Below are 56,890 nucleotides of genomic sequence, written 5' to 3'. Positions count from 1 at the left end.
AGCGGATGTTCAGGCCGTGGCCGAAGAACAGCGCGTCGCCGTCGTTCAGGTTCGGGGCGATGTGCTCCTCGTAGACCTGGGCCTGGATGGGGTCCGGGACGAGGATCATGATGACGTCGGCCTCGGCGGCGGCCTCCGAGGGGCTCACCACGCGCAGGCCCTGCTCCTCGGCCTTGGCCTTGGACTTGGAGCCCTCGTGCAGACCGACGCGGACGTCGACACCCGAGTCACGGAGCGACAGCGCGTGGGCGTGGCCCTGGCTGCCGTAACCGATGACCGCGACCTTGCGGCCCTGGATGATGGACAGGTCGGCGTCGGCGTCGTAGAACAGCTCGGCCACTTTGGGTTCTCTCCTCGGGAGTGCAGGTGTTGCGTCCCACCGTATGACGGGGGGCGGAAGGGAAGCGTGAGGGTCTCGGAATACGGGCGGCCGACGGCGCGCCGGCCGCCCGTTTCCAGGTGTTACGCCGACCGGTCCAGGGCGCGCAGCGACCGGTCCGTGATGGAACGGGCGCCGCGGCCGATCGCGATCGTGCCGGACTGGACGAGCTCCTTGATGCCGTACGGCTCCAGCATCTTGAGCATCGCGGTCAGCTTCTCGCCGGATCCGGTGGCCTCGATGGTGACGGCCTCCGGGGAGACGTCGACGGTCTTGGCGCGGAACAGCTGGACGATCTCGACGATCTGGGAGCGCGTCTCGTTGTCGGCGCGCACCTTCACCAGAACGAGTTCGCGCTGCACCGCCTGCGCCGGCTCCAGCTCGACGATCTTCAGCACGTTGACGAGCTTGTTGAGCTGCTTGGTCACCTGCTCCAGCGGCAGGTCCTCCACCCCCACGACGATGGTGATGCGGGAGATGTCGGGGTGTTCGGTGACGCCGACCGCGAGGGAGTCGATGTTGAAGCCACGGCGGGAGAACAGGGCGGCGATCCGGGCGAGGATGCCGGGCGTGTTCTCCACCAGGACGGAGAGCGTGTGCTTGGACATGGGTCTGATTCCTTTACCTGCGGCTCTCAGTCGTCTTCGTTGTCGCCGAAGTCGGGGCGGACGTCCCGGGCGGCCATGATCTCGTCGTTGGAGGTGCCGGCGGCGACCATCGGCCACACCATCGCGTCCTCGTGGACGATGAAGTCGACGACCACCGGGCGGTCGTTGATGGAGTTCGCCTCTTCGATGACCTTGTCGAGGTCGTCCGGGGACTCGCAGCGGATCGCGTAGCAGCCCATGGCCTCCGACAGCTTCACGAAGTCGGGGACGCGGGTGCCGCGGGCCTGGGGGTTGACGTCGTCCGGGCCGGAGTGCAGGACGGTGTTGGAGTACCGCTGGTTGTAGAAGAGGGTCTGCCACTGGCGGACCATCCCGAGGGCGCCGTTGTTGATGACGGCGACCTTGATCGGGATGTTGTTCAGGGCGCAGGTGGTGAGCTCCTGGTTGGTCATCTGGAAGCAGCCGTCGCCGTCGATCGCCCAGACGGCCTGCTCCGGCGCTCCGGCCTTGGCGCCCATGGCGGCCGGAACGGCGTAGCCCATCGTCCCGGCACCGCCGGAGTTCAGCCAGGTGCCCGGCTTGTCGTAGTCGATGAAGTGCGCGGCCCACATCTGGTGCTGGCCGACGCCCGCCGCGAAGATCGTGCCCTCGGGGGCGAGCTGTCCGATGCGCTCGATGACCTGCTGCGGGGAGAGCGAGCCGTCTGCGGGCTGGTCGTAGCCGAGCGGGTAGGTGTCGCGCCAGCGGCTCAGGTCCTTCCACCAGGCGCTGTAGTCGCCCTGGTGGCCCTCGCTGTGCTCCTTCTGGACGGCCTGGATCAGGTCGGCGATGACCTCGCGGGCGTCCCCGACGATCGGCACGTCGGCGGCGCGGTTCTTGCCGATCTCGGCCGGGTCGATGTCCGCGTGGACGATCTTGGCGAAGGGGGCGAAGCTGTCCAGCTTGCCGGTGACGCGGTCGTCGAAGCGGGCACCGAGGGCGACGAGCAGGTCGGCCTTCTGCAGAGCGGTGACGGCGGCCACCGAGCCGTGCATGCCGGGCATGCCCAGGTGCTGCGGGTGGTTGTCCGGGAACGAGCCGAGCGCCATCAGGGTGGTGGTGACCGGCGCGCCGGTCAGCTCGGCGAGGACCTTCAGCTCGGCGGTGGCCTTGGCCTTGAGCACGCCGCCGCCGACGTACAGCACCGGCCGCTTGGCCTGCGTGATCAGCTTGGCGGCCTCGCGGATCTGCTTGGCGTGCGGCTTGGTCACCGGGCGGTAGCCGGGCAGGTCCATGGCGGGCGGCCAGGCGAAGGTGGTCTTGGCCTGGAGGGCGTCCTTGGCGATGTCGACCAGGACCGGGCCGGGACGGCCGGTGGAGGCGATGTGGAACGCCTGGGCGATGACCTGCGGGATGTCCTCGGCCTTGGTGACGAGGAAGTTGTGCTTGGTGATCGGCATGGTGATGCCGACGATGTCCGCCTCCTGGAAGGCGTCCGTGCCGATCGCCTTGGACGCCACCTGGCCGGTGATCGCGACCAGCGGCACGGAGTCCATGTGCGCGTCGGCGATGGGGGTGACCAGGTTGGTGGCGCCGGGGCCCGAGGTGGCCATGCAGACACCGACCCTGCCGGTGGCCTGCGCGTAGCCGGTGGCGGCGTGACCGGCGCCCTGCTCGTGACGGACCAGGACGTGGCGCACCCTGGTGGAGTCCATCAGCGGGTCGTAGGCCGGGAGGATCGCACCGCCGGGAATGCCGAATACCGTGTCGGCGCCGACCTCCTCGAGAGAGCGGATGAGGGACTGTGCGCCCGTCACCTGCTCGGGGGCGGAGTGGTGTCCTCCGGATCGGGGCCGGGGCTGCGGGTGGTGGGCCCCGGTGGCCTGCTCGGTCATCGGCATTCTCTTCTCAGATGCTGAGGGTTTATGCGAGGTTTGTGCGGTCTTCGGCTGCTGCACGACAGGCGCCTGTGCAACAAAAAACCCCTCGTGCCATAAGGCAAGCGAGGGGAGCGCGCCGGGTGGGGTCGCTGAGCGGTCGAGGCTCAGCGTCAGCCGACGCGCTTTCCAAGTACGAGAATTCGGGTGCGCATGGCACTGACCCTCCCCCCGGCACGCACTCACTGTCAAGTGGGTGGGACGGGAGTCTCATTATGTGAGCGGAGGACCGTGCCGCCTCCGATGACGGCGGACACACCCGAGCTGTACACCCGCGGGGCGCCGCCCGCGAACGCCGGTTCGGACGGCCCGTTCGGCACCGGATACCGGCCGGCGGCGAGCGCCCGGCGGAGCCGGTACTCGTCGAGCGGCCCGGAGAACGCCATGCCCTGCCCGTGCGTGCAGCCCATCGCGCGCAGGGCGATGACCTGCTCGGGCAGATCCACCCCTTCGGCCACGGACTTCATCCCGAGGTCGCCCGCGATGCGCAGCAGCCCGCTGGTGATCTTGTGCAGGCGCGCCGACTCGACGACGCCGTCGACCAGACCGCGGTCGAGCTTCAGGACGTCGACGGGGAGCCGCCGGAGGGCTGTGATCGCCGCGTAGCCGCTGCCGAACCCGTCGAGCGCGATCCGTACGCCGACCCGCCGCAGGGCGCTCAGACGCCGCTCCAGCTCGTCCAGGGAGACCCTCGGGTCGGCATCGGACAGCTCGATGATCAGCGACCCGGACGGCAGCCCGTGCCGCGTGAGCAGCGCCTCGATCGTGCCGAACGGCATCGACCGGTCCAGCAGCCGGCGGGCACTCATCCGTACGGCGACCGGCACGCACAGCCCGGTCGCGTGCCGTTCGGCGGCCTGCTCGACGGCCTCCTCGATCAGCCACCGGCCCAGCTCGGCGGTCTTGTCGCCGTCCTCGGCCACCCGCAGGAACTCCGCCGGGGTGAAGAGCACCCCTTGCGAGGAGCGCCAGCGGGCCTGCGCGGCCACCGACGTGATCCGGCCATCCTCCAAGGACACCACCGGCTGGTGCAGCAGGGCGAACTCTCCGTCGTGCAGCGCGGCCCGCAGGCGGGTGGCGAGCTCGGCCTTGCGGACGACGTCCTGCTGCATCTGCGGCTTGTACAGCTCGACGCGGCCCTTGCCGCCGGCCTTGGCGCGGTACATGGCCAGGTCGGCGTTGCGCAGCAGTTCGCCCGCGCCGAGGCCGGCTTCCGCGAAGGCCACGCCGATGGAGGCGTTGACACGGACATCGTTGCCGTCGATCAGGTAGGGCTGGGACAGCGTCGTCCTGAGGCGGTCGGCGAGCTCCAGGATGTGCCGCTCCCGGGCGTCCCGGTCGCGGGTGTTGTCCCCGGTGATCAGGGCAGCGAACTCGTCCCCGCCGAGCCGGGACGCGGTGTCGCCGTGCCGGACGGATTCCTGGAGTCTGCGGGCGGCCTGGACGAGCAGTTCGTCCCCGGCCTGGTGCCCGATCGTGTCGTTGACGGCCTTGAAGCCGTCCAGATCGATGAACAGCACGGCCGTGTTCCGCAGGGCCACACCCCGGTCGGAGGCGCGGCGGCCTGAGAGGGCGTGCTGGACGCGCTTGGTGAACAGGGCGCGGTTGGGCAGGTCCGTGAGTGGGTCGTGCTCGGCGTTGTGCTGCAACTGGGCCTGCAGGCGCACCCTTTCGGTCACGTCCCGGCTGTTGAAGATGAGGCCGCCGTGATGACGGTTGACGGTCGACTCGACGTTCAGCCAGCCGTCGTCACCCGAGCGGAAGCGGCACTCGATCCGCGTGGTGGGTTCCTCGACCGGGTTGGCGGCGAGGAATCTGCGCACCTCGTGCACGACGCAGCCCAGGTCCTCGGGGTGGATGAGATGGGCCAGTTCCCTCCCCACCAGCTCTTCCGCCGGGCGGCCGTACACACCGGCGGCGGCCGGGGAGACGTACCTCAGGACGCCGCTGGGCGCGGCGATCATGATGACGTCGCTGGAGCCCTGCACCAGGGAGCGGAAGTGGTTCTCCTTCTGGGCCAGTTCCTGGGTGAGGGTGATGTTGTCGAGCAGCATGATGCCCTGGCGCACGACCAGCGCGAGCACCACCGTGCCCCCGGTCAGCAGGACCACGCGGTCGACGCTGCGGCCGTTGAGGACGTTGTAGAGGATCCCCAGGGTGCACACGGCGGCCGCGAGGTACGGCGTGAGGGCGGCGAGGGAGCCGGAGATGGGCCGGGCGGCCGGGTACCGGCTGTGCTCGGCGCCCGGCAGGGGCATCGGGTGGTGGAGACCGCTGCGCTGCCCCGGCACGTGCTCGTGCACCACGCGGGTGTGCCCCGTCGCGCCGTGCCGGTCCTGGCCGTGCCGGTCGCCCTCCGCGCGGGGCGCGGCCCACGGGGCGTACGCCAGGAGCAGCGAACCGGCGAACCAGCCCGCGTCGAGCAGCTGGCCGGAGTGGTAGTCGTGGTGCATGAGCGGCGAGGTGAACAGGGCGTCGCACATCACGGTCAGCGCGAGGGCGCCGATGGCGGTGTTGACCGCGGAGCGGTTCACCGCGGACCGCCTGAAGTGCAGGGCGAGCACCATGCTGACCAGCGCGATGTCGAGCAGCGGATACGCCAGCGACAGCGCGATGTGCGCCACGCCCGCCCCTTCGGACTTCGCGGCCTGGGCGAGGGCGAGGCTCCACGCCAGCGTCAGCAGCGATCCGCCGATCAGCCAGGCGTCCAGCCCGAGGCAGACCCAGCCGGCCTTGGTGACCGGCCGCTTGGCGAGCACGAGCAGCCCGACGATCGCGGGCGGCGCGAAGCAGAGGAAGAACAGGTCCGCGTAACTGGGGCTGGGCACGGGCAGTCCCAGGACCACCTCGTACCACCCCCAGACCAGGTTGCCCAGGGCGGCCATGGCCGAGGAGAGGCCGAACAGCAGCCAGGCGGGCCGGAAGCGGGTGCGGGGGCTGCGGGCGTAGACGAAGCACGAGACGGCGGCGGTGGCGGCCGCGGCGCTCAGCCCGAAGTCGCCCATGAACAGTGCCACTTCGTTCGAACCCCAGCCGAGCGCGGAACCGACGGCGTATCCCGCGCAGGTCAGGGCGAGGACGAGTTGGAGGGCCGGACCCGGCCGGTGGCCGGCGACCGGCGTGCGAGGCAGCAGCGCGCTCTGTGACGGAGGCTGTGCCCGCAGCGCTCCGTCCAGCGTGGGGGTGGGGGGCGCGCTCACCGGTCCCTCCCGGTCCGCGCCGCTCCCGGGTCCCGCGGGCCCCGGTGGACCGGCTGGTCATGCCTTCTGCGACTGCCGGGCCTGCGGTGGTGATGGCTGTGTCCGGTGTGGTGCCCGCTGTTGCGTTCACTGTGGTGGGTGTGGTGGCCGCCGTGATCGGCGTGGTGACCGCGTCCGCTCGCGGCCGTCCGCCAGGGTCGCCGCCGGCCGCCCCGCCCCGTCGGATCGCTCGTCCAAAGGCCGTGCATCGCCTGTCGCCCCCCTCACAGTCCGAAGTGTCCGTCCCCGGCGCCGAACAGTCCCCGGCGCAGCCCCTGTCGGGACGATACACCAGTCTCGTCACTCAGGGACATAGGTTCTCTACGCTCCGTAACGATCAATAGATAGATGAGTACCCACCGCGTCCGAAGGATTGCGGACGGTACTCGAAGGTCTTTCAGTCGCTTGAGGCACCCGTCGTAAGGATCACGTTGCGGAGCGGCTCCCGGTTCACATAACGGTTCAACTGGTCCACCAGGAGCCGCTTGGCGCGCGGAAAGAACGCGGAGGTGGGTCCGCCGACGTGGGGGCTGATGAGTACCCCCGGCGCACGCCACAGGGGGTGTTCGGGCGCCGGCGGCTCCGGATCGGTGACGTCGAGGGCGGCGGTGATGCGGCCGCTCTCGAGTTCGGCGAGCAGGGCCTTGGTGTCGACGACGGGGCCGCGGGCGACGTTGACGAGGAGCGCGCCGTCCTTCATCCGCGACAGGAAGTCGGCTCCGGCCAGGCCGCGGGTGGTTTCGGTGAGCGGCGTGGACAGGATGACGACGTCCGCTTCCGGCAGCAGCGCGGGAAGTGCGGTGAGTGGATGCACCGGACCGCGCGCCGTGGTGCGCTCGGAGCGCGCGACGCGCGCCACCCGCGCCACCTCGAACGGAACGAGCCGGTCCTCGATGGCCTCGCCGATCGAGCCGTATCCCACGATGAGGACGTTCTTGTCGGCGAGCGCGGGCCGGAAGCCGCCCAGCCACTCCCCCCGGTCCTGCGCGCGGACGAAGTCGGGGATCCCGCGCAGCGAGGCCAGGATCAGCGCGAGGGTGAGCTCGCCGGTACTGGCCTCGTGCACCCCGCGCGCATTGCACAGCCGCACGCCCGGAGGCAGGTGCCCGAGCCCCGGCTCCACGTGGTCGATCCCGGCGGACAGGGTCTGCACGACCTGGACGTTGCCCATCCGCCCCATGGGGCGCACGCACAGCGGGCTGGGCTTCATGTAGGGGACGACGTAGAAGGCGCAGTCGGCCGGGTCCGCGGGGAAGTCCTCCTCGCCGTCCCAGAAGCGGTAGTCCGGGCCCTCGGGGAGGCCCTCGATCTCGTCCGGCGGGATGGGCAGCCACACGTCAGCAGTCATGCTCTGGAGGCTATGTCAGGAGCGTGCGACGGCAGAGGTTAGGTTGGGGTGGCTCGAACAGGGAGGGTCACGACCAGGTGGAGCGCAGGACGATCGGCGCGGCGGCGCTCGCGGTGGGGGCCGTCGGACTCGGGTGCATGCCGATGAGCTGGGCCTACAGCGCGTCGAGGCGGCGCGGCGACGAGTCGCTCAGGGCGGTGCACCGGGCGCTCGACCTGGGCGCGTCCCTGCTGGACACGGCCGACATGTACGGCCCCTTCACCAACGAGCTGCTGGTGGGGCGGGCGTTGAAGGAGCGACGGTCCGACGCGTTCGTGTCGACGAAGGTCGGGCTGCTCGTGGGCGACCAGCACATCGTCGCCAACGGCCGCCCCGGGTATGTGAAGCGGGCCTGCGACGCGTCGCTGCGGCGGCTCCAGACGGACGTCATCGACCTCTACCAGCTGCACCGGGCCGACCCCGAGGTGCCGGTGGAGGAGACCTGGGGCGCGATGGCGGAGCTCGTCCAGGCCGGGAAGGTACGGGCGCTGGGCCTGTGCGCGGTGGGGGCGCGGGCCGGCCGCCGGTCCGGGTCCCGGCTGCACGACGGGACGATCCGCCAGCTGGAGCGGGTGCAGCAGGTCTTCCCGGTGAGCGCGGTGCAGGCGGAGCTGTCGGTGTGGTCGCCGGAGGCGCTGGAGACTTTGCTGCCGTGGTGCCGGACGCGGGGTGTGGGTTTCCTCGCCGCGATGCCGCTGGGCAACGGTTACCTGACCGGCCGGCTGCGGCCCGGCGCGGGCTTCGAGGCGGACGACCCGCGCGCCCGGCACCCCCGCTTCACCGCCGAGATGATGGCCGCGAACCAGCCGGTCGTCGCGGGACTGCGCCGCGTGGCCCGCCGGCACGGCACGGACGTCACGCCCGCCCAGGTCGCCCTCGCGTGGGTGCTGGCCCAGGGCCCGCACGTGGTCCCGGTCCCGGGTACGAAGCAGGAGCGCTGGGTCACGGAGAACACGGCCGCGGCGGCACTGCGCCTGACCCTCGACGATCTCAGGGAGATAGCGAAGCTGCCGCCGGCCCAGGGCTCGTGGGACTGAGCCCCGGCCCCACCCCCCGGTGCGTTTCGGGCAAACCCCCTGTTCCCGGTTCGGCGTTCCGTGATCGGGAACCTGGGAGCCGCGAGCGGTGTATGACAGGGAGAGGACCTGCCCCGTCGAAGGGACCATGATCGTGCCACGTCGAGCCGTCCCGACCGTGCTGGCCGCCGCGCTCCTGCTGACGGCCGGTTGTTCCTCCGACGGCGGAGGATCGTCCGGCAAGGACGAGAGCGCCTCCCCGGGCCGTACGGCACCGGGGTCGTCCGCACCGCCGCGGCAGGCCGCCGAGGAGACACCTCCCGCCCGGGGCTCGGTGAAGGTGGTGCGCACCGTCGCCGAGGACCTGGAGTCCCCCTGGGGTCTCGCTCCGCTGCCGGGCGGCGGCCTGCTCGTCGCCTCCCGGGACGACGGGACGATCCTGCGGGTCGACGAGAAGACGGGCAGGAAAACCGAGATGGGCGAGGTGCCGGGGGTCTCGGCGGCCGGCGAGGGCGGCCTCCTCGGTATCGCCCTGTCCCCCGACTACGCCTCGGACCACATGGTCTACGCCTACTTCACCTCGGCCTCCGACAACCGCGTCGTCCGCATGATCTACGACGGGCAGAAGCCCTCCGGCGAGCAGCTCGGCGCGCCCGACACGGTCTTCAAGGGCATCCCCAAGGGCTTCATCCACAACGGCGGCCGCATCGAATTCGGCCCCGACAAGATGCTGTACGTGGGCACGGGCGAGAGCGGCGACACCGGCCTGTCCCAGGACAGGAACTCCCTGGGGGGCAAGATCCTGCGCCTGACCCCGGAGGGCGAGCCGGCGCCGGGCAACCCGTTCCCGGACTCGCCGGTGTACTCCTACGGCCACCGCAATGTGCAGGGCCTCGCCTGGGACGGAAAGCAGCGGCTGTTCGCCGCGGAGTTCGGGCAGGACACCTGGGACGAGCTCAACGCGATCAAGCCGGGCGACAACTACGGCTGGCCGGAGGCCGAGGGCAAGTCCGACGACTCGGAGTTCCACAACCCGATCGACCAGTGGAGCACGGCCGAGGCCTCCCCCAGCGGCATCGCCTATGCCGAGGGGTCGATCTGGATGGCGGGCCTGCGCGGCAAGCGGCTGTGGCGCATCCCGCTGAACGGCACCGAAGCCTCGGCCGAGCCGCAGGCCTTCCTGGAGGGCGAGTACGGCCGGCTGCGCACGGTGGTGCCGGCGGGCGGCGACCGGCTGTGGCTGGTGACCAGCAACACCGACGGCCGGGGCAGCGCGAAGGACGGGGACGACCGGATCCTGGAGCTGCGGGTGAGCTAGGAGCTGCCGTTCGGATCATGCCGGGGGCTGGTGCTCGGGCTCCTCGCCGGACGGGCGTACGACGACCTTCCCGGACGCCAGGTCTATCGGCCCGCGTCCGGGGTCGCCGTCCCCGACGTCCTCACGGGTCAGTTCCAGGCGGTTCTGCTCGTCGCGGGTGTGCTTGCGCCCGGGCGAGAACAGTTCCTCGAACACGTTGAACAACGGTGCCTCCCTGGGCCGCGGGATCCGCGACGTCCTTTTCAGCGTATGCCTCAGCCCGCCGGACCCGGCATGAGCATTTCGGCCGGGAACAGGCCCAGCCGGTGCGCCACCGCCGCGGCCTCGCCCCGCCCGGAGACACCGAGCTTGCCCAGGATGTTGGAGACGTGCACGCTCGCGGTCTTCGGCGAGATGAACAGCTCCTGTGCGATGCGGCGGTTGGTGTGGCCCGCGGCGACCAGGCGCAGCACGTCCCGTTCCCGGCTGGTGAGGCCGAGGGCCTCGGCGGGGTCGGCCGGCCCGGGGCGGGGCTCCGCGGGGGGCGTGAGCGGGAGGCGGGCGCGCCGGCCGAGCACGGTGGCCGCTTCGGCGAGTGGCCGGGCGCCGAGGTGACGGGCGACGGTGTGGGAGAGGCGGAGCAGTTCCGTGGCGCGCTCGCGCTCGTCCTCGCCGCCGCGCGTCAGCAGGGACTCGGCCAGGCGGTACCGGACGCGGGCGAGGTCGTAGGGCCGGGCCAGGGACTCGAAGGCGGCCACCACCTCCGACCAGGTGTCCGGGGTGCTCCGGCCCTCGGCGCGGTGCAGTTCGGCGCGGACCCACTGTTCGTGGGCGAACCAGACGGGGGCATGGGTGGTGAGGCGCTTGACGGTGCCGAAGATGCCGTCCAGGACCTGCTCGCGCCCGTCGCGGGCGGCGGGCAGGGCCCGGGCGTCGGCCTCGGCGGTGGCCGCCTGGAGCAGCAGCGGCCAGGCGTAGCGCTGGGTGCCGAGCGGGAAGCCGGCCTCCAGGGCGCGGGCCAGTTCGGCGCGGGCGTCGGTCAGGCGGCCCTCGGCGGCGGCGACGGCGACGGTGAGGCAGGAGATCGGCAGGTCGTGCTGCGGCATGGGGTCGTGCGGGCCGTAGGAGGCGCGGGCCTCGGCGAGATGGCGGGCAGCCTCAGGCACCTGGCCGCGGGCGAGTGCGAGGAACGCCAGGCTGTTGGCGCCGGCCCCGTAGGGCGCGGCCGTGTGCCCTTGCCGCTGGGCGCTGACGGCCGCCTCGGCGGCCTCGTCCCAGCGCCCCAGGGAGATGAGCGACTCGGCGAGGTTCCCCCAAGCCCAGCCCTCGGACTCGGTCAGTCCCATCCTGGAGGTGAGCCGCAGCCCCTCACGCAGGATCTCCACGGACTCCTCGGAGCGCCCGATGCCTTCCAGGGTGGAGGGCAGGTTCACATGGCTGCGGCCCACGACGACCGCGAGTCCCTGGGCCACCACCTGGTCCCTGACGTCGTACATGTGGGCGAGCCCGGCTTCGATCTGCCCGGCCTCGACCATGAGCCCGCCGAGGGTGAGCCGGGCATTGGACTCGATCTCGTCCGCGCCCACCATGCGCGCGTACTCGACGGCCCGCTCGGCCGCCGTCAGGGCCTCCGGGCCGGGCTCGCGGAGCATCGACCAGTGCGCGGCCGTGGCCAGCACCTCGGCGTGCACCTCGGACGGCGGCAGGCCGCGGACCAGGTCCTGCGCGGTGGCGATCTCCTTCCAGCCGTCGCCCCGGGCGAGCCGCTGCACCAGCCGGGAGCGCTGGATCCAGAACCAGGCGGTGCGCAGGGGGTCGTCCTCGTCGTCCAGCAGGCGCAGCGCCCGCTTGGTGATCTTCAGGGCTCGTTCGCGCTCCCCGCAGAGCCGTCCGGCGACGGCCGCCTCGGCCAGCAGGTCCAGGTAGCGCAGCGGGGTGGAGGCGGGGTCGCAGCCGCAGGGCGGGTAGACCTCGGCGTGGTCGACGGGGCGCAGGGTCCGGCGGACGGCGTCGGGGGCGGCATCCCACAGCTCCATCGCCCGTTCCAGAAGCCGGAGTTGCTCGGAGTAGGCGTGGCGCCGGCGGGCCTCGACGGAGGCTTCGAGGACGGCGGGCAGGGCCTTGGCGGCGTCGTGGGCGTGGTACCAGTAGCTGGCCAGTCGCGTCGCCCGCTGGTCGGCGGGGACGAGGGCCGGGTCGGTCTCCAGGGCTTCGGCGTAGCGGCGGTTGAGGCGGGAGCGTTCGCCGGGGAGAAGGTCGTCGCTGACGGCCTCGCGGACCAGGGAGTGGCGGAAGCGGTAGCCGTCGCCGCCGGGCGCGGGGGCGAGGATGCTGGCGTTCACGGCGGACCGCAGTGCCTCGATGAGATCGTCCTCGGCGAGCCGGGCGACGGCGGACAGCAGCCGGTACTCGACGGTGGAGCCGCCCTCGGCGACGATCCGGGCGACCTGCTGGGCGGCTTCCGGCAGCCCTTCCACGCGGACGAGCAGCAGGTCGCGCAGGGAGTCGGTCAGGCCCGTCCGGCAGCCCCCGTGGGCGGCGACGGCGAGTTCCTCGACGAAGAAGGCGTTGCCGTCGGAGCGTTCGAAGATCGCGTCGACCCGGTCCGGCTCGGGTTCCTGGGCGAGGATCCCGGCGACCTGGCGGCCCACCTCGTCGCGGCTGAAGCGGGCGAGTTCGAGGCGGCGGATCGTGCGGAGCCGGTCGAGTTCGGCGAGCAGGGGCCTGAGCGGGTGGCGGCGGTGGATGTCGTCGGAGCGGTAGGTGGCGAGGACGACGAGGCGACCGGTGCGCAGGGTGCGGAAGAGGTAGGAGAGCAGATGGCGGGTGGAGGCGTCGGCCCAGTGCAGATCCTCCAGGGCGAGCACGACGGTGTGCTCGGCGGCGACCCGCTCCAGCAGGCGTGCGGTGAGCTCGAAGAGGCGGGCCATGCCGTCCTCGTCGTGCCGCCCGGCCCTCGACTCGCCCAGCTCGGGCAGCAGCCGCGCCAGTTCCTCCTCCTGGCCGGCGGCCGCGGCGGTCAGCTCACCGGGGAGTTCGCGGCGCAGTGCGCGCAGTGCGGTGGAGAAGGGGGCGAAGGGCAGCCCGTCGGCGCCGATCTCCACGCAGCCGCCGAGTGCGACCACCGCCCCGCGGCGGCGGGCGGCGGCGGCGAACTCCTCCACCAGGCGGGTCTTGCCGACTCCGGCCTCCCCGCCGATGAGCAGCGCCTGCGGCTCGCCCTCGCGGGCGCGGGCGAGCGCGTCGTGCAACGTGCCCAGTTCCTCGGCACGGCCGACGAACACGGGGCTGACGGACCGGGTCTCCACGGGCCCGAGCATCGCATGCCGGTCCGACAACGCGGCACCGGTTTTCCGTCGAACAGCCGGAGCAGCGGCCGCCGTTCCCGTGCGAACGACGACCGCTGCTCCTTGGACGGCCACGCCCGCGACCGGTCCCGCCCCGCTGTTCACGCGGTCCGGGCGGACCGGAGCCGGCGGAAGCGGCGGCTATGGCTTTCGTGCTCGGCGGAGTCTCCGTTCGCTTCGTGGCGGGCCGCGCGGCGGGCCCGGGCGGCCTCGCGGACCAGGCGCTCGTGGTCGGCGCGGCGGATGAGGTCGGAGGTGCGCAGCTGCTGGAACTCGAACTCGTACATGGAGTGTCCTTGAGAAGTAGCCGGTCACGGAGTGTTTCTCCGTGATGACTTCACTCTCGTCCCCCAGGTGGGGCCGCCACATCGGGAGAGTTCCGCATCTTCGGCGGCGGGAGGGGCCTTAGACGCGGCTGAGGGGCCTCAGGGGTTCCGTAAGGTGCTTACGGAACCGCCTGAGACCCCTCAGGGCTGAGCGCTCTCAGCTCGCGGACGGCAGTCCGAGCAGGACGTCGGTGTACTTGAGGACGGCCAGGAACAGGCCGATGACGCCGAGCGCGACTCCCGCCCAGGCGACGGACTTGATCCAGGGGGCCTGGATCCTGCCGGGCGGGCCGAACGCGGGCCGGGCGAGCGTCACGACGCCGACGACCAGCGCGATCAGCGCGAACAGGCCGCCCCACAGGGCGGTGGTCTGCCAGGCGTCGCCGTAGACCGCCTGGATCTGCTGGGCCACGCCCGCGTTCTGCGCGGTCTCCAGCTGACCGATGAGGTTCTGCCGCGCGGAGGCCACGGTGCCGGTCCAGCTGCCGGTGAGCGAGACGACGCCCAGTGCGGCGGAGACCACGGCTGCGGCGCCCTGGCCGACACCGGAGGGGCTCTCGTCCTTGGTCTTCACGTCGTCGGCCGCGGCCGGGACCTCGGTCTGGGGCGCCTCGTCGGACTCGGTGGTGTCCACCGCCTTCTCGTCAGTCGTGGCCTTGGTGGCCTCGGTCTCGTCCACTGCGTTCGTTGCCATGTTTCGCACCGTAGGGTCGCTGTCTGAGAAGTCTCTTAATGATCGTCGTGAGCGGCACGCGCGCGTGCCGCGCGCCACTCGGGTGCCAGCACCGACCAGACTTCGAGATCGTGCCGTACGCCACCATAGGGGTGGGCCTGGCGTCGCACACCGTCACGGGTCATAGCGAGTCGCCGCGCCACGTTCAGGCTCGGCAGGTTGCCGGAGGCGGCGACCCATTCGACGCGGTGGATGCCGCGCTGCTCGACGGCCCAGTCGATGAGGACCCGCATCGCCCGAGTGACCAGTCCGCGCCCGGTCCCGGCGGGCTCCAGCCAGCAGCCGAGCTCGCAGTTTCCGCTCGCCGCGTCGAAGTTCAGGAACAGCACCCCGCCCACCAGCGTCCCCTCCAGCCACAGGCCGTGCAGGGACCCCGTGTCGGCGGCGCGCATATCGGCGTAGAGCTGGAGCTTCGCCCGGGCCGAGAGCAGGTCCGTCTCGGTCGTCCCGAACGGGATGTACTGGCCGATGAACTCCCGCCCCCGCTCCAGGTGCGCCAGGAACTCCCCGGCGTGCCAGGGTTCCAGGGGCCTCAGTTCGGCGTCGTCACCCAGGGATATCGCGTACATCCCGCTGCCGTTCCTCCTCCGCCAGGACGTCCGCCACCTCGGCGTCCGTCGCGGCGGCCAGCCTCTCATGGGCGGCGCGGCTCTCGGGCGGCTCGATGCTGATGCGCGGCATGCGCTTGTCCAGCCAGCGGGGCAGCCACCAGTTGGCGCCGCCGAGCAGGTGCATCAGGGCCGGGACGAGCAGCGTGCGCAGGACGAAGGCGTCCAGGGCGACGGCGGCGGCCAGGGCGATGCCGAACATGGCGATCACCCGGTCGCCGCTGAGGACGAAGGCCAGGAAGACGGAGATCATGATGACCGCGGCCGAGTTGATCACCCGGCTGGTCTCGGCAAGGCCGACGCGCACGGCCCGGCGGTTGTCGCCGGTCTCCAGCCACTCCTCGTACATCCGGCTGACCAGGAAGACCTGGTAGTCCATGGAGAGGCCGAAGAGCACCGACACCATGATCACGGGCAGGAAGGGCTCGATGGGCCCCGCGCTGCCGAGGCCGAGCAGTTCGCTGCCCCAGCCCCACTGGAAGATCGCGACCACCACCCCGAAGGCGGAGGCCACGGCGGCGACGTTCATCGCGGCGGCCTTCAGTGGTATGCCGATGGACCGGAAGGCCAGCAGGAGCAGCAGGCAGCCCAGGCCGATGACGACCCCGACGAACACCGGCAGCTTGGAGACGATGACGTCGGCGAAGTCGTCGTAGCCGGCCGTCATGCCGCCCACCTGGACATCGAGCGAGGTGCCCGACTCGGCGCGCGGCAGCACCTCGTCGCGCAGCCGGTCGACGAGGTCGCTGGTGTCCTTCGACTGCGGGGAGGACTCAGGGACGACGGTGAGGTACGCGGTGTGGCCGCCGGGGTCGAACGTCACCGGGGTCACCGAGGCGACGCCGTCGGTGGCGCGGAGGGTGCCGTCGAGGTTGTCCAGGGCGAGCTTGTCGTCGGCGCCGTCGACCTCGGTGACGAGGGTGAGCGGGCCGTTCACGCCCGGCCCGAAGCCGTCGGCGAGCAGGTCGTAGGCCTGGCGGGTGGTGGCCGTCTTCGGGTCGTTGCCCTGGTCGGAGGTGCCCAGGTGGAGGGAGAAGGTGGGCAGCGCGAGGACGGCCATGACGACCAGGGCGACCGCGCCGAGCACCTTGGGGTGGCGCTCCACGAACGCCGACCAGCGGGCCGCGAAGCCGGTGGGCAGCTCGGGTTCCGGCCCGTGCTCGGCGAGGCGGCGGCGCTCACGGCGGCTGAGCGCGCGCATGCCGATGAAGGACAGCAGGGCGGGCAGCAGGGTCACGGAGGCGGCGACCGTGAGGATGACGGTGAGGCTGGCCGCTATGGCGACGCCGTTGAGGAAGCTCAGCTGCAGGATCAGCATGCCGAGCAGGGCGATGCACACGGTGGCACCCGCGAAGACGACCGCCCGTCCCGTGGTCGCGACGGCGTTCGTGGCGGCCTCGGCGACGGACAGCCCGCGTTTCAGGCCGCGCCGGTGCCGGGTGACGATGAACAGCGCGTAGTCGATGCCGACGCCGAGCCCGATCAGCAGACCCAGCATCGGCGCGAAGTCGGCGACGGTCATGGCGTGCCCGAGCAGCACGATCCCGGCATAGGCGGTGCCGACGCCGACCAGGGCGGTGGCGATGGGCAGCAGGGAGGCGGCGAGCGAGCCGAAGGCGAGGAACAGCACCACCGCGGCGACGACCACGCCGACGATCTCGGCGAGGTGCCCGCCGGAGGACTCGGTGAGCTCGACGGCGCTGCCGCCCAGCTCCACCCGGAGCCCGTCGGTCTCGGCGCTCTTCGCGGTGTCGACGAGAGCCTGCGCCTCGCCCTCGGCGATGTCCTCGGCCTGGTCGTCGAAGGTGACGGAGGCGTACGCCGTGCGGCCGTCCTCGCTGATGCGGCCCGTGCCCGGCCCGTCGTAGGGGCCGGTGACCGAGGCCACGCCGGGGAGGTTCTCGATCCGGTCCAGGGTGCGGGTCATCGTCTGCTCGACGTCGGCGGCGCGGACGCTGCCGGACGCGGTGTGCCAGACGACGGTGTCGCTGTCCCCGCCGAGCTGCGGGAAGCCCTCGTGCAGCAGCTCGGTGGCGCGGCCCGACTCGGTGCCGGGGACCTGGTAGTCGTTCGAGTACGTGGTGCCGGCGACGGCGGCGCCCGCGGCGATCCCCGCGAAGGCGAGGAGCCACAGCAGGAGGCTGAGCAGACGGCGCTGGACACACCAGCGTGCGAGGGCTGCCACGAATCGTGCTCCCGGAGTTGCCTTGTGTGGATCTTTGACCGGGAACAGTCGTACATGAACTGAACAGCCAGCAAAGAACGCATGAGTAATGCGCTGCCACTCTTACAAACACACGAGATCATTTGTCTGTTTCGTGGGCTTATTCACAGCGGCCGGAATCAGTCGAACTGGTCCCCCAGCGCCATCACCATCACGCCCGCGACCAGCAGCCACAGCGCCCGCCGGGTGCGCCCGCGGGAACCCAGCACGGCTGCGGCAGCGCATACGGCGGCCCCGCCGGCGTACGCGGCCGGGACGAGGGCCGGTGCGGAGCGGGTGAGGCGGAGCAGCGCCGCGGCGAGACCGGCCAAGGTCAGTGCGGCGCCGGTGCCCGCCGCCGTCCAGCGGGCCCGGCGCGCGTCTTCCTCGTCGTCCGCCGGGTCCTCGGTCTCGTCCTGGTCGGCGGCCGCCTCCGAGTCCGCTGTCTCTGGATCGGTGTCGGAATCAGGACGTCCACTCATGGCCGAGACGGTAGCGCGCCGGGCGGGGAAAACCGGGTGCGGGGCCGCCGGGCCGGCTGTTAGCGTCCGTCGGTCCGAGGAACCGCCCGCGGCCTCCCGCCGCCCGGCCGAAGCAGGTGCATTGTTTGACGGTCCGACCGAGCTCCTACGCATCCCCGTTCTTCCTCAAGGACTCAAGGAGCCCGTTCACCGATGTCGGACATCACTTCCCGGACCTCGGACGACCCCCTCACTGACCGTGTGAGCCACCCCGGCTACCCCCGCAGCAACGGCTACGACGCCCGCTGGACCATCGACAACCAGATGGGCCCGCACGCGCTGTGGCTGCTGGAGTGGCTGGCCCCCGCCCTGGGGCTCGACACCCTGAGCCCCGGCTCCCGGGTGCTCGACCTGGGCTGCGGACGTGCCATGACGTCGATCTTCCTCGCCAAGGAGTACGACGTTCAGGTCGTCGCCGCCGACCTGTGGATCAAGCCCGACGACAACGCCGGGCGTATCGCCGAGGCGGGTGTCGCCGACCGGGTCCTGCCCGTGTTCGCCGAGGCCCATGACCTGCCCTTCGGCGAGGGCACCTTCGACGCGATCGTCTCGGTCGACGCCTACCAGTACTTCGGCACCAACGACCTGTACCTGCCCACTCTGACCCGGCTGCTGAAGCCGGGCGGGCGGATCGGTGTCGTGATGCCGGCGCTGCGGGAGGAGCCGGAGGGCGACGAGCCGCCGGCGCACCTGAAGGAGTACTGGGAGAAGGATCCCGGCTTCTGGGCCTTCCACTCCCCCGCCTGGTGGCGGCGGCTGTGGGCCCGCAGCGGGGCCGTCGAGGTCGAGACGGCCGACTGGCTCGACGACGGCTGGCGCGACTGGCTGCTGTGGAGCGAGGTCTGCGCCGAGGAGAGCACGAGCGAGTTCATGGCCGACATGGCCCGCTGGTCGGTCGAGCTGATGCACGCCGACGTGGAGCATGTCCTGGGCTTCGCCCGGGTCGTCGGCCGCCGCGTGTAAGCGCCGAGGGGGGATGCACCGGGTCCGGTGCATCCCCCCTCGTCGGGTCCGCCGGGGTCAGCCCTCGCTGACGCCCAGCTTCTCCAGGATGAGCTCCTTGACGCGGGCCGCGTCGGCCTGGCCGCGGGTGGCCTTCATGACCGCGCCGACCAGCGCACCGGCCGCGGCCACCTTGCCGCCGCGGATCTTGTCCGCGACGCCCGGGTTGCCGGCGATGGCCTCCTCGACGGCGGTGGTGAGGGCGCCCTCGTCGGAGACGACCTTCAGACCGCGCTTGTCGACGACCTCGTCCGGGGTGCCCTCGCCCGCGAGGACGCCCTCGATGACCTGCCGGGCCAGCTTGTCGTTCAGGTCGCCCTTCGCGACGAGCTCGGTGACGCGGGCGACCTGCGCCGGCGTGATCGCGAGCTCGTCGAGCGACTTGCCCGACTCGTTGGCGCTGCGGGCCAGCTCGCCCATCCACCACTTGCGGGCGGAGGCGGCGTCGGCCCCGGACTCGATCGTGGCGACGATGGGCTCCAGCGCACCGGCGTTGAGGATCGCCTGCATGTCGGTGGCCGTGATGCCCCACTCCTCACGGAGCCGGCTGCGGCGGACCAGCGGCAGCTCGGGCAGCCCGGCCCGGAGCTCCTCGACCCACTCACGGGACGGGGCCACCGGGACGAGGTCGGGCTCCGGGAAGTACCGGTAGTCCTCGGCCTCCTCCTTCACCCGGCCCGAGGTCGTCGACCCGGTGTCCTCGTGGAAGTGCCGGGTCTCCTGGATGATCGTGCCGCCGGACGACAGCACGGCCGCGTGCCGCTGGATCTCGAAGCGGGCCGCGCGCTCCACGGACCTGAGCGAGTTGACGTTCTTCGTCTCGGAGCGGGTGCCGAACTTCTCGGTGCCGTGCGGGCGCAGCGACAGGTTCACGTCGCAGCGCATCTGGCCCATCTCCATCCGGGCCTCGGAGACGCCGAGCGCCTTGATGAGCTCGCGCAGCTCACGGACGTAGGCCCGCGCGACCTCGGGGGCACGTTCGCCCGCGCCCTCGATCGGCTTGGTGACGATCTCGATGAGCGGGATGCCGGCGCGGTTGTAGTCCAGCAGCGAGTGCGAGGCGCCGTGGATACGGCCCGTCGCGCCACCGACGTGCGTCGACTTGCCGGTGTCCTCCTCCATGTGGGCGCGCTCGATCTGCACGCGGAAGGTCTCGCCGTCCTCCAGCTGCACGTCGAGGTAGCCGTTGAAGGCGATCGGCTCGTCGTACTGGGAGGTCTGGAAGTTCTTCGGCATGTCCGGATAGAAGTAGTTCTTCCGGGCGAAGCGGCACCATTCGGCGATCTCGCAGTTCAGTGCGAGGCCGATCTTGATGGCGGACTCGACGCCGGTCGCGTTGACGACCGGGAGCGCGCCGGGCATGCCGAGGCAGACCGGGCAGGTCTGCGTGTTGGCGTCCTGGCCGAGAGCGGTCGAGCAGCCGCAGAACATCTTGGTCTTGGTGCCGAGTTCGACATGGACTTCGAGGCCCATGACGGGGTCGTACGACGCGAGTGCGTCCTCGTACGACACCAGGTCGGTCGTGGTGGTCACGGTGAGTACTTCCCTCTCAGCCCAGCAGGACGTCGTCGTCGCCCAGCCGCTTCAGCTCGCGGTAGAGAATGGCCAGGTTGGTGACGACCGCGGCTCCGGTCACGACGGCGTCGAGCAGCCGCAGCGTGTCGCTGTCCCCGCGGGCCTTCTTGATCTGCTTGTAGACACCGACGGCGCCGAACGCCGACGTGGCCATCGACACGTAGAGACCGGACTTGGAGCTCTTGAAGCCCTTGGCCTTGGACAGTGCGCTCACAGTGACGGAGCCTCCTCGATCAGCGGGTGGCCCCACTTTTCCACGAAGGCGGCCTCGACGGCGGCACCCACCTTGTACAGGCGGTCGTCCTTCATGACGGGGGCGATGATCTGCAGGCCGACCGGGAGGTTGTCCTCCGGGGCGAGGCCGCACGGCAGCGACATGGCCGCGTTGCCCGCCAGGTTGGTCGGGATGGTGCACAGGTCGGCGAGGTACATCGCCATGGGGTCGTCGGCCCGCTCGCCGATCGCGAAGGCGGTGGTCGGGGTGGTCGGGGAGACGATCACGTCGACCTGCTCGAACGCCTTGTCGAAGTCCTGCTTGATGAGCGTGCGGACCTTCTGGGCGCTGCCGTAGTAGGCGTCGTAGTAGCCGCTCGACAGGGCGTACGTGCCGAGCATGATGCGGCGCTTGACCTCGGGGCCGAATCCGGCCTCGCGGGTGAGGGAGGTGACCTCCTCTGCGGAGTGCGTGCCGTCGTCGCCGGTCCGCAGGCCGTAGCGCAGGCCGTCGAAGCGGGCGAGGTTGGAGGAGCACTCGGACGGCGCGATCAGGTAGTACGCCGACAGCGCCAGGTCGAAGGACGGGCAGTCCAGCTCGACGATCTCGGCGCCCAGCTCCTTGAGCAGCACGACGGACTCGTCGAACCGCTGGATGACGCCGGCCTGGTAGCCCTCGCCGCGGAACTGCTTGACGACGCCGACGCGCATGCCCTCGACCGAGCCGTTGCGGGCGGCCTCGACGACCGACGGGACCGGGGCGTCGATGGACGTGGAGTCGAGCGGGTCGTGCCCGGCGATGACCTCGTGCAGCAGGGCCGCGTCCAGGACCGTGCGGGCGCAGGGCCCGCCCTGGTCGAGGGAGGACGAGAAGGCGACCATGCCGTAGCGCGACACCGCGCCGTACGTCGGCTTCACACCGACCGTGCCGGTGACGGCGGCGGGCTGGCGGATGGAGCCGCCGGTGTCCGTGCCGATGGCGAGCGGGGCCTGGAAGGAGGCCAGCGCGGCGGACGAGCCGCCACCGGAACCGCCGGGGATCTTGGTCAGGTCCCAGGGGTTGCCGGTCGGGCCGTAGGCGCTGTTCTCGGTGGAGGACCCCATGGCGAACTCGTCCATGTTGGTCTTGCCGAGGATGACGACGTCGGCGGCCTTCAGACGCTGGGTGACGGTCGCGTCGTAGGGCGGGATCCAGCCCTCGAGGATCTTCGAGCCGACCGTGGTCGGGATGCCCTCGGTGGTGAAGATGTCCTTCAGCGCGAGGGGCACACCGGCCAGCGGCCCGAGCTTCTCGCCCTTGGCGCGCTTGTCGTCCACGGCGCGGGCCTGGGCGAGGGCGCCCTCGCGGTCGACGTGCAGGAAGGCGTGCACCTTCTCGTCGACGGCCTCGATGCGGGCGAGGTGGGCCTCGGTGACCTCGACGGCCGTGAGTTCGCCGGAGGCGATCTTCGCGGCGGTCTCGGCGGCCGTGAGCTTGATGATGGTGACGTTGTCCGTCATGGCGGTTAGTCCTCCCCCAGGATCTGCGGCACCTTGAAACGCTGCTGCTCCTGGGCCGGGGCGCCGGAGAGCGCCTGCTCGGGGGTGAGCGACGGACGGACCTCGTCCGCCCGCATGACGTTCGTCAGCGGGAGCGGGTGCGAGGTCGGCGGTACGTCTTGGTCGGCGACCTCGCTGACGCGGGCGACCGCGCCGATGATGTCGTCCAGCTGTCCCGCGAAGTGGTCGAGCTCTTCGGGCTTCAGCTCCAGACGCGCCAGCCGGGCGAGGTGGGCGACCTCCTCGCGCGTGATGCCAGGCATGCAGCGATCCTCTGGGGTGAGTGAATGTGGTTTGGCCTAATCCTATGGGGCGGGAGGGCGTGCCCGTGAAACGGTTTGCCGCCCCTGAGGCTCACGGGGCGCGCTCAGACCGCGAAGAGCAGTCCGGCAGTGATCAGGACGACGACCGCGGTGGCGAAGTGGATCCCGAAGGCCACCGCCCTCGCACCGCCGTGACGCAGCACGATCAGCGTGTCGCCGAGCGGCACGAGTGTCACGCCGAGCATGAACCAGGCCTCGGCCCGGGCCCCCGCGAAGGCGAGCAGTGCCAGACCGACCAGCCCGAAGGTTCCGTCCCGCAGGCCCTTGATCGTCAGGTAGGCGCCGGCGTCGCCGCCGGGGTCGGCCGGGACGCCGTAACCGGCAGCGGAAGGGGCCGGCTGGAACAGGAACCGGTAGCCGAGGAACAGGCAGAACAGGTTGAGCACGACAGCCAGGGTGTACGCGGCGACGGTCACGTCTCTTCTCCTTGCTAGCAGCGCTAGGGATGAGAGCGAAGCTAGCAGAGCAACGACAGGAACGCTAGCAGTGCTAGAATTCCTCGTATGACGATCCAGACGCGCCGGGAGCGCGAACGAGCCGAACGCGAGCGGCTGATCGTGACGGCCGCACGGGAACTGGCGGAGGCGGAAGGCTGGGACGCGGTGACCACGCGCCGGCTCGCCGGCGAGATCGAGTACAGCCAGCCGGTCCTCTACAGCCACTTCAAGGGCAAGGGCGCGATCATGGCGGCGGTGGCGGTACAGGGCTGCGCGGACCTGGCCGACGAGCTGCGGGCGGCGCGCGCGGCTGCCGGCAGCGCCCGCGAGGCACTGACGGCGGTGGGCCGGGCGTACACCGCCTTCGCCCGGCGGCGGCCCGCGCTCTACGACGCGATGTTCACGCTCGCCGTGGACCTGCCGTTCGCCACCCCCGAGGCGCCAGCGGCCCTCCAGGACGCCTTCGGTGAACTGCTGCAGGCCGTCCAGCCGGTCGCGGCCGAGGGCGAGGACACGGGGTTGCTGACGGAGACGTACTGGGCCGGGTTGCACGGACTGGTGACCCTGATGCGCAGTGGCCGGCTGCCCGAGGAGGCACACGAGCGACGACTGGCCCTGCTGATCGGCCACTTCGTGCCGGAGGGAACGGGCTGAGCGCTCGTCCGAGAGAGAAGCAGCGCCCTACCGCGTGGCACGAACCGCTGCCGCGCCCTGTGCCCGAACCGCGGAGCCGGGCGGGTGGAAAGGCCCGGCGGGAGAGGCCTACTCGTCGGCCGTCGCCGCGGGCAGCGCGGCGCGCGGTCGCTGCCACCCCCGGGGTCCCCGCGCCCGCAGCCACGCCGTGGTCTCCTCCGGGGGCATCGCGGCGGCGACCAGCCAGCCCTGGACGGCGTCGCAGCCGAGATCGCGCAGGCGTTCCCAGGTCTCGTCGTCCTCGACACCCTCGGCGACGACGAGCAGGCCGAGTGAGTGGGCGAGGTCGACCGTGCAGCGCACGATCTCGGCGTCTTCCGTGTCCACCGCGAGCCGGGCCACGAACGAACGGTCGATCTTCAGCTCGCTGACCGGGAGCCTGCGCAGGTGCACGAGCGAGGAGTAGCCCGTGCCGAAGTCGTCCAGGGACATCTTCACGCCGTGCGCGGTCAGTTGGTTGAGGGTGTCGGCGGCGCGCTGCGGGTCCTCCAGGAGGACGTGCTCGGTGATCTCCAGTTGGAGCGCTCCCGCCGGCACGCCGTGCCGGGCCAGCCGGGCGGCGACGGAGCCGGCGAAGCCGGGGGTGTGCACGTCGCGCGGGGAGACGTTCACCGCGACCGGGACGAACAGGCCCTGGCTTCGCCAGAGCGCGACCTGGCCGAGCGCGGTCTCCAGCACGTACTCGGTGAGATGCGGCATCAGGCCCGAGGACTCGGCGATCGCTATGAACTCGTCCGGCGGCACCTTGCCCCGCTCCGGGTGCACCCAGCGGACCAGGGCCTCCAGGCCCGCGACCTGCCCGTCGAAACGGACCTTGGGCTGGTAGTGCAGATGCACCTCGTGCGCGTCGAGGGCGCGGCGCAGATCGCCCAGCAGGCCGAGGCGGTCGGGGGTGTTGGAGTCGCGCTTGGACTCGTAGACCTCGACGCCGGTGCGGTCCCGCTTCGCCTGGTACATCGCCACATCCGCCCGCCGCAGCAGCCCTTCGGCGTCCAGGGCGTGGTCGGGGAAGACGGCGACTCCGGCGCTGGCCTCCAGGACGAGGGTGAGGCCGTCGAGGTCGAGGGGGGAGCTGAGGGCGGCGACGAGGTTGCGGGCGATCCGGGTCGCGGAGGTCGTGGAGTCGGCGACCGGCAGTAAGACGGCGAACTCGTCCCCGCCGAGCCGGGCGGCCTCCGCCCCGCGCGGCAGCGCCACCCGCAGCCGGTCGGCGATCTGCAGCAGCAGCCGGTCACCGGCGAGATGACCCAGCGTGTCGTTGACCGACCGGAACCGGTCGAGGTCGATCAGCATCAGCGCGGCGCGGGCGTCGATCCGCTCCGCGTCGTCCAGCGCGGTCCAGATGCGCTCCAGCAGCCACTGGCGGTTGGGCAGCCCGGTCAGCGGGTCGCGCAGCTGCTCCTCCGCGCGGGCCCTGGCTATCCACAGGGTGGAGTCCAGCGCGATCAGCGGGATGGCGAACAGCGGCAGCAGGATCGGCTTGGCCACGGCGACCACGCAGACCAGCGGCGCGATGCCCAGCAGCGCGACGGCGACCAGGCCCTGTCTGACCAGGGCGGTGCGGGCGACGGTCGGCAGTCCGGGGCGCGGGGCGTGCAGGTACCAGAGCAGGACGCGGGTGACCGTCAGGTAGGCGACGGCGACCAGGGCCACCTCGGGTGCCGTGGCGAGCGTCCAGGCGGCGGGCTCCGCCGGGGACTCGACGGACGGCACGGTTCCGAAGACGCCCAGCACGAGCGCGCCGGCGCCGATGCCCAGGAGGTCGACCGCGCCGTGCAGCACGCCCTGGCGCCAGCGGTTGCGGCGGGCCACGCCGACCAGCACGACGACCGTGAGGCTGACCATGCCGGCCGGAACCCATCCGTAGAGCAGCAGCACGGCGAGGGTGAGGGCGGCGCCCGAGCCGGTGCCGCCCCACCAGCGGGAGCGGCCCAGCATGACGAGGTGGCCGACGATGATGCCGGTGAGCACCGCCAGCGCCCAGCCGGCCGTGCCCGACGGGAAGAGCGCGTGGCCGCCGGTGAAGGCACGGTAGAAGCCGGCGCCCAGGACGAACCCGGCCGCCGCGACGACGGCCGCGGGCAGCGCGGGCCAGGAATGGTGCTGTTCGGGGTGTTCGGTGATCTGCTGTGCGCCGGAGCCGTCCGCGGCGCGCCCCCCGCCGCCACGCGCTTCCGGGGTGTACTGTCCGACGGCGCGCACCTCCGTAACCGGACGTCCCGTCGGCCGCCCGGCCCCACGGACTGCACGCCATGCGACCGCCAAGCGGCGCAGGCGCAGCCGTGAGCCCGGCACGGCGCTCTCGGTCGGTTCCATTCCCGTCCCTCTCACAGCCGGCGGTGCCCACGCCCCGCGGCCCGGTGCCCGACAACCCTCAACGGCCCGCGCCCGAAAACCCTTCCCCGCGCTCTGTACGAGCACGAAGATGCCCCGACCGCAGCTGGGCACGGCAGGCGCACATCTCAACAGTAGGCCGCAGAAGGCTTCCACGGGCGGCGGTCGCCGACGGTTGCCCGAATGCGCCCCGGCCACCCGTATGCATCTGGTATGCGCCGAACGGGTGGCCTTCAACCGCTACTCCTCGGCCGAAAGGGCGACTTCGGCCGCCGCGTCCGGTCCCTGCTCGAGCAGGACCCCGAAACCCTCCTCGTTCAGGACCGGAACCTTCAGCTGCATCGCCTTGTCGTACTTCGACCCGGGGCTGTCCCCCACCACGACGAACGAGGTCTTCTTCGACACCGAACCGGTCACCTTCGCTCCGCGGCTCTGCAGCGCCTCCTTGGCGCCGTCCCGCGTGAAGTGCTCGAGGGTGCCGGTGACGACGACGGTGAGGCCTTCGAGGGGGCGCGGTCCCTCATCCTCGCCGGTGCTCTCGGCCTCCATGCGGACGCCGGCGGCCTTCCACTTGCGGATGATGTCGCGGTGCCAGTCCTCGGCGAACCACTGCTTGAGGGAGGCGGCGATGGTCGGCCCGACGCCCTCGGTGACCGCCAGCTCCTCCTCCGAGGCCTGGTCGATGCGCTCGATCGAGCGGAACTCGCGGGCCAGCGCCTCGGCCGCGACGGGTCCGACGTGACGGATCGACAGGCTGGTGATGACGCGGGCGAGGGGGCGCTCCTTGGCCGCCGCGATGTTCTCCAGCATGGCGACCGCGTTCTTGCGGGGGTTGCCCTCCTGGTTGGCGAAGATCGTGGCGACCTTCTCCTCGCCCGTCTTCGGGTCGCGCTTGGGCAGCCCGCTGTCCGGGTCGAGGACGTAGGCCTTGATGGGCAGCAGCTGCTCGATGGTGAGGTCGAACAGGTCGCCCTCGTCGACCAGCGGCGGCGTCTTCGGCTCCAGCGGGGCGGTGAGGGCGGCCGCGGCGACGTAGCCGAAGTGCTCGATGTCCAGGGCCTTGCGGCCCGCGAGGTAGAACAGCCGCTCGCGCAACTGGGCCGGGCAGGTGCGGGCGTTCGGGCAGCGCAGGTCGACGTCGCCCTCCTTCATCGGCCGCAGCGCCGTGCCGCACTCGGGGCACTCGGCCGGCATGACGAACTCGCGCTCGCTGCCGTCGCGCAGGTCGGCGACGGGGCCGAGGATCTCCGGGATGACGTCACCGGCCTTGCGCAGCACGACCGTGTCCCCGATGAGGACGCCCTTGGCCTTGACCACGTCCTGGTTGTGGAGTGTCGCGAACTCGACCTCGGAGCCCGCGACCGTGACCGGTTCGACCTGGGCGTACGGGGTGACGCGGCCCGTGCGGCCCACACCCACGCGGATGTTGACGAGCTTGGTGTTGACCTCCTCCGGCGCGTACTTGTACGCGATCGCCCAGCGCGGGGCGCGCGAGGTGGAGCCGAGGCGGCCCTGGAGGGGGATCTGGTCGAGCTTGACGACGACGCCGTCGATCTCGTGCTCCACGGAGTGGCGGTTCTCGCCGAAGTAGGCGATGAACTCCCGTACGCCTTCCAGGCCGTCGACGACGTTGTTGTGCCGGGAGGTGGGCAGGCCCCAGGTCTTGAGGAGGTCGTAGGCCTGGGAGAGCCGGGTCAGGCCGGTGAAGCCCTCCAGGGCGCCGATGCCGTGGACCACCATGTGCAGGGGGCGGGTGGCCGTGACGCGTGGGTCCTTCTGGCGCAGTGAACCGGCCGCCGCGTTGCGCGGGTTGGCGAACGGCTTGTCACCGGCCTCGACGAGGCGGGCGTTGAGCTCCTGGAACTTCTCCATCGGGAAGTAGACCTCGCCGCGGATCTCCACGAGGTCGGGGACGTCGTCGCCCTTGAGACGGTCGGGGATCTCCGCGATCGTCCGCACGTTCGGTGTGATGTCCTCGCCGGTGCGGCCGTCGCCGCGGGTGGCCGCGCGGGTGAGGCGGCCGTGCTCGTAGGTGAGGTTCACCGCGAGGCCGTCGACCTTGAGCTCGCACAGGAAGTGGTACTCCTGCTCGCCCAGTTCCCTGGCGATGCGCTCCGTCCAGGCGGCCATCTCCTCGTCGTTGAACGTGTTGTCGAGGGAGAGCATCCGCTGGCGGTGCGCGACCGCCGTGAACTCCGTCTCGTAGGACCCGGAGACCTTCTGGGTCGGCGAGTCCGGCGTGCGCAGCTCCGGGTACTCCTCCTCCAACGCCTCCAGGGAACGCAGCAGCTGGTCGAACTCCGCGTCGCTGACGACGGGAGCGTCGTTCACGTAGTAGCGGAAGCGGTGCTCCTCGATCTGCTCCGCGAGGCGCGCGTGCTTCTCCCGTGCCTCTGCGGGCACCGTCGTCGTCTCCGCTTGCTTGTCGCCGGCCACCGTGTCGTCCTCCCGTTACTCTGGGTTGTCCGCGAGGGATCTCGCCGCCCGGGCGCAGTGGGCGAGAGCCGTGCGCGCGTACCCCGGGGAGGCCCCCGCGAGTCCGCACGCCGGAGTGACCGTGACCGCCTCCGCGAGAAGCCCCGGTGACAGCCCCAGCCTGCGCCACAGCGTCCTGACACCCATGACGCTACCGGCAGGGTCTGACAATGGGCCCTCCGCGGACGGGACGACACCGGTGAAGAGCCGGGTGCCGCCTTCCACGGCCTCCCCGATCACCTCGTCGTCACGCTCGGTGAGCAGCGAGAAGTCGAAGGAGACCGCGGCCGCGCCGGCCCGGCGGAGCAGGGCGAACGGGACGTCGGGGGCGCAGGAGTGCACGACGACGGGGCCCCCGGCGTTCACCCCGACGAGGTCGCGCAGCGTCTGCTCGACGAGCTGCCGGTCGACGGCCCGGTGGGTGCGGTAGCCGCTGGCGCTCTTCACCTGGCCCCGCAGGACGGCGGTGAGAGACGGCTCGTCGAGCTGGAGGACGACCTGGGCGCCGGGGATCCGCCGCCGCACCTCGGCGAGATGCAGACGCAGTCCCTCGGCGAGGGAGGCGGCGAGGTCACGGCCGGCCCCGGCATCGGAGAGGGCGGCCTCGCCGTTCCTCATCTCCAGGTTGGCGGCGAGGGTCCAGGGGCCGACGGCCTGGACCTTCAGCGGCCCCTGGTACTCCTGCGTGCACTCCTCCAGGGCGTCGAGGTCCTCGCCGAGCCAGGAGCGGGCCCGCTTGGTGTCGCGCCCCGGCCGGTCCCCCAGCCGCCATCCGCTGGGCTCCACGCGCGCGTACAGCTCGACGAGGAGGCCGGCGGTCCGCCCGATCATGTCCGCGCCCGGCCCCCGGGCGGGCAGTTCGGGCAGGAAGGGGAAGTCCTCGAAGGTGCCGGTGACGGTTTTGGCGGCCTCACGGGCGTCGCCGCCCGGCATGGAGCCCACGCCGGTGGCGGCGCCGAACCTGAACTGGCTGTTTTCGCTCACCGGAGAAGCCTACGCAGCGCCGTGACCGGGTCAGCCTCCCGGGCGCACCGTCAGGTCGTTGACCTCCGCGTCCCTCGGCAGGTCCAGGGCCATGAGGATCGTCGTGGCGACCGACTCCGGGTCGATCCACTGCGAGGCGTCGTACTCCTTGCCCTCCTGTTGGTGGACCTTGGCCTGCATGGGGCTGGCCGTGCGGCCGGGGTAGACCGAGGTGACGCGGACTCCGCCCGCGTGCTCCTCGTGGCGCAGCGAGTCGGCGAGGGCCTTCAGTCCGTGCTTGGAGGCGGCGTACGCGGACCAGCCGGCGTGGGCGTTGAGGCCGGCGCCGGAGTTGACGAAGAGCACGTGGCCGCGGGCGGCCCGCAGTTGGGGCAGGAAGTGACGGGTCAGCTCGGCGGGGGCGATCAGGTTGACGTTGAGCTGGTGACGCCAGGTCTTCGGGGTGAGTTCGCCGACCGGCCCGAGGTCGACGACGCCGGCGATGTGCAGCAGCGAGTCGACGCGGTCGGGCAACGACTGGTGGGAGAAGGCCCAGGACAGCTTGTCGGGGTCGGCGAGGTCGCCGACCAGGGTCTGCGCCCCGGGGAACTCGGCCGCCAGCTCCTTGGCGCGGCCCGCGTCGCGCGCGTGCAGCACGAGGTCGTCCCCGCGCGCGTGCAGGCGGCGGGCCACGGCCGCGCCGATGCCGGAGCCGGCTCCGGTGATCACATGAGTAGCCATGCCCGCCATGCTCGCATCAGAGCCGGGTCACTCGATGCCCCGGCTCTCCTCCAGGTACGCCATCGCCCCCACCGGCTCCTCGGCGAAGAACACCAGGTCGGTGAGGGGCCGGGGCAGGAAGCCCTCGGCGTCCATGCGGCGGAACTGCTCCTTCAGGCCGTCGTAGAAACCCGCGGTGTTGAGCAGGACCACCGGCTTGTCGGTGTGCCCGTGCTTCTTCAGCTCCAGGATCTCGGTCGCCTCGTCGAGCGTGCCCGTGCCGCCGACCATGATCACCACGGCGTCCGCCCTCTCCAGGAGCAGCTTCTTGCGCTCGGCGAGGTCCTTCGCGATGACCATCTCGTCGACGCCCGGGCGGGCCTTGGCCGCGAGGAACTGCACGGAGACGCCGGCCAGCCGGCCGCCCGCCTCCTGCACCCCGTCGGCGACCACCTTCATCAGGCCGACGTCGGAGCCGCCCCACACGAGCGTGTGACCGCCCTTGCCCAGCAGCTTGGCGAACTCCTGCGCGGGGCGGGTGTAGCGCTCGTCGAGGTCGGCGGCGGACAGGAAGACACAGATGTTCATGAACCCACCGTACGGGCCCGGTCCGCCGCGGCGGTGACCCGCATTTTGGACTGCCGGTGCGGGAGGCGTTCCCAGTCGTCCATGAGCCGGGCGTCCAGGCCGTGCCGCGCGGCGAGGTCGGTGAGGGTCCGCGTCCGGTAGTAGAAGTCCTCGTGCAGGACCTGGTGCTCCTCGCCCTCGGTGCGGTCGAAGGTGAAGTCGAAGAACCCGCCGGGTGCGAGGATCCGGCCGACGTGGGCGAAGCACTCCTCGATGACGTGCAGCGGCGAGTGCGAGAAGACGCTGTGCGCGTGCACGACGTCGAAGTGCGCGTCCGGCAGGAAGGCGAACGTGAGGTCGTCGGCGAGGGCCAGGTAGGGCAGTTTGGGCTGGAGCTTCTCGGCCACGAGGGTGTCCTGGGCGGCGAGCAGGATGTGCGGCGAGATGTCGATGCCGTAGTAGTGCCCGGTGTCGAGGTGGTCGATGAACAGCCGCCCGGCCCGCAGGTTGCCGCAGCCGATCTCCAGCATCCGGTGGTGCGGCCGGAGGCCGTGGCCCAGCAGGTAGTCGAACTGCATGCGGCCGATCCGCGCCCACTGCTCGCGCGAGGGGTTGTGCCCGACCGCCGCCTCGGTGCTGCGGGCCGAGTCCGAGGCCATCACGGCCCGGTAGTAGGCGATGTGGTCGGGGTGGCGCAGCCGCAGCCAGGTGTCCCGCACGACGCGCCGTGCGTGCGCGGGCACCCGCTTCGGATGGCGCAGGGCGTACCGGAGCTGGTGCAGCGGGCTGGAGCGGTTTCCGGCCGTTTCCGTGGCGCGCATGGGGGCCTCCTGCGGCAAGGGAAGAACTCCGCTTCAGCCTGCGCTGTACCCGAGGAGTCGGCTACCCGAGGAGGGGCGATCGTGACCACAGGGCATCGCATCACCATCGAGCGGAGCGGCGGGCACGTGCGCGTGGTGCACGGCGGGCAGGTGCTGGCGGAGAGCGACCGGTCGCTGGTCCTGCGCGAGACGGGCTGTCCCGAGCGGTACTACATCCCGCCCGGGGACGTGCGCATGGAGCTGCTGGCGCCGTCCGACGCCCGGACGTACTGCCCGTTCAAGGGCACCGCCTCCTACTGGTCCCTGCCGGACGCGACGGACCTCGTCTGGGCGTATCCGGACCCCAAGCCGGACGTCGCCGAGATCAAGGACCACCTGTGCTTCTACGAAGTGGAAGTGTTCTGATCGGCTGACGCGCCGCCCGCCTCATGGATGAACACCGCGCCGTGCGGCAGTCTGCATGAGCATGGACAAGAAGATCCTTTCGCGCGACGGCACCCGCATCGCCTACGAGAGCACCGGCCGCGGTCCCGCGGTCGTCCTGGTGAGCGGCGCGATGTCGACGGGCGGCACTCTGGCGCCGCTGGCCGTGTCGCTCTCGGAGCGTTTCCAGGCCGTGGTGTACGACCGCCGGGGCCGCGGCGCCAGCGCGGACACCGCGCCGTACGCCGTGGAGCGTGAGGTCGAGGACCTGGCCGCGGTGATCGAGGCGGTGGGCGGCGAGGCCTTCCTGTACGGCATCTCCTCGGGCGGTGCCCTGGCGCTGGAGGCGGCGGCCGGCGGACTGCCGGTGCGGCGTGTGGCCGTCTACGAGACGCCGTTCGCGATGTCCGAGGAGGGCGCCAAGGAGCGTGCCGAGTACACCGAGCGGCTGACGGAGGCGCTCGGCGCGGGGAGGCGCGGGGAGGCGGTCGAACTGTTCCTGCGCCTGACCGGCCTGGCCGAGGGGGTGATCCAGGGCGCCCGCCAGTCCCCCATGTGGGCCGGCATGGAGGCGATGGCCTCCAGCCTCGCCTACGACGATGCCGTCATGGGTGACGGCCGGGTCCCGCGCTCCCGGCTGGGCTCGGTCGGTGTGCCTGTCCTGGCGGTCGCGGGCGACGCGAGCCCCGCGTGGCTGCGCGAGGCGGCCCGGGCGATCGCGGACTCCGTTCCCGAGGGCACGTACCGCACGCTCCAGGGGCAGACGCACATGGTCGAGCCGAACGTGCTGGCGCCGGTGCTGACGGAGTTCTTCAGCCGGGACTGAGGCGGGCGGCCCGGGGGCACGCGCGCGTGGATCCGGCCGCCGCGCCCGGCGGCCGGATCAGGCCACGCCCGCCGTCGCCCGGGTCGTCGACGCGATCGTCGCCGAGCCCACCACGCGCGTGCCGTCGTACAGCACGATCGCCTGGCCGGGGGCGACGCCGCGGACGGGCTCGGTGAAGACGACCTCCAGGGAGCCGTCGACGACCTCGGCGGTGACCTCGGTCTCGCCGCCGTGCGCGCGCAGCTGGGCGGTGTAGCTGCCGGGGCCCGTGGGGGCGGCGCCGCACCAGCGGGGCTTGACGGCGGTGAGGGCGCTGACGTCCAGGGCGGACGCCGGGCCGACGGTCACCGTGTTGTCCACCGGCGAGATGTCGAGGACGTAGCGCGGCTTGCCGTCGGGGGCCGGGGTGCCGATGCGCAGGCCCTTGCGCTGGCCGATGGTGAAGCCGTACGCGCCGTCGTGCGTGCCGAGCCGGTTGCCGGACTCGTCGACGATGTCGCCCTCGGAGCGGCCGAGCCGGTCCGCGAGGAAGCCCTGGGTGTCGCCGTCGGCGATGAAGCAGATGTCGTGCGAGTCGGGCTTCTTGGCCACGGCCAGGCCCCTGCGCTCGGCCTCCGCACGGATCTCGTCCTTGGTGGTGACGGTGTCGCCGAGCGGGAACAGCGCGTGGGCGAGCTGCCGGTCGTCGAGCACGCCGAGGACGTACGACTGGTCCTTGGCCATGTCGGAGGCGCGGTGCAGTTCGCGGGTGCCGTCCTCACGGACGATCACCTGGGCGTAGTGGCCGGTGCAGACCGCGTCGAAGCCGAGCGCGAGCGCCTTGTCGAGGAGGGCGGCGAACTTGATCTTCTCGTTGCAGCGCAGGCAGGGGTTGGGGGTGCGGCCGGCCTCGTACTCGGCGACGAAGTCCTCGACGACATCCTCGCGGAAGCGGTCGGCGAGGTCCCACACGTAGAACGGGATGCCGATGACGTCCGCGGCGCGGCGGGCGTCGCGTGAGTCCTCGATGGTGCAGCAGCCCCGCGCGCCGGTCCGGAAGGATTGGGGGTTGGCGGAGAGCGCGAGGTGGACGCCGGTCACGTCGTGGCCCGCTTCGGCCGCGCGGGCGGCGGCGACGGCGGAGTCCACTCCGCCGGACATGGCGGCCAGGACGCGGAGGGGGCGGGGGCGCTGCGGGGTTTCAGTCATAACCCTTCCAGGGTAAGGGGGCGCGGGAACCACGGCCGCCGAGTAACCGTTGACGATCACATGGGACAGCGGAAGGCTTCGAAGGACGGCGACCGGAAGGTCGGCCGCCGCGCGCTGCTGATCGGCGGCACGGTGGCCGCGGCGGGCTCCGCCGTTCTGGCCCGGGACGAGCTGGCGCGTCTGTGGTGGCGCGCTCCGGGCGTCGAGAAGCCGCGTGAGGAAGGCGCGGTCGACTACACGGGCGCGCGCTGGGTGGCGGCGTCGGACGCGAACTGGCGCCGTGCGGACCGGCCCGACGACTTCGGCATAGACATGGTGATCGTCCACGTCACGCAGGGCAGCTTCGACAGCGCGGTGAAGGCCTTCCAGGACCCGGGACACAAGGCGGCCACGCACTACATCGTCCGGCAGGACGGGCACGTCACGCAGATGATCCGGGAGCTGGACGTGGCCTACCACGCGGGCAACCGCGACTACAACGAGCGCAGTGTCGGCATCGAGCACGAGGGCTTCGTGGACCGCCCGCAGGACCTCACGGACGAGATGTACGAGGCTTCGGCCCGTCTCACGGCCCGGATCTGCGCCCGCTACGACATACCCGTCGACCGCGAGCACATCATCGGCCACGTGCAGGTCCCGGGCACGGACCACACGGACCCGGGGCCGCACTGGGACTGGGACAAGTACATGCGGCTGATACGCCGGGCGGCCACGACAACGGCCTGACCGTCAAGGCGCGTCCGGGCCCGCGGGGACATCCCCTAGGTCAGCCCCGCCGCCCGCGCCCGTTCCACCGCCGGGCCGATGGCCTTCGCCAGGGCCTCGATGTCGGCCTCGGTGGAGGTGTGGCCGAGGGAGAAGCGCAGGGTGCCGCGGGCCAGGTCGGGGTCCGTGCCGGTGGCGAGGAGGACATGGCTGGGCTGGGCGACGCCGGCGGTGCAGGCGGAGCCGGTGGAGCACTCGATGCCCTGGGCGTCGAGCAGGAGCAGCAGGGAGTCGCCCTCGCAGCCGGGGAAGGTGAAGTGCGCGTTCGCCGGGAGGCGCCCCTCCGGGTCCGGGTCACCGCCGAGGATCGCGTCCGGTACGGCCGAACGGACCGCGCTGACGAGGGCGTCGCGCAGGGCGCCGATCTCGCGGGCGAACCACTCGCGCTGCTCGGCGGCCAGCCGTCCGGCTACGGCGAAGGAGGCGATGGCGGGGACGTCGAGGGTCCCGGAGCGCACATGGCGCTCCTGGCCGCCGCCGTGCAGGACCGGTACGGGGGTGTGCTCGCGGCCGAGGATCAGCGCGCCGATGCCGTAGGGGCCGCCGATCTTGTGGCCCGAGACGGTCATCGCGGCGAGGCCGGAGGCGGCGAAGTCCACGGGGATCTGACCGAAGGCCTGGACGGCGTCCGAGTGCAGCGGGACTCCGAACTCGTCTGCCGTTCGGGCGAGTTCACGGATCGGCAGGATGGTCCCGATCTCGTTGTTCGCCCACATGACGGTGGCGAGGGCGACGTCGTCGGGGTTGCGGGCGATCGCCTCGCGCAGGGCGTCCGGGTGGACGCGGCCGTGGGAATCGACCGGCAGGTACTCGACGGTGGCGCCCTCGTGTTCGCCGAGCCAGTGCACGGCGTCGAGGACGGCGTGGTGCTCGACGGGGCTGGCGAGGACGCGGGTGCGGGCCGGGTCGGCGTCGCGGCGTGACCAGTAAAGGCCCTTGACGGCGAGGTTGTCGGCCTCCGTGCCGCCCGAGGTGAGGACGACCTCGCTGGGGCGGGCGCCGAGGGCTTCGGCGAGGGTCTCGCGGGCCTCCTCGACGGTGCGGCGGGCCTGCCTGCCGGATGCGTGGAGGGAGGACGCGTTGCCGGTGGCACTCAGCTGGGCGGTGAGCGCCTCTGCCGCCTCCGGGAGCATCGGGGTGGTCGCGGCGTGGTCGAGGTAAGCCATGGTGAGCCCGATTCTACGGCTCCCCTTCGACCGGCCTCAGAGCAAGGCTGGCCGAACGTGAACCGCTTTCCGGCGCGGCGACGGCCCGTCGTCCCCGGGCCCGGCCGCGGCGTACCGGCGGACGGCTGTCCGGCAGCGGCTCAGAAGCTCCACGAGATCGTGCTGTCGAACTCCATGAAGGCCGCGAGGACCAGAAGGTCGGCGACGCCCAGCCCCAGGCCGAGCCACGCACGGCCGCGGCGCTCGGTGCCGCGCCACAGGGCGACGCCGGCCAGCACGATGGCGATCGGGCCGAGGAAGAGGTTGAGCACGAGCAGACCGAGCAGGCCGAGGATGAAGGACGCGACGGCCATGCCGTCGGTGTCACGGATGCCGGTGCGGCGTGAGGCCGGAGCGGTGAGCTGCATGGTGATCGACTCCCGAAGTCGGTTCGAAAGGGTGTGGTCGGTGTCAGTGGGCCTGCGTGTGGCGGCGGCGGCCGCGCTCGCGGAGCGCGAAGATGCCCAGCCAGACGGCGATGACGGCGCCGACGGCGACGGAGAAGGTGAGCGGCGCGTGGGCCACGGTGCCCAGGACGACACCCAGCAGCAGGAGTGCGGCGACGATGAACAGCACGGTTAACAGCTCCCAGGGTTTCGGTGAACGGTTGTGGTTACACTTGTTCACTGACTTCCCAGTCTAGCGTCTCTCATGACTTTTCAATTCCAGAGAACAGTTGTTAACTGCATGGTATGAGTCACACCCTCGGCATCCGGCAGGCCCAGAAGCAGAAGACCCGGCAGGCACTCCTGGACGCGGCCCTGGCGCTGCTGGAGGAACAGAGCCTGAGCAGCCTGGGGCTTCGTGAGGTCACCCGCGCCGTCGGTGTCGCCCCGACCGCCTTCTACCGCCACTTCCGCTCCACGGCGGATCTGGGCGTGGCCCTGGTCGAGGAGGCGCTGGGCAGCCTGCACCCGATGATCCGGACGACGGTGTCCACGACGGGCGACCCCGAGGAACGCATCACGCGTGCCATCGACCTGATCGCCCGTCACGTGGACGGGTACCCCGCCCACGTCCGCTTCATCGCCCGTGAACGACATGGCGGAGTTCAGCCGGTCCGGGAGGCGATAAGGGACCAACTGGCCCGCTTCGCCCAGGAGGTCAAGGACGAACTGGCCAAGGATTCGGTGTCCCGCGGCTGGAGCGAGGACGACCTGCTGATGCTCGCGCATCTCTACGTCGACCAGATGCTGAGCACGGCGTCGCTGTTCCTGGAGGCCCTGGAGGGGCCGGAGGAGGAGCGCGCGGAGCGCACCCGGCGCCTCACCCGGCTGGCGACCCGCCAGATGCGGCTGATCGGCCTCGGCCGGCAGCATTGGCTGGATTGAACCCCTCGCACAACGCACCGGGGCGGCGCGCCCGTTCACCGGACGCGCCGCCCTTGCCGTGCCGGATGGACCCGGACCGGCCGTTCGGCGCCTACTGGGCCTCTTGCTCCCTCCGCGACCGCTGCGGCTGCTCCCCCTGCCCGCCCGCGGCTTGACCGCCGCCCCCCGGGCCGCCGCAGCCACCGCCCTGGCCCCCGCCGGGGCCGCCCTGCCCGCCTCCCGGCGCGCCGCCGGGCATCCCCGAAGGAGCCCCGGAGGGCGTACCCGTCGGTTCGGCACCCGCGAAGGCGGCACCCGACGGGGCCCCCGAGGGCGCGCCGGACGGAGCGCCCGAAACCGCCCCCGAGGGTGCCCGGCAGGCCTGCTGCCCGGAGCCGCCCCTGTTCGAGGAGGACGAGGAGTCACCCGAGCCGCAGGCCACCAGGGCCAGGGGCGAGAGCGCCAGCAGGGCCACGGCGGGAAGGAGACGCACACGCTTCATGAGAGACAGCTCCAGGGAAGGCGAGGGAGTCCTGAGGCGAGTACTCAACCAACGACGCCTAGGCCTCCCTTGGGGCCGCCCTGTGACCTGCCTGTCAGCGAGGCAAAGTTCAGCCCAGCCGGACCCGCGCCAGCTGCCGGGACTGCGCGACCAGCCGGTCGGCGCTGTCCCACACCTCGGCATCCTCCTCCAGGAAGCCGCCGGCGAGGTTGCGCGTGGTGATCGACACCCGCAGCGGGCCCGGGGCCGGGCGGCAGCGGACGTGCACGGTCAGCTCGACGGTGGGGACCCAGCCCTTCAGCCCGATCTCGAAGGCGGTGGGCGGCAGGGCGTCGACCGCGAGCAGCAGGGAGAGCGGGTCGGGGTCGCGCCCGTCCTTGAGTCCGAACCAGGCCCGCATCTCGCCCTTGCCGGAGGGCTGCCCGAGGGCCCAGCCGAGGGTGGACGGGTCGAGCTTGAGCATCAGGCGGTCGGTGATGGCCGAGCTGCCGTCTACGGGGGCGGGCCCGTCCTCGGGGCCGAAGCAGTCCTCCAGCGGCGGGATCGCGGGCGGCCGGGCCGTCGTGCGGACGTCGTCGGGCAGGGTGTCCAGGTCGCCGTAGGAGGCGAGGACACGGATGCGTTCCACCTCGCGGCCCTCGTCGTCGTACTGGAAGAGGGAGGCCTGGCCGGTCGACAGGGTGCGGCCGGTGCGGACGACGTCCGTGCGGACAACCGCCGGGCCGGGCTGGGACGCGGTCAGGTAGTGCGCCGAGATCGTGAAGGGGTCGGCGTGCGGCAGGGCGTCCGCGAGGGCGCGGCCCAGGACGGCCAGCAGGTAGCCGCCGTTGACGGCGCTGATGATCGTCCAGCCGGCGGAGAGGGCGATGGCGTAGACGCCCGGCGCGCGGCGGGTGAGCGCGGTGTCGCGGTCGAACTCGCTGTCACCGATCGTGGCCCGGGCGGCCGGGGCAGTGGCTGCTTCTGGCATGGCTGAACAGTACAAGAACTTACTACTAAGCGGTAGCTTTCCACTCCGGCCCTGGGCCGGTCACATCTTGGTGAGACACGGGCAATTACTCGGTAAGTGTCCGACTCGTCCGTAAACCCCCCGGACCCCTCCCCCTCTCTGTAGGGGTATGAGCCTCACCGGAACACCGTTCCTCTGCACGCTGGTCGTCCTGACCGTCGGCGCCCTCGTACTGCCGCTGGTCCTCTGGTCACGCATCCGCGGACCCCGGGCCCTGCGTGCCGCGGCCCGGGCGCTGATGCTGCTGTTCGCACAGGGGACGGCCGTGGCCCTGGTCTTCACGCTGGTCAACAACGCCAACAACCTGTACGACGACTGGGCCGACCTGCTCGGCACCGGCGATCATGTGCAGCAGGCGGCGGATCTGGGCACCGACGGCACCGGCGGCATCTCGCTCAAGCGGCTGCCCAAGGTGCGGCAGACCTTCGAGCCGGCCACCGGGCCCGGGATGGGCGCGGCCGGCGGGGTTCGGGTGACCCAGCTCAGGGGCCTGGTGTCGGGGGTGAACGCCGAGGTCTACGTCTGGCTGCCGCCCCAGTACGACGAACCGGCCTACCGGCACCGCACGTTCCCTGTGGTGGAGCTGCTGCCCGGCTACCCCGGCTCGGCGAAGGCGTGGTTCGGCTCGCTGCACGCGCACGAGCAGCTGGAGCCGCTGATGCGCGACGGCCGGGTGGCCCCGTTCATCCTGGTCGCGCCCCGCACCAACCTGCTGGCCGGGGTCGACACCGGGTGCGCCAACATCCCGGGCACGGTCAACGCCGACACCTGGCTGAGCGTCGACGTGCCGAAAATGGTCATGGACAACTTCCGTGCCGAGTCCGCCCCGCGGGGCTGGGCCGTGGCCGGCTACTCGGCCGGGGCGCACTGCGCAGCCCGGCTCGCCGTCGCCCACCCCGACCGCTACCGGGCCGCCGTCAGCCTGTCCGGCTACAACGACCCGATCGGCGAACGCGACTCGCTCACCGCGCAGAGCCCCGCCCTGCGCGCCGAGAACAACCCGTACCTGATGCTGCGCGGGGCGCCCGTCCCGCCGCGGATCGCGCTGTACCTCTCCGGCCAGCCGCACGACGGCTACGAGGCCGCCGTGGCCCTGGAGCGGACCGCGAAGGCGCCGACGACCGTGCACGTCGTGTACATCCCGAAGAGCGCGGGCGGCCACAACATGGCGCTGTGGCGGCCGCAGGTGGTCCCGGTGTTCCGCTGGCTGACCCAGGAGATGGGCCTCGGCCCCGTCACGGCAGGACGGGTTGTTCCTCCTCGCTCACCGTCGACCGCCGGTGCCATGCCCGCGGAGCTCGCCAGTGGTACCGCATCGCGAGCAGGCGCAGTACGAAGGCGGTGACCACCGCGAGTCCGCTGGTGAGCGGGTTCAGCGCGTCGTAGCGGATGCACACGGCGGCCAGGGCGGAGCCGACGATGGCCGGGACGGCGTACAGGTCGCGGTCCCAGCGCAGCAGCGAGGGCACCTCGTTGGCGAGGACGTCCCGCAGCACACCGCCGCCCACGGCGGTGGTGAGCCCCAGGCCGGCGGAGGCGGTCAGGCCGAGCCCGTACTCGTACGCCTTGATGGTGCCGGCGACGCAGAACAGGCCGAGGCCGGCCGCGTCGAAGACGTTCACCGCGCCCTGGATGCGCTCCACCTGCGGGTGCAGGAAGAAGACGAGGAGGGTGGCGAGCAGCGGGGTGAGGAAGTACCCCAGGTCCGTGAAGGCGGCGGGCGGTACGGCCCCGATGACCAGGTCGCGGAACAGTCCGCCACCCAGCGCGGTGACCTCGGCGAGGACGGCCATGCCGAACACGTCGAAGTTCTTGCGCACGGCCAGCAGGGCGCCGGAGATCGCGAAGACGAAGATGCCGATCAGGTCGAGCGTGTGCTGGACGGACGGGCTGAAGAGTTGCTGGAGCACCCGGACATTTTCACCTACGGGTGAGCCCCCGCCCCGATGTGCGAGGGCGGGGGCTCGGCCGGACTCACTTCTGCACGGAGGTGGCGCCGCCGTTCTCCGCGGCGACCTCCTTGGCCGAGGACAGCAGCTTGGTGTCCTGCGGCTGCTGGTCCTCGAAGTTCTCCGGGTGGTGACAGGCGACCTGCTGCCCGGCCCGCAGCTCCTTGAGCGGCGGCTCGGTCGTCTTGCAGATCTCCGTCGCCTTCCAGCACCGGGTGTGGAAGCGGCAGCCGCTCGGCGGGGAGATCGGCGAGGGCACGTCGCCCTTGAGCAGGATGCGCTCGCTCTTGACGCCCCGGCGCTTGGGATCCGGTATCGGCACGGCCGACAGCAGGGCCTTGGAATACGGGTGCATCGGCGACTTGTACAGCTTGTCGCGGTCGGCCAGCTCGACGATCTTGCCGAGGTACATCACCGCGATCCGGTCGGAGACGTGCCGGACCACCGACAGGTCGTGCGCGATGATCACGTACGTCAGGCCCAGCTCCTCCTGGAGGTCGTCCAGCAGGTTCACCACCTGCGCCTGGATCGACACGTCCAGCGCGGAGACCGGCTCGTCCGCCACGACCAGCTTGGGGTTGAGCGCGAGGGCGCGGGCGATGCCGATGCGCTGGCGCTGGCCGCCGGAGAACTCGTGCGGGTAGCGGTTGTAGTGCTCGGGGTTGAGGCCGACCACCGACAGCAGCCGCTGGACCTCCTTCTTCACGCCGCCCTCGGGGTCGACGTCCTGGAGCCGGAAGGGGGCGCCGACGATCGTGCCGATCGTGTGGCGGGGGTTCAGCGAGGAGTACGGGTCCTGGAAGATCATCTGCACGTCGCGGCGCATGGGGCGCAGCTCGCCGGTCTTCAGGTGCGTGATGTCCTTGCCCTGGAACTCGACCGAGCCGCCGGTCGGTTCGAGCAGCCGGGTGATCAGCCGGCCCATGGTGGACTTGCCGCAGCCCGACTCGCCGACGACGCCGAGCGTCTCGCCCCGGCGCACCTCGAAGTCGATGCCGTCGACGGCACGCACCGCGCCGGTCTGCCGCTGGAGCAGGCCCTTGCGGATCGGGAAGTGCTTCTGAAGGCCGGTCACCTTCAGCAGGACCTCGCCGTCGGCGGTGGTGCCCTTGGTGAGGGTGCCCCCGCTGGTCTCCGGTGTGCTCACCGTTTTGTCGTCGCTCACAGCTTCGGCGCAATCTCTTCGGTCCAGATACGCTCCCGCTGCTCCTGCGTCATGTGGCAGGCGGCCCAGTGCGAGCCGCCGACCTCGGTCAGCTCGGGGCGGACCGTGCGGGTGACGTTGTCCTTCGGGATGTCCGCGTACGGGCAGCGCGGATGGAAGGCGCAGCCGGACGGGAGGTTGATGAGGGAGGGCGGCGCGCCCTTGATCGGGATGAGCCGGTCGGTCTCCTCGCGGTCCAGACGCGGCATCGAGCCGAGCAGGCCCCAGGTGTAGGGGTGGCGGGGCTCGGAGAACACGTCCTCCGCGGGGCCGCGCTCCACGCACCGGCCGCCGTACATGACCAGCAGGTCGTCGGCCATCTCGGCGACCACACCCAGGTCGTGGGTGATCATGATGACCGCGGAGCCGAACTCCTTCTGCAGGTCGTGGATCAGGTCGAGGATCTGCGCCTGCACGGTGACGTCCAGGGCGGTGGTCGGCTCGTCGGCGATGAGCAGCTCGGGGTTGTTCACCAGCGACATGGCGATCATGGCGCGCTGGCGCATACCGCCGGAGAACTCGTGCGGGTAGCCGTCGACGCGCTTGGCCGGCTCGGGGATGCCGACGCGGTCGAGCATCTCGATCGCCCGCTGCCTGGCCGCCTTCTTGCTGACGTCGTGGTGGACGCGGTACGCCTCGACGATCTGGTGCCCCACCGAGTAGTACGGGTGCATCGCCGACAGCGGGTCCTGGAAGATCATGGCCATCTTCCGGCCGCGCAGCCGCCGTACGTCGTCGGGGTCAGCCGCGATCAGCTCCTGGCCGTCCAGCCACACCTCGCCGGAGACCTTGGCGCGCGCCGAGCGGTGCAGGCCCATCACGCCGAGCGAGGTGACCGACTTGCCGGAGCCGGACTCGCCCACGATGCCCAGGGTCTTGCCCTTGCGCACGTCGAAGCTGACGCCGTCGACGGACTTGACCAGACCGTCGTCGGTGTCGAAGTGGATGCGCAGGTCACGGACGGACAGGAACACGTCGTCCGGGACGGACGGGGCGGTGGTGTCCGGTTCGCCGAGCGCGGCTTTGTCGAGCTTGCTCACGAGTACCTCACCCGGGGGTCGATGGCGGCGTACACCAGGTCGACGATCAGATTGCAGAAGACGATGAAGAACGCGGCGACCAGGGTCACGCCCATGATGATGGGCAGGTCGTTCTGCTGGATGGACTGGACGGCGTAGGCACCGATGCCCTGCAGCGAGAAGACGGTCTCCGTGAGCACCGCGGTGCCGACCAGGGTGCCGAAGTCCATGCCGAAGATGGTGACGATCGGGGTGAGCGCGGAGCGCAGGCCGTGCTTGGCCACGACCGTGGTCTCCTTGAGACCCTTGGCCCTGGCCGTTCTGATGTAGTCCTCGTTCATCGTCTCCAGCATGCCCGCCCGGGTGAGCCGGGCGTAGAGCGCGGAGAAGAGGAACGCGAGGCTGACCCAGGGCAGCACCAGGTGCCAGGCCCATTCGGCGGGGTTCTCCGTGAACGGGACGTAGTCGATGCTGTCCCAGATGGGGATCTCGTAGACGAAGAGCGCGAGCAGGATCTGGCCGGTGAAGAAGATCGGGAGCGAGACGCCGGCGAGCGCGATGAACATGGCGCCGCGGTCGATCGGCTTGCCCTTGCGCAGTGCCGAGATGACGCCGGTCGTGACACCGAAGACCACCCAGATCACCGCGGCACCGACGGCCAGCGAGAAGGAGACGGGGATGCGGTCCTGGAGCTGGGGCCACACCTCGACGTGGTTCTTGAACGAGTACCCGAAGCAGGGTGCGCTGCAGTGCGTCGCGTCGGGACCGAACTTGTAGTCGGCGCCCACCACGAGGCCCTTGATGAAGTCCCAGTACTGGACGTAGACCGGCTGGTCCAGACCCAGGTTCTGCTTGATCGCGGCGACGGACTCGGGGTTCGCGTCCTTGCCGACATACTGGGTGGCCAACTGGTCGGCCGTCTGCCCCCCGAGGCGGGGGACCAGGAAGAAGATGGCGAAGGTGACTGCGCTGACCACCAGCAGCAACAGCACCGCGCCCATGACGCGTCGGAGGATGTACGCAGCCACAGCTGTACGGCCCCGGGTGGCCGCGGCGGGGTCGTCCGCCGCGGCCACCCGGTGCCTTCACCTGCCTTTCGAAAGGATCCGGCCTGCTGAGTTACTTCGAGGAGCTCATCAGCAGGTAGTCGTACATGCCGAGGTAGGCCTGCGTGACCGTGACGTTGTTCGCGGACGCCGGCCGGAGCAGCAGGTTCTTGCGGTAGACCAGCGGGACGACCGAGGCGTTGTCGAGGACCATCTTGTCGATGTCACCCCAGGCCTTGGTGCGGGCCGCGTCGTCGGTGTTGGCGATCGCGTCCGTCAGGGCCTTGTTGATCTTCGGGTCGTCCAGCTCCATCAGGTTGTTGCCGCCCGAGGGCTTGATGGCGGCACCGTTGATGATCTGGTCGAGGAAGCCGTAGCCGGTCGGCCAGTCGGCACCCCACGCCATCGAGAGCATGCCGAGCTTGTTGTCGTGGACGTAGCTCGGGACACCGGCGAAGTTGGAGAAGTACTTGCCGGAGGGGAACTGCTTGATCTCGACGTTGATGCCGATCTTCTTCAGCGACGCCTGGGTGGCGGTCGCGGCGGCGATCTCGGCGGGGCGGTCGGAGCGGGCGGTCAGAATGGTGTTGAAGCCGTTCGGCTTGCCGCACGCCTTCAGCGCCGCCTTGGCCTTGGCCGCGTCACCCTTGTGACCGTCGGTGGCGTAGGTGTCGAACTTGGTGTAGCCGTTCACCGACGGCGGCAGCAGCGTGGTCGCCACGTCGCCCTTCGGCGAACCGCCCATGGCGTCGAGCACCGACTGCTTGTCGAGGCCCCACTGCACGGCCTTGCGGCACTCGGCGTTGTCGAACGGCTTCACGTTGACGTTGAGCGCGATGTACTGCGTCGCACCCGCGTACGAGCTGTCCGTCTGGTTGGCGTACTTGCCGCGCAGCACCTTCGGCTGGGTCTGCGGCTGCACACCCGTGCCGGCCGCGTCAGCCGTGATCTTGTCGGAGAGCAGGTTGTTGTCGACCGTGACCGGGTTGACCTTGAACTTGATCGAGATCTTGTCCGGCAGGGCCTTGCGGACCGGGTCCGTCTTGGCGTCCCACTGCGGGTTGCGCACGAGGGTGGCGCCGCGGCCCTCCTCGTAGGACTGGAACTGGTACGGGCCGGAGGACTGGATGGCCTGCACGTACTTCGCGCCGGTGTCCTTGGACTTCGGCACCGGAGCCGTCTGCGAGAACGTCGCCAGGTAGTCGAAGTCGGCGAACGGCTGCTTCAGCTTGAAGACGATCGTCCGGTCGTCCGGCGTCTCGATGGACTTGATGCCCTCGGCGGACTTGTCCTTGTAGGGGCCCTTGTACTTGTCGCCGCCCTCCAGGTACGACTTGAAGTACGTCGGGCCGTTGGACAGCGCCTCGGGCGCGAAGTTGGAGCGCTCGATGGCGTACTTCACGTCCTTGGACGTCACCGGGGTGCCGTCCTGGAACTTCACACCCGCACGCAGCTTGTACGTCCAGGTCTTGGCGTCCGGGCTGGACTTGCCGAGTCCCTCGGCGAGGTCCGGCACTACCTCCAGGCCTTCCTTGCCCGCCGCCGGCTTGAACGTGGTGAGCGTTCTGCCGTAGAGGCGGGAGAAGTTCTGGACCCAGCCGTAGTACGTGTTGCCCGGGTCGAGGGAGTCCGGCACGTCCGAGTGCTCGTACGTGACCGTCCCTCCCTTCTTGTCCGACGCGTTGACGATCGAGTTCAGCGCGGCGTCCTTCTTGCCGTTGCCTCCCCCGTCGTTGTCGTCACCTCCGCCGCCGCACGCGGCAGCACCCAGCGACAGTGCCAGGACCGACGCAACGCCGGCGGTCACCCTTCTCGTCTTCACCTGAGGAAGCCCCCTCATTCGATGGATCACTTGCTGCGAGGGTCGAGGGCGTCACGCAGCCCGTCACCCAGCAGGTTGAAGGCCAGGACGGTGATGAAGATCGCCAGTCCGGGCACGAACATGTACTGCGGATCAGCCGTGTAGAGGTCCACAGCGTTGCTGAGCATGCCGCCCCAGGAAGCCTGCGGCGGAGCGATACCGACACCGAGGAAGCTCAGTGCGGCCTCGAAAAGGATGTTCGTCGGGATGATCAGCGTCGAGTAGACGAGGATCGGCGCGACGAGGTTCGGGAGCAGTTCCCGGAACAGGATGTACGGGCCGCGTGCCCCGAGGCTCGTGGCGGCCTCGATGAACTCCCGCTTGCGCAGGGTCATCGTCTGGGCGCGCACGATGCGGCCGATGTACGGCCAGCTGAAGAAGCCGATCACGAAGATCAGCACGCAGATGCGCAGGGACAGGCCTTCGAGGCCGAAGAAACCGTCCTGCACCGAGGCCGAGATCGAGATGGCGAACAGCAGCAGCGGGAACGCGAGGAAGGTGTCCATCAGCCTGCTGATGACGCTGTCGATCCAGCCGCCGTAGTACCCGGCCACGACACCGAGCACGGTGCCGAGGCACACGGACAGCAGTGTGGCGCCGCCCGCGACCAGGAGGGAGACCCAGGAGCCGTCGATGATGCGGGCGAGCATGTCGCGGCCGTACTGGGGGTCCACACCGAGCGGGTGGTCCCAACTCATACCTCCCCAGCCGCCCTTGGGGGCGAGCAGCGCCGGGTCGATGAGGTCCTGGTTGAACTTGTTCGGATCGAGGTTGAAGATCCACTGGATCGGCTTGGAGAACACCGCCATCAGCACGAGCAGGATGACGACGACGCCTCCCGCCATCGCCACCTTGTCCCGCTTGAAGCGCATCCAGGCGATCTGGGTGAGCGAGCGCCCTTCGATCTGGCTCTTCTTGACCCCGGAGAGCACGGCCTCGGGCTGTGCTCCGGCTTCCGCCCCGGTGGTCTCGATCGGTGCGGTCACGGTGCGATTGACCCCTCTCGGGCCGGCGATCGCCGAGCCCCTGGCTGCCGCTGTAGCGGTTTTGTTTGTCTCATCCACGAGACCGACCCGGCCCGTGTCTTGCGGGGAGTCTTCAACGCTTTGGCGATCTGTTGCCAGACTTGGCGATGAATGGATGCGTAAACGTGATGCTGTCTGCGGAGTTCCGTTATCCGGACAGTGAGTAACGGGGGTCGGACGCGCTGAGACAGGGGCATTTTAGGACACAGGTGCGCATTTCACCCCTATCTACGCGCGGAGAGCTGAGGGATTCTCGCGTTCGTGAAATGGCGCGGGAGGGGCTCCGGGAGGCTGCTTCCAGCCGATCAGTACCGGCCTTGAGCCGGAGGGTATCCGTAGCCGGAGGCCGGGGCCTGGACGGGGGCGGTGGCGTGCGCCTCGCGGTCGTAGAAGGGGCGGGCGCTCGCGCGCAGCCACATGGCGACCGGGTCGTGCTCGTCGGACATGGCGACGGTCGACACGGGGAGCCCGTCCGGCACGGCACCGAGGGACTGCTGCATCATCGCGCGCACGGAGTCCACGGCCGGCGGCGAGGTGTCGTACACATCCAGTCCGATGGCGAGGTACGGCGCCCCGAGCGCCGGCTGCACCCAGGCGCGGCGCAGCGAGCGGACCGCCGGAGTGCGGTGGGCGTTCTGCGCGAGCAGGGCGTAGAACTGCGGGATCTCGATGGCCGGTTCGGACAGGCGCAGCGGGCCGGCGGGCTGGCGGTCCAGGCCCGTGGCGATCCGGCGCAGGTCGAGCCAGGGGATGCCGACGCCGCCGCCGGGGGCGTGCGGGTTGAGCCAGAGGCCGAAGTGGTCGGGGTAGAGCGCGCGGGCGACGTCGACGCCGTCGACCACCTCGTACGAGCGGTTCCAGCCACTGGCCGAGAGCTCCTGGGCGGACGTCACGCAGGGGGCGTAGCCGCAGCCGTCGACGTCCATGTTCCCGTACTGGGCGTCGGGGGAGCCTGCCTGGCCGTGCCACAGGAGCATCCAGATCTGGCCGGTGTGCGGGGTCGCGAGCGCGCGCAGGAGTGCCTCGTAGGCGTCGTAACGCCCGGGCGTGACCTGGCGCAGCATGTGCTCGACCTGTCCGGCCGCGGCCGTGCCGCTCGCGCTCACCTTTACCGCCCCTTCGTACAACGCCTCGACCGTGCCCTAGCTTAAGCCCGCCCGCCGGACGCGGAACCTGATGGCGTCGCGCGGGTGCGGGCCGTGTGGGGTTCTCGCGCCGTTCCCCCCGCCCCTTCGGCGCGTTGCCCTACCGTTGGTAGAAGGGCCGGACCCGGTCTCTCATCCAGTTGCCCACCGGGTCCTCCGTCACGTCCAGGAGCACCAGGTTGACCGGCCAGGGGGCCGGGGCGGCGGTGACGGCACGGGTGAGGGCGTCCAGGGGGAGGGCGCGCAGGTCGCCTTCCCACTGGGAGAGTTCGACGCCCACGAACATCACCGGGTCGGCGGTCTCGATCACCGCGAGACAGCGGCGTGCCGTGACGACCACGCCGGTCGCCTCGAACTCGGCGGAGGCGGCGGCCAGGAAGTCCACCGGGTCGTCCTGCCAGTCGGGTTCGAAGAGGCGGACCCGGCCGCCGCTCGCGGGACCGTCCAGCGGGGTCCGGCCGGCCCGGCACAGCTCCGCCACGGCGGGCGGCGGGAGCGGGATGCCGACCACGCCGCCGGGGTTGATGGCTATCCCCGCGTGCGGGGGCAGACCGCGGGCGAACTCCACGGCCGGCGCGATGGTGTACGACATGTGCGAGCCGGCGACCTGGCGGAACTGCTCCTCTGAGCTGAACACCGGCACGAACGCCTGGCCGTCGATCTCGATGCCGGGCAGGTCGAGGGGGCCGCTGTGCGGGCCGCCGCCGCTGGGCAGCGGGATCCATACGAAGCTCCGGCCGAGCACCTCGACGATCCGCCCGCCGGCCGCCGGTCCGGCGCTGAGGGAGGCCGAGAGCACCTCCTCCAGCTCGTTGCCGGGCCAACCGCCGTGCGGGTGGGTCTGCGTCTGCGCCGGAAAGTCCGCGGAGAAGTCCGCCGGGATGTCCATCTGCCTACCGCCTGCCTGGAACCACTGCTGTGGCTCAAAAGGCTAACGGCTCAGGGGCGCGGGGAGGTCGGGCTGTGGACGGTGGGGTGGGCGCCGGCGGACGAGGTTGAGCCCGGAACCGCCCGTGCGCCACACCGCGCGACCGCAGGCGGCCGGCCCGGAGGCCTGTCCGTGAGCCCGCGGCGCAGGGATGCGACGGGTCGGCACGAGGACCACGGCACGTGCCCCCGAGGCGGCCGCCCCTGAGGCCGGCCACATCCCACCGGGCACAGCACTCCTGGAGGCGGCGGGACCAACGCACGCACCACAGCGCACGCTCCCAGGCAGCGGCCCCGGAGGCCCAGCCACCTCCCACCGGCGCGCGACACTCGTACGCCGCCCCGGCCCCAGCCCCCTCAGCCCGTGAAGCCGATTCTGTGGAGCGCGTTCGCCGCGTCCCGGTCGGCCAGGACGGCGGAGCCGCAGCCGGAGGGGAGGTCGCCGCGTTCCACCGCGTGCAGGAGGCGGGTGCTCGCGGCGCGGTGGCGCAGGAACGCGTAGCGCGAGACGCCGCGGCCCCGGTCGCGCTGGCCGGCCAGGGCCTGCTCGGGGGTGACGTCGAGGAGGAGCAGGTGGAGCGTGCCGCCCCGGCGGCGGGCCTCGCGGGCGAGCCAGCGGCGAACCCAGGCCTGTGTGCCGCAGTCGTGCACCACGAGGCCCTCACCCGTGCGCAGGGCACGGCGCAGCCCGGCGTAGTGGGCGAGGCGGACGAGCGGGCGGTAGAGCGCGTACGGCAGGGCGCGCGGCATGCGGCGGGCCCAGCGGTCACGGGTGTCCTGGGAGTCGACGCGCCGGTCCGGCACGGTGCGCCGCATCAGCGTGGACTTGCCGCTGCCGGGCAGTCCCGTGACCACGACGAGGTCGCGGGGGCCGAACAGCAGCGCGCGCGGGCCGCGCCCGGCGCGGTCGCGCAGATCGCGGACGACCGGCGCCGGCGCCGGCACCGGGGCGCGGACCGCCCGGACCGGAGCGGCGGCCGGCTGCTCGGGCAGCGCCATGCCCGTCGTCGCGTACGCGGTGGTCCTGTTCACCGTGATCGTCCTCCCCTGGGGCCAGGTACGGAGTCCCATCCCCGCCGAGTGTAAAGAGAAGGTAATGCCGCAGGCCTCTCATTTACGTTCTTGTCCTGCAACAGGGCTGCTACAGGTCTCTGTGTCCGGCGGGCGGACTCGTGCACTCCCTGTGAAAGGTCCCCCTGCCGCGCCGGAAGGATGCGTGCAATGATGTGCCCGCCAACTGCATACCGGCCGTTTGAATCCGCGCGGGAGAGTCCCCAGCACCGCAAGAGCTGGGGCGCCGAAGGAGCAAGTCCCTCCCTTGAATCTCTCAGGCCCCGTTACCGCGCGGGCGAGGCACATCTGAAAAGCGGGCCGTCCCCTCCGCACGACGGAGGCGTGGCCCCACCCAAGGTGCAAGCCAGGACCCGTGCGGTCATGGCGAACCTCTCAGGTTCCGATGACAGATGGGGAGGAACGACCTCGCCCGTCATGCCCTTGGAGACGACCGACCGATGAGCAGTACGCCACTGCGCCACACCGCGCTCGATGCCCTGCATCGTTCGCTCGGCGCGACGATGACCGACTTCGCCGGCTGGGACATGCCCCTGCGCTACGGCTCCGAGCGCGACGAGCACACCGCCGTGCGCACGAAGGCCGGGCTCTTCGACCTCTCCCACATGGGCGAGATCACCGTCACCGGCCCGCAGGCCGCCGCCCTCCTCGACTTCGCCCTGGTGGGCAACATCGGGGGCGTGAAGCCGGGCCGCGCCCGCTACACCATGATCTGCCGGGCCGACGGCGGCATCCTGGACGACCTGATCGTCTACCGGCTCGCGGAGACCGAGTACATGGTCGTCGCCAACGCCTCCAACGCCCAGGTGGTCCTGGACGCGCTGACCGAGCGCGCCGCCGGCTTCGACGCCGAGGTGCGCGACGACCGGGACGCCTACGCGCTGATCGCCGTGCAGGGTCCGGAGTCCCCGGGAATCCTGAAGTCCCTGACCGGCGCCGACCTCGACGGCCTGAAGTACTACGCCGGGCTGCCCGGCACGGTCGCGGGCGTCCCGGCCCTGATCGCCCGGACCGGCTACACCGGCGAGGACGGCTTCGAGCTGTTCGTGAAGCCCGAGCACGCGGTCGAGCTGTGGCAGGCCCTGACCAAGGCCGGCGAGGGCGCCGGGCTGGTCCCCTGCGGGCTGTCCTGCCGCGACACGCTGCGCCTGGAGGCGGGCATGCCGCTGTACGGGCACGAGCTGAGCACCTCCCTGACGCCCTTCGACGCCGGTCTCGGCCGGGTGGTGAAGTTCGAGAAGGAGGGCGACTTCGTGGGCCGTGAGGCCCTGCGCGAGGCCGCCGCCCGCGCCGAGCAGAATCCGCCGCGCGTCCTGGTCGGCCTGATCGCCGAGGGCCGCCGGGTCCCGCGCGCCGGGTACGCCGTCGTCGCCGGCGGCGAGGTGATCGGCGAGGTCACCTCCGGCGCCCCCTCCCCCACCCTCGGCAAGCCGGTCGCGATGGCGTATGTCGACGCCGCGCACGCCGCGCCCGGCACGACCGGCGTGGGCGTGGACATCCGGGGCAGTCACGAGCCGTACGAGGTCGTGGCGCTGCCGTTCTACAAGCGCCAGAAGTAGACACTGGCCGGAGGGCCGCGGCAGCGGTCCCGTGCCCGTCGTCCCAGCTCACCAGTAGTCCCCCCTTCCACAGCACTCCCGCGCGTACAGGAGAATCCAGGCCATGAGCAACCCCGAAGAGCTGCGCTACAGCAAGGAGCACGAGTGGCTGTCGGCCGCCGAGGACGGCGTCTCGACGGTCGGCATCACGGAGCACGCGGCCAACGCGCTCGGCGATGTCGTGTTCGTCCAGCTTCCCGAGGTCGGTGACTCCGTGTCCGCCGGCGAGACCTGCGGCGAGCTGGAGTCGACCAAGTCGGTGTCCGACCTGTACTCCCCCGTCTCCGGTGAGGTCACCGAGGTCAACGAGGACGTCGTGAACGACCCGTCGCTGGTGAACTCGGCCCCCTTCGAGGGCGGCTGGCTGTTCAAGGTGCGGGTCACGGACGAGCCGGGCGACCTGCTCTCCGCCGACGAGTACACCGCGTTCTCCGCGGGCTGAGGAGTCGTATGTCCGTCCTGAACACACCCCTGCACGAGCTCGACCCGGCGGTCGCCGCAGCGGTCGACGCCGAGCTCCACCGCCAGCAGTCCACGCTCGAGATGATCGCCTCGGAGAACTTCGCTCCGGCCGCGGTCATGGAGGCGCAGGGCTCGGTCCTCACCAACAAGTACGCCGAGGGCTACCCGGGCCGCCGCTACTACGGCGGCTGCGAGCACGTCGACGTGGTCGAGCAGATCGCGATCGACCGGGTCAAGGAGCTGTTCGGCGCCGAGCACGCCAACGTCCAGCCGCACTCGGGCGCCCAGGCCAACGCGGCCGCGATGTTCGCGCTGCTGAAGCCGGGCGACACCATCATGGGTCTGAATCTCGCGCACGGCGGGCACCTGACCCACGGCATGAAGATCAACTTCTCCGGCAAGCTCTACGACGTCGTCGCCTACCACGTGGGCGAGGACGGCCGGGTCGACATGGCCGAGGTGGAGCGGCTGGCGAAGGAGTCCAGGCCGAAGCTGATCGTCGCCGGCTGGTCGGCGTACCCGCGGCAGCTGGACTTCGCCGAGTTCCGCCGGATCGCGGACGAGGTCGGCGCGTACCTGATGGTCGACATGGCCCACTTCGCGGGTCTCGTGGCGGCGGGGCTGCACCCGAACCCGGTGCCGCACGCGCACGTGGTCACCACCACGACCCACAAGACCCTCGGCGGCCCGCGCGGCGGTGTGATCCTCTCCACGGCCGAACTGGCCAAGAAGATCAACTCCGCCGTCTTCCCCGGTCAGCAGGGCGGCCCGCTGGAGCATGTGATCGCCGCCAAGGCCGTCTCCTTCAAGGTCGCCGCCTCGGAGGACTTCAAGGAGCGCCAGCGCCGTACGCTGGAGGGTGCCCGCATCCTGGCCGAGCGTCTGGTGAAGGACGACGTCCGGGCCGTGGGCGTGGACGTCCTGTCCGGCGGCACGGACGTGCACCTCGTCCTGGTCGACCTGCGCCACTCGGAGCTGGACGGCCAGCAGGCCGAGGACCGCCTCCACGAGGTGGGCATCACGGTCAACCGGAACGCGATCCCGAACGACCCGCGTCCGCCGATGGTGACGTCCGGTCTGCGGATCGGCACGCCGGCGCTGGCGACCCGGGGCTTCGGCACCGAGGACTTCGCGGAGGTCGCGGACGTCATCGCCCAGGCGCTGAAGCCGTCCTACGACGCCGAGGCCCTCAAGGCCCGGGTGAAGGCCCTGGCCGACAGGCACCCGCTGTACCCGGGTCTGAACAAGTAACGAAAAAACCTTTCGGGTGCCGCGTCCGCCACAAGCGGGCGCGGCGCCCACCCCCTCTGCACCACCCCCGTAGTCAGGAGTTCCCCCGTGGCCATCTCGGTCTTCGACCTGTTCTCGATCGGCATCGGCCCGTCCAGCTCCCACACCGTCGGCCCGATGCGGGCGGCCGGCCTGTTCGTCCGGCGGCTGCGCAACGAGGAGCTCCTGGGGTCCGTCGCCTCGGTCCGCGCGGAACTGTACGGCTCGCTCGGCGCGACCGGGCACGGCCACGGCACGCCCAAGGCGGTGCTGCTCGGCATGGAGGGCGACTCGCCCCGCACGGTCGACGTGGCGAGCGCCGACGAGCGGGTGGAGGCGATCAGGACCGGCGGCCGGCTGAACCTGCTCGGCGAGCACGAGATCGCGTTCTCCTTCGACGACGACATGGTCCTGCACCGCCGCAAGGCCCTGCCGTACCACGCGAACGGCATGACGCTGTGGGCCTACGACGCCTCGGGCGCGGAGCTGCTGACGAAGACGTACTACTCGGTCGGCGGCGGGTTCGTCGTCGACGAGGACGCGGTCGGGGCGGACCGCATCAAACTCGACGACACCGTGCTGAAGTACCCCTTCCGCACGGGTGACGAGCTGCTGCGCCTGGCCGAGGAGACGGGCCTGTCCATCTCCGCGCTGATGCTGGAGAACGAGCGGGCCTGGCGCTCCGAGGAGGAGATCCGCGAGGGCCTGCTGGAGATCTGGCAGGTGATGCGGGACTGCGTGGCGCGCGGACTGTCCCAGGAGGGCATCCTGCCGGGCGGGCTCAAGGTGCGCCGCCGGGCCGCGAACACCGCGCGCAAGCTGCGCTCCGAGGGCGACCCGCTGGCCCTCTCCATGGAGTGGATCACCCTCTACGCCATGGCGGTCAACGAGGAGAACGCCGCGGGCGGCCGGGTCGTCACCGCGCCCACCAACGGTGCCGCCGGCATCATCCCGGCGGTCCTGCACTACTACGTCAACTTCGTGCCGGGGGCCGACGAGGAGGGCGTGGTCCGCTTCCTGCTCGCCGCGGGCGCGATCGGCATGCTCTTCAAGGAGAACGCCTCCATCTCCGGCGCCGAGGTCGGCTGCCAGGGCGAGGTCGGCTCCGCCTGCTCCATGGCCGCGGGCGCCCTGGCCGAGGTCCTCGGCGGCTCGCCCGAGCAGGTCGAGAACGCCGCCGAGATCGGCATGGAGCACAACCTCGGCCTCACCTGCGATCCCGTGGGCGGCCTGGTCCAGATCCCCTGCATCGAACGCAACGGCATGGCCGCGGTGAAGGCCGTCACGGCCGCCCGCATGGCGATGCGCGGCGACGGCTCCCACAAGGTGTCCCTGGACAAGGTCATCAAGACGATGAAGGACACCGGCGCGGACATGTCGGTGAAGTACAAGGAGACGGCCCGGGGCGGGCTGGCGGTGAACATCATCGAGTGCTAGGGCGTGCCCGGCGGCAGTGTCTCACGATGCGAGAAGTTGATACCGAAAAACAAGATGGCTGACATCGTTGCAGTACCCATGTTTCACGCGTGAAGACACGAGCGATGTCCGCACCAGCCACCGGTTCAGCCCCGACGCCCGTCAACCCACGGTCCCGCGTCCTCGTCGCCAGCCTCATGGGCACGACGATCGAGTTCTACGACTTCTACATCTACGCGACCGCCGCGGTGCTCGTCTTCCCCCAGCTCTTCTTCCCGAGCAGCGACCCGACCACCGCGCTGCTGTCGTCCTTCGCGGTCTTCGGCGCCGCGATGGTCGCCCGCCCGATCGGCGCCATCGTCTTCGGGCACCTCGGTGACCGGCTCGGCCGCAAGAAGACACTCGTCGTCTCGCTCCTGACCATGGGCATCGCCACGTTCCTCATCGGCGTTCTGCCCACCTACGCCCAAGCCGGCTGGGTGGCCACCGCGCTGCTCGTGCTGATGCGGCTCGCGCAGGGCTTCGCGCTCGGCGGCGAGTGGAGCGGCGCCGCCCTGGTCGCGACCGAGAACGCCCCCAGCGGCAAGCGCGCCCTGTACGGCACCTTCCCGCAGCTGGGCGCCCCGCTCGGCTTCATCATCGGCAACGGCCTTTTCCTGGTCATCGGCGCGCTGCTGCCGTCCGCGGCCGGCGCCGACCCCTCGCAGCCCTCGGACGCCTTCGTCAGCTGGGGCTGGCGCATCCCGTTCCTGTTCTCCGCCGTGATGGTCGCGATCGGCCTGTGGGTGCGTTCCCGGCTCGTCGAGTCGGCGGTCTTCGCCAAGACCCGCGAGTCCGGCGGGGTGCGGCGGCTGCCGCTCGCCACAGTGGTGCGCAGCCACGGGAAGCAGTTGGTCCTGGGCACCTTCATCATGCTGGCGACCTACGTGCTCTTCTACCTGATGACCACCTTCTCGCTCAGCTACGGGCGCACCGCGAAGGACGCGGCCGTGCCCGGACTGGGGTACGACTACACCACGTTCGTGCTCATGATGATCTTCGGCGTGCTGTTCTTCGCCGCCTTCACCCTGGTCTCCGGTCCGCTCGCGGACCGGTACGGGCGGCGCGCCACCCTGATCTGGATCACCGCCGCGATCATCGTCTTCGGACTGGTCTGGGTGCCGCTGATCGACCTGGGCACCCTCGGCGTGGTGCTGTGGCTCGTGCTCGGCTTCACCCTGATGGGCATGACGTTCGGTCCGATGGGCGCGCTCCTGCCCGAGCTCTTCCCGACCAGCGTGCGCTACACCGGCTCCGGCATCTCGTACAACGTCAGCTCGATACTCGGGGCTGCGGTCGCCCCGTTCATCGCCGTGGCGCTGTGGGAGACCGGGGACGGCTCGCCGTGGCTGGTCGGCGTCTACCTCTCGGCGATGGCGGTGCTGACGCTGATCGCGCTCCTCCTCTGCAAGGAGACCAAGGACGTCTCCCTGGACGACCGGGAGGCCGCCGACGGCGACGCGGCCCGCGCCCCGGCCGGCTCCCCCGCCTCCTGAAACGGACCGCCAAACACACCGGCGTTCACCACCGCAGGCTCGCGAGCCTCCTCACGCCCGGCGTACGGCCGCCGTCGCGGGGCATAACAACAACCCCCGAACCAGGGGAACTTTCTCCCCACCCGCACCAAGGGAGACCCCATGCTGCGCGGCATCGACGTGAGCGCCTACCAGTCCTCCTCCTACAGCACCGACGGCCTTTCCTTCGTCTTCGTCAAGGCGACCGAGGGGCGTTCCTACGTCAACCCCAAGCTTGCCGCCCAGACGAAGCGGGCGCGTGACGCCGGGCTGGTCGTCGGCTTCTACCACTTCCTGTGGCCCGGCAACCTCACCGCTCAGGCCGAGTACTTCGTCGGCAAGGCGCCGGACCGGGCGGGTGACATCCTCGCCGTCGACTGGGAGACGACCGGCAACGGAACGCACGCGAGCAACGCGGAGAAGGACCTGTTCATCCGCAAGGTGAAGGACCTTCGGCCGAACAACCGGGTCATTCTCTACGCCAACCGAAACTTCTGGCTCAACATCGACACGACGTCCTATGCGGGCGACGCCCTGTGGATCGCCGACTACGTCTCCGCGGGCAAGCCCCGCATCAAGGCCAAGTGGCGCTTCCACCAGTACACCGACGACCCGCTGGACAAGAACGTGGCCGACTTCGAGAGCAAGGCGGCGCTGCGGAGATGGGCCGAAAACGCCTGATCCGCCCACGTCACCTGCCGCGTTCCGTCTCCGTTCGGAGCCGGTGCGCCGGAGGATCGGACAGGTACGCGTTCAACGTGTGAGCCGATACCTGTTGCCTAGAGGTTGTCCCGTATGGGGCGTGGGTTATCGGGCGAGGGCCAGGTTGTGTAGCCGGGCGATGCCGAGCATGGCCTGGTGAACGCCGTTGCCCT

General features: G+C 71.1%; 52 protein-coding genes and 2 riboswitches (1 of these 54 cut by a window edge). Of the genes, 15 read left to right on the top strand and 37 right to left on the bottom strand.

Going from position 1 to position 56,890, the window contains the following annotated elements:
• The 5 genes from ilvC to IO24_RS0122160 all read right to left on the bottom strand — a co-directional run.
• A protein-coding gene (ilvC, locus tag IO24_RS0122180) for a ketol-acid reductoisomerase (protein WP_031137995.1) crosses the window boundary here: on the bottom strand, positions 1-340 show its 5' end (the start). It extends 659 nt beyond the left edge of the window; only the first 340 of its 999 coding nucleotides appear in the window; its start codon is at positions 338-340; its stop codon lies beyond the left edge, outside the window.
• 122 nt (positions 341-462) lie between these two features.
• Positions 463-987: an acetolactate synthase small subunit gene (ilvN, locus tag IO24_RS0122175; RefSeq protein WP_030851453.1), complete on the bottom strand. Its 525-nt coding sequence runs from the start codon at positions 985-987 to the stop codon at positions 463-465.
• Between the two features lie 26 nt (positions 988-1,013).
• Entirely contained in the window at positions 1,014-2,861 is a 1,848-nt protein-coding gene (locus IO24_RS0122170; RefSeq protein WP_031137991.1) for an acetolactate synthase large subunit, read from the bottom strand.
• A 230-nt stretch (positions 2,862-3,091) separates the two neighbouring features.
• On the bottom strand, positions 3,092-6,103 hold the full coding sequence (locus IO24_RS0122165; RefSeq protein ID WP_031137989.1) for a putative bifunctional diguanylate cyclase/phosphodiesterase: 3,012 nt from the start codon (positions 6,101-6,103) through the stop codon (positions 3,092-3,094).
• Positions 6,104-6,539: 436 nt separating this feature from the next.
• Entirely contained in the window at positions 6,540-7,490 is a 951-nt protein-coding gene (locus IO24_RS0122160) for a 2-hydroxyacid dehydrogenase (protein ID WP_031137986.1), read from the bottom strand.
• Positions 7,491-7,567: 77 nt separating this feature from the next.
• On the opposite strand from IO24_RS0122160, the gene IO24_RS0122155 reads away from it, so the two are divergent.
• Positions 7,568-8,566: an aldo/keto reductase gene (locus IO24_RS0122155; RefSeq protein ID WP_031137984.1), complete on the top strand. Its 999-nt coding sequence runs from the start codon at positions 7,568-7,570 to the stop codon at positions 8,564-8,566.
• Between the two features lie 127 nt (positions 8,567-8,693).
• Positions 8,694-9,863, top strand: coding sequence for a PQQ-dependent sugar dehydrogenase (locus tag IO24_RS0122150; protein ID WP_031137982.1), 1,170 nt, complete (start codon positions 8,694-8,696; stop codon positions 9,861-9,863).
• Between the two features lie 15 nt (positions 9,864-9,878).
• On the opposite strand, the gene IO24_RS0122145 is transcribed toward IO24_RS0122150, so the two are convergent.
• The 7 genes from IO24_RS0122145 to IO24_RS0122115 all read right to left on the bottom strand — a co-directional run bounded on the left by IO24_RS0122145 (position 9,879) and on the right by IO24_RS0122115 (position 17,541).
• Positions 9,879-10,058, bottom strand: a complete 180-nt coding sequence (locus IO24_RS0122145; RefSeq protein ID WP_234335338.1) for a DUF6191 domain-containing protein — start codon at positions 10,056-10,058, stop codon at positions 9,879-9,881.
• A 59-nt stretch (positions 10,059-10,117) separates the two neighbouring features.
• Positions 10,118-13,162: a helix-turn-helix transcriptional regulator gene (locus IO24_RS0122140; protein ID WP_037668193.1), complete on the bottom strand. Its 3,045-nt coding sequence runs from the start codon at positions 13,160-13,162 to the stop codon at positions 10,118-10,120.
• Positions 13,163-13,290: 128 nt separating this feature from the next.
• Positions 13,291-13,476: a hypothetical protein gene (locus tag IO24_RS0122135; RefSeq protein ID WP_031137976.1), complete on the bottom strand. Its 186-nt coding sequence runs from the start codon at positions 13,474-13,476 to the stop codon at positions 13,291-13,293.
• A 196-nt stretch (positions 13,477-13,672) separates the two neighbouring features.
• A complete protein-coding gene (locus IO24_RS0122130; protein ID WP_031137973.1) occupies positions 13,673-14,209 on the bottom strand; it encodes a hypothetical protein in 537 nt (178 codons plus the stop codon).
• Between the two features lie 35 nt (positions 14,210-14,244).
• Entirely contained in the window at positions 14,245-14,817 is a 573-nt protein-coding gene (locus tag IO24_RS0122125) for a GNAT family N-acetyltransferase (RefSeq protein WP_031137971.1), read from the bottom strand.
• Positions 14,795-17,041, bottom strand: coding sequence for an MMPL family transporter (locus IO24_RS0122120; RefSeq protein ID WP_031137969.1), 2,247 nt, complete (start codon positions 17,039-17,041; stop codon positions 14,795-14,797). Before IO24_RS0122120 ends, IO24_RS0122125 begins: the two co-directional genes overlap by 23 nt.
• A gap of 158 nt (positions 17,042-17,199) precedes the next feature.
• A complete protein-coding gene (locus IO24_RS0122115; protein WP_031137967.1) occupies positions 17,200-17,541 on the bottom strand; it encodes a hypothetical protein in 342 nt (113 codons plus the stop codon).
• A 192-nt stretch (positions 17,542-17,733) separates the two neighbouring features.
• Here IO24_RS0122115 and IO24_RS0122110 point away from each other — a divergent pair, with 192 nt between their 5' ends.
• A complete protein-coding gene (locus IO24_RS0122110) occupies positions 17,734-18,543 on the top strand; it encodes an SAM-dependent methyltransferase (protein ID WP_031137965.1) in 810 nt (269 codons plus the stop codon).
• Positions 18,544-18,600: 57 nt separating this feature from the next.
• On the opposite strand, the gene gatB is transcribed toward IO24_RS0122110, so the two are convergent.
• The 5 genes from gatB to IO24_RS0122085 all read right to left on the bottom strand — a co-directional run bounded on the left by gatB (position 18,601) and on the right by IO24_RS0122085 (position 22,648).
• Entirely contained in the window at positions 18,601-20,115 is a 1,515-nt protein-coding gene (gatB, locus tag IO24_RS0122105) for an Asp-tRNA(Asn)/Glu-tRNA(Gln) amidotransferase subunit GatB (protein ID WP_031137963.1), read from the bottom strand.
• A gap of 16 nt (positions 20,116-20,131) precedes the next feature.
• Positions 20,132-20,371: a hypothetical protein gene (locus tag IO24_RS0122100; RefSeq protein WP_031137961.1), complete on the bottom strand. Its 240-nt coding sequence runs from the start codon at positions 20,369-20,371 to the stop codon at positions 20,132-20,134.
• Complete coding sequence (gene gatA, locus IO24_RS0122095) at positions 20,368-21,870, bottom strand: Asp-tRNA(Asn)/Glu-tRNA(Gln) amidotransferase subunit GatA (RefSeq protein ID WP_031137959.1); 1,503 nt, start codon at positions 21,868-21,870, stop codon at positions 20,368-20,370. The genes IO24_RS0122100 and gatA overlap by 4 nt, the downstream gene beginning before the upstream one ends.
• 5 nt (positions 21,871-21,875) lie before the next feature.
• Entirely contained in the window at positions 21,876-22,172 is a 297-nt protein-coding gene (gene gatC / locus IO24_RS0122090; RefSeq protein ID WP_018531282.1) for an Asp-tRNA(Asn)/Glu-tRNA(Gln) amidotransferase subunit GatC, read from the bottom strand.
• Between the two features lie 104 nt (positions 22,173-22,276).
• Positions 22,277-22,648 (bottom strand): DUF4267 domain-containing protein, encoded by a 372-nt coding sequence (locus IO24_RS0122085; RefSeq protein WP_031137955.1) that lies wholly within the window; start codon positions 22,646-22,648, stop codon positions 22,277-22,279.
• Between the two features lie 87 nt (positions 22,649-22,735).
• On the opposite strand from IO24_RS0122085, the gene IO24_RS0122080 reads away from it, so the two are divergent.
• On the top strand, positions 22,736-23,323 hold the full coding sequence (locus IO24_RS0122080; protein ID WP_031137953.1) for a TetR/AcrR family transcriptional regulator: 588 nt from the start codon (positions 22,736-22,738) through the stop codon (positions 23,321-23,323).
• A gap of 108 nt (positions 23,324-23,431) precedes the next feature.
• On the opposite strand, the gene IO24_RS0122075 is transcribed toward IO24_RS0122080, so the two are convergent.
• The 6 genes from IO24_RS0122075 to IO24_RS0122050 all read right to left on the bottom strand — a co-directional run bounded on the left by IO24_RS0122075 (position 23,432) and on the right by IO24_RS0122050 (position 31,242).
• A complete protein-coding gene (locus tag IO24_RS0122075) occupies positions 23,432-25,678 on the bottom strand; it encodes a putative bifunctional diguanylate cyclase/phosphodiesterase (RefSeq protein WP_031137951.1) in 2,247 nt (748 codons plus the stop codon).
• Positions 25,679-25,936: 258 nt separating this feature from the next.
• A complete protein-coding gene (gene ligA / locus IO24_RS0122070) occupies positions 25,937-28,132 on the bottom strand; it encodes an NAD-dependent DNA ligase LigA (protein ID WP_031137949.1) in 2,196 nt (731 codons plus the stop codon).
• Positions 28,133-28,147: 15 nt separating this feature from the next.
• Positions 28,148-29,155: a methionine synthase gene (locus tag IO24_RS0122065; RefSeq protein WP_031137947.1), complete on the bottom strand. Its 1,008-nt coding sequence runs from the start codon at positions 29,153-29,155 to the stop codon at positions 28,148-28,150.
• A 30-nt stretch (positions 29,156-29,185) separates the two neighbouring features.
• Positions 29,186-29,875: an SDR family oxidoreductase gene (locus IO24_RS0122060; RefSeq protein WP_199808878.1), complete on the bottom strand. Its 690-nt coding sequence runs from the start codon at positions 29,873-29,875 to the stop codon at positions 29,186-29,188.
• A 27-nt stretch (positions 29,876-29,902) separates the two neighbouring features.
• Positions 29,903-30,442: an LOG family protein gene (locus tag IO24_RS0122055; protein WP_031137943.1), complete on the bottom strand. Its 540-nt coding sequence runs from the start codon at positions 30,440-30,442 to the stop codon at positions 29,903-29,905.
• Positions 30,439-31,242: a class I SAM-dependent methyltransferase gene (locus tag IO24_RS0122050; protein WP_031137941.1), complete on the bottom strand. Its 804-nt coding sequence runs from the start codon at positions 31,240-31,242 to the stop codon at positions 30,439-30,441. Before IO24_RS0122050 ends, IO24_RS0122055 begins: the two co-directional genes overlap by 4 nt.
• A gap of 81 nt (positions 31,243-31,323) precedes the next feature.
• Between IO24_RS0122050 and IO24_RS0122045 the strand changes: the two genes are divergently transcribed.
• Complete coding sequence (locus IO24_RS0122045) at positions 31,324-31,647, top strand: DUF427 domain-containing protein (RefSeq protein WP_031137939.1); 324 nt, start codon at positions 31,324-31,326, stop codon at positions 31,645-31,647.
• 61 nt (positions 31,648-31,708) lie between these two features.
• Positions 31,709-32,491, top strand: a complete 783-nt coding sequence (locus IO24_RS0122040; protein ID WP_031137937.1) for an alpha/beta fold hydrolase — start codon at positions 31,709-31,711, stop codon at positions 32,489-32,491.
• Between the two features lie 57 nt (positions 32,492-32,548).
• On the opposite strand, the gene mnmA is transcribed toward IO24_RS0122040, so the two are convergent.
• On the bottom strand, positions 32,549-33,679 hold the full coding sequence (gene mnmA, locus IO24_RS0122035; protein WP_031137935.1) for a tRNA 2-thiouridine(34) synthase MnmA: 1,131 nt from the start codon (positions 33,677-33,679) through the stop codon (positions 32,549-32,551).
• A gap of 60 nt (positions 33,680-33,739) precedes the next feature.
• Between mnmA and IO24_RS0122030 the strand changes: the two genes are divergently transcribed.
• The gene (locus IO24_RS0122030; protein ID WP_031137933.1) at positions 33,740-34,405 is read left to right on the top strand and encodes an N-acetylmuramoyl-L-alanine amidase; all 666 of its coding nucleotides are present in this window, start codon (positions 33,740-33,742) and stop codon (positions 34,403-34,405) included.
• Between the two features lie 35 nt (positions 34,406-34,440).
• Here the strand turns inward: IO24_RS0122030 and IO24_RS0122025 are convergent, their stop codons facing one another.
• From IO24_RS0122025 to IO24_RS44535, 3 genes are all read right to left on the bottom strand, one after another.
• Positions 34,441-35,610 carry a cysteine desulfurase family protein gene (locus IO24_RS0122025; protein ID WP_031137931.1) on the bottom strand — a complete coding sequence of 390 codons (1,170 nt, stop codon included), beginning with the start codon at positions 35,608-35,610 and terminating at the stop codon, positions 34,441-34,443.
• A 140-nt stretch (positions 35,611-35,750) separates the two neighbouring features.
• Complete coding sequence (locus tag IO24_RS0122020; RefSeq protein WP_031137929.1) at positions 35,751-36,017, bottom strand: hypothetical protein; 267 nt, start codon at positions 36,015-36,017, stop codon at positions 35,751-35,753.
• Between the two features lie 43 nt (positions 36,018-36,060).
• Positions 36,061-36,225 carry a hypothetical protein gene (locus IO24_RS44535; protein WP_031103608.1) on the bottom strand — a complete coding sequence of 55 codons (165 nt, stop codon included), beginning with the start codon at positions 36,223-36,225 and terminating at the stop codon, positions 36,061-36,063.
• 116 nt (positions 36,226-36,341) lie between these two features.
• On the opposite strand from IO24_RS44535, the gene IO24_RS0122010 reads away from it, so the two are divergent.
• Positions 36,342-36,980 carry a TetR family transcriptional regulator gene (locus IO24_RS0122010; protein ID WP_031137925.1) on the top strand — a complete coding sequence of 213 codons (639 nt, stop codon included), beginning with the start codon at positions 36,342-36,344 and terminating at the stop codon, positions 36,978-36,980.
• A 590-nt stretch (positions 36,981-37,570) separates the two neighbouring features.
• Here IO24_RS0122010 and IO24_RS0122005 read toward each other — a convergent pair.
• Positions 37,571-38,431 (bottom strand): thioesterase family protein, encoded by an 861-nt coding sequence (locus IO24_RS0122005; RefSeq protein WP_031137923.1) that lies wholly within the window; start codon positions 38,429-38,431, stop codon positions 37,571-37,573.
• A 148-nt stretch (positions 38,432-38,579) separates the two neighbouring features.
• Between IO24_RS0122005 and IO24_RS0122000 the strand changes: the two genes are divergently transcribed.
• A complete protein-coding gene (locus tag IO24_RS0122000) occupies positions 38,580-39,815 on the top strand; it encodes an alpha/beta hydrolase (protein WP_031137921.1) in 1,236 nt (411 codons plus the stop codon).
• On the opposite strand, the gene IO24_RS0121995 is transcribed toward IO24_RS0122000, so the two are convergent.
• The 9 genes from IO24_RS0121995 to IO24_RS0121955 all read right to left on the bottom strand — a co-directional run bounded on the left by IO24_RS0121995 (position 39,706) and on the right by IO24_RS0121955 (position 49,678).
• Positions 39,706-40,380, bottom strand: a complete 675-nt coding sequence (locus tag IO24_RS0121995; protein ID WP_031137919.1) for a trimeric intracellular cation channel family protein — start codon at positions 40,378-40,380, stop codon at positions 39,706-39,708. The two genes, IO24_RS0122000 and IO24_RS0121995, sit on opposite strands and share 110 nt — an antisense overlap.
• A gap of 64 nt (positions 40,381-40,444) precedes the next feature.
• Positions 40,445-41,584, bottom strand: coding sequence for an ABC transporter ATP-binding protein (locus IO24_RS0121990; protein ID WP_037668188.1), 1,140 nt, complete (start codon positions 41,582-41,584; stop codon positions 40,445-40,447).
• Positions 41,581-42,663: an ABC transporter ATP-binding protein gene (locus tag IO24_RS0121985; RefSeq protein ID WP_031137915.1), complete on the bottom strand. Its 1,083-nt coding sequence runs from the start codon at positions 42,661-42,663 to the stop codon at positions 41,581-41,583. Before IO24_RS0121985 ends, IO24_RS0121990 begins: the two co-directional genes overlap by 4 nt.
• Positions 42,660-43,670 (bottom strand): ABC transporter permease, encoded by a 1,011-nt coding sequence (locus IO24_RS0121980; protein ID WP_031137913.1) that lies wholly within the window; start codon positions 43,668-43,670, stop codon positions 42,660-42,662. The genes IO24_RS0121985 and IO24_RS0121980 overlap by 4 nt, the downstream gene beginning before the upstream one ends.
• A 91-nt stretch (positions 43,671-43,761) precedes the next feature.
• Positions 43,762-45,528 (bottom strand): ABC transporter substrate-binding protein, encoded by a 1,767-nt coding sequence (locus IO24_RS0121975; protein ID WP_199808879.1) that lies wholly within the window; start codon positions 45,526-45,528, stop codon positions 43,762-43,764.
• A gap of 8 nt (positions 45,529-45,536) precedes the next feature.
• The gene (locus IO24_RS0121970; RefSeq protein ID WP_031137910.1) at positions 45,537-46,535 is read right to left on the bottom strand and encodes an ABC transporter permease; all 999 of its coding nucleotides are present in this window, start codon (positions 46,533-46,535) and stop codon (positions 45,537-45,539) included.
• Between the two features lie 344 nt (positions 46,536-46,879).
• Positions 46,880-47,680, bottom strand: a complete 801-nt coding sequence (locus IO24_RS0121965; protein ID WP_031137908.1) for an enhanced serine sensitivity protein SseB C-terminal domain-containing protein — start codon at positions 47,678-47,680, stop codon at positions 46,880-46,882.
• Positions 47,681-47,819: 139 nt separating this feature from the next.
• Positions 47,820-48,608, bottom strand: a complete 789-nt coding sequence (locus tag IO24_RS0121960; RefSeq protein ID WP_031137907.1) for an enhanced serine sensitivity protein SseB — start codon at positions 48,606-48,608, stop codon at positions 47,820-47,822.
• Positions 48,609-49,003: 395 nt separating this feature from the next.
• Positions 49,004-49,678 carry an AAA family ATPase gene (locus IO24_RS0121955; protein ID WP_031137905.1) on the bottom strand — a complete coding sequence of 225 codons (675 nt, stop codon included), beginning with the start codon at positions 49,676-49,678 and terminating at the stop codon, positions 49,004-49,006.
• 221 nt (positions 49,679-49,899) lie between these two features.
• Positions 49,900-49,999: riboswitch (glycine riboswitch) on the top strand.
• Positions 50,000-50,119, top strand: a riboswitch (glycine riboswitch).
• Between the two features lie 38 nt (positions 50,120-50,157).
• Between IO24_RS0121955 and gcvT the strand changes: the two genes are divergently transcribed.
• The 6 genes from gcvT (at position 50,158) to IO24_RS0121925 (ending at position 56,696) form a co-directional block, all read left to right on the top strand.
• A complete protein-coding gene (gene gcvT / locus IO24_RS0121950; protein ID WP_031137903.1) occupies positions 50,158-51,276 on the top strand; it encodes a glycine cleavage system aminomethyltransferase GcvT in 1,119 nt (372 codons plus the stop codon).
• A gap of 103 nt (positions 51,277-51,379) precedes the next feature.
• Positions 51,380-51,757, top strand: a complete 378-nt coding sequence (gene gcvH, locus IO24_RS0121945) for a glycine cleavage system protein GcvH (protein ID WP_031137901.1) — start codon at positions 51,380-51,382, stop codon at positions 51,755-51,757.
• A gap of 8 nt (positions 51,758-51,765) precedes the next feature.
• Complete coding sequence (gene glyA / locus IO24_RS0121940) at positions 51,766-53,028, top strand: serine hydroxymethyltransferase (protein ID WP_031137899.1); 1,263 nt, start codon at positions 51,766-51,768, stop codon at positions 53,026-53,028.
• A gap of 87 nt (positions 53,029-53,115) precedes the next feature.
• Complete coding sequence (locus IO24_RS0121935) at positions 53,116-54,483, top strand: L-serine ammonia-lyase (RefSeq protein ID WP_031137897.1); 1,368 nt, start codon at positions 53,116-53,118, stop codon at positions 54,481-54,483.
• Positions 54,484-54,587: 104 nt separating this feature from the next.
• On the top strand, positions 54,588-55,997 hold the full coding sequence (locus tag IO24_RS0121930; protein WP_031137895.1) for an MFS transporter: 1,410 nt from the start codon (positions 54,588-54,590) through the stop codon (positions 55,995-55,997).
• 141 nt (positions 55,998-56,138) lie between these two features.
• Positions 56,139-56,696 (top strand): glycoside hydrolase family 25 protein, encoded by a 558-nt coding sequence (locus tag IO24_RS0121925; RefSeq protein WP_031137893.1) that lies wholly within the window; start codon positions 56,139-56,141, stop codon positions 56,694-56,696.
• Positions 56,697-56,890: the final 194 nt, after the last annotated feature.

This window comes from Streptomyces flavovariabilis (assembly GCF_000725785.1).
GTDB lineage: Bacteria > Actinomycetota > Actinomycetes > Streptomycetales > Streptomycetaceae > Streptomyces > Streptomyces hawaiiensis.
This window is presented reverse-complemented; position numbering and strand designations above follow the sequence as displayed.

Excerpts from the sequence above, each read along its gene's own strand:
- IO24_RS0121930 (WP_031137895.1), top strand. The coding sequence starts at position 54,588 with ATGTCCGCACCAGCCACCGGTTCAGCCCCGACGCCCGTCAACCCACGG.
- IO24_RS0122130 (WP_031137973.1), bottom strand. The coding sequence starts at position 14,209 with ATGGCAACGAACGCAGTGGACGAGACCGAGGCCACCAAGGCCACGACT.
- IO24_RS0122040 (WP_031137937.1), top strand. The coding sequence starts at position 31,709 with ATGGACAAGAAGATCCTTTCGCGCGACGGCACCCGCATCGCCTACGAG.
- IO24_RS0122005 (WP_031137923.1), bottom strand. The coding sequence starts at position 38,431 with ATGCCAGAAGCAGCCACTGCCCCGGCCGCCCGGGCCACGATCGGTGAC.
- glyA (WP_031137899.1), top strand. The coding sequence starts at position 51,766 with ATGTCCGTCCTGAACACACCCCTGCACGAGCTCGACCCGGCGGTCGCC.
- gatC (WP_018531282.1), bottom strand. The coding sequence starts at position 22,172 with ATGCCTGGCATCACGCGCGAGGAGGTCGCCCACCTCGCCCGGCTGGCG.
- IO24_RS0122125 (WP_031137971.1), bottom strand. The coding sequence starts at position 14,817 with ATGTACGCGATATCCCTGGGTGACGACGCCGAACTGAGGCCCCTGGAA.
- IO24_RS0122055 (WP_031137943.1), bottom strand. The coding sequence starts at position 30,442 with ATGAACATCTGTGTCTTCCTGTCCGCCGCCGACCTCGACGAGCGCTAC.
- IO24_RS0122010 (WP_031137925.1), top strand. The coding sequence starts at position 36,342 with ATGAGTCACACCCTCGGCATCCGGCAGGCCCAGAAGCAGAAGACCCGG.
- IO24_RS0122140 (WP_037668193.1), bottom strand. The coding sequence starts at position 13,162 with ATGCTCGGGCCCGTGGAGACCCGGTCCGTCAGCCCCGTGTTCGTCGGC.
- IO24_RS0122050 (WP_031137941.1), bottom strand. The coding sequence starts at position 31,242 with ATGCGCGCCACGGAAACGGCCGGAAACCGCTCCAGCCCGCTGCACCAG.
- IO24_RS0122080 (WP_031137953.1), top strand. The coding sequence starts at position 22,736 with ATGACGATCCAGACGCGCCGGGAGCGCGAACGAGCCGAACGCGAGCGG.
- IO24_RS0122160 (WP_031137986.1), bottom strand. The coding sequence starts at position 7,490 with ATGACTGCTGACGTGTGGCTGCCCATCCCGCCGGACGAGATCGAGGGC.
- ilvN (WP_030851453.1), bottom strand. The coding sequence starts at position 987 with ATGTCCAAGCACACGCTCTCCGTCCTGGTGGAGAACACGCCCGGCATC.
- IO24_RS0122060 (WP_199808878.1), bottom strand. The coding sequence starts at position 29,875 with ATGGCTACTCATGTGATCACCGGAGCCGGCTCCGGCATCGGCGCGGCC.
- IO24_RS0122110 (WP_031137965.1), top strand. The coding sequence starts at position 17,734 with ATGTCGGACATCACTTCCCGGACCTCGGACGACCCCCTCACTGACCGT.
- IO24_RS0122030 (WP_031137933.1), top strand. The coding sequence starts at position 33,740 with ATGGGACAGCGGAAGGCTTCGAAGGACGGCGACCGGAAGGTCGGCCGC.
- IO24_RS0122020 (WP_031137929.1), bottom strand. The coding sequence starts at position 36,017 with ATGCAGCTCACCGCTCCGGCCTCACGCCGCACCGGCATCCGTGACACC.
- IO24_RS0121925 (WP_031137893.1), top strand. The coding sequence starts at position 56,139 with ATGCTGCGCGGCATCGACGTGAGCGCCTACCAGTCCTCCTCCTACAGC.
- IO24_RS0122075 (WP_031137951.1), bottom strand. The coding sequence starts at position 25,678 with ATGGAACCGACCGAGAGCGCCGTGCCGGGCTCACGGCTGCGCCTGCGC.
- gcvH (WP_031137901.1), top strand. The coding sequence starts at position 51,380 with ATGAGCAACCCCGAAGAGCTGCGCTACAGCAAGGAGCACGAGTGGCTG.
- IO24_RS0121960 (WP_031137907.1), bottom strand. The coding sequence starts at position 48,608 with ATGGACATCCCGGCGGACTTCTCCGCGGACTTTCCGGCGCAGACGCAG.
- IO24_RS0122115 (WP_031137967.1), bottom strand. The coding sequence starts at position 17,541 with ATGAGTGGACGTCCTGATTCCGACACCGATCCAGAGACAGCGGACTCG.
- IO24_RS0122170 (WP_031137991.1), bottom strand. The coding sequence starts at position 2,861 with ATGACCGAGCAGGCCACCGGGGCCCACCACCCGCAGCCCCGGCCCCGA.
- gatA (WP_031137959.1), bottom strand. The coding sequence starts at position 21,870 with ATGACGGACAACGTCACCATCATCAAGCTCACGGCCGCCGAGACCGCC.
- IO24_RS0122150 (WP_031137982.1), top strand. The coding sequence starts at position 8,694 with ATGATCGTGCCACGTCGAGCCGTCCCGACCGTGCTGGCCGCCGCGCTC.
- gcvT (WP_031137903.1), top strand. The coding sequence starts at position 50,158 with ATGAGCAGTACGCCACTGCGCCACACCGCGCTCGATGCCCTGCATCGT.
- IO24_RS0122000 (WP_031137921.1), top strand. The coding sequence starts at position 38,580 with ATGAGCCTCACCGGAACACCGTTCCTCTGCACGCTGGTCGTCCTGACC.
- IO24_RS0121975 (WP_199808879.1), bottom strand. The coding sequence starts at position 45,528 with ATGAGGGGGCTTCCTCAGGTGAAGACGAGAAGGGTGACCGCCGGCGTT.
- IO24_RS0122135 (WP_031137976.1), bottom strand. The coding sequence starts at position 13,476 with ATGTACGAGTTCGAGTTCCAGCAGCTGCGCACCTCCGACCTCATCCGC.
- IO24_RS0122025 (WP_031137931.1), bottom strand. The coding sequence starts at position 35,610 with ATGGCTTACCTCGACCACGCCGCGACCACCCCGATGCTCCCGGAGGCG.
- mnmA (WP_031137935.1), bottom strand. The coding sequence starts at position 33,679 with ATGACTGAAACCCCGCAGCGCCCCCGCCCCCTCCGCGTCCTGGCCGCC.